Origin of the sequence: uncultured Helicobacter sp., from assembly GCF_937893305.1 — a bacterium.
Taxonomy (GTDB): domain Bacteria; phylum Campylobacterota; class Campylobacteria; order Campylobacterales; family Helicobacteraceae; genus Helicobacter_D.
On the sequence record NZ_CALBGN010000017.1, the window covers coordinates 1 to 57671 of the forward strand.

A 57671-nucleotide genomic window follows, 5' to 3' on the forward strand; every position below is an offset into this window, starting at 1 on the left:
AAGAAGAGAATTACAAATTAAACAATGAGATTGACAAATTAAACAAGGAGATTGACAAATTAAACAAGGAGATTGAGAAGCTTGAAAAATTTGATTTTAATAATGAAATGGAAGAGATTGGGAACTTGTTGGATAATAGTAAAGAAGGCATAAGATACACTGCTTTTGGAGACGAGGATTTTCCTGAATGTCGTTTTGAGAGAATTGAAAATAAGAACGATTTACCTGTATTTTTTGCTTATGAAGGGGATTTAAAATTATTATCAAAAAACAATTTTAATATCGCCGTTATAGGCATTTTGGAACCAACTGAAGAAATTAAGCAACTAGAAAAAGAGATTCTTGGGGAAATTTTAAAGTATGATGCTACTATCATAAGTGGTCTTGCGCTTGGTTGTGATACTATAGCGCATAAGAGTGTTTCTGATCAAAATTGCACAATTGCTATATTGCCTAGCACGCTAGATAATATATTGCCAAAAGAAAATAGAGAGTTAGCAAGTGAGATAGTAAGGAATAAAAATGGGCTTTTAATCAGTGAATATTATAAGGAAGCAGAAAATAAGTTTGAGTATATCAATAGATATATAAAAAGGGATAGGCTGCAGGCACTCTTTAGTGATATGGTGATTTTGACGGCAAGTTATAGTGAAAAGGATTCTAAGAAGGACAAGAAAAAAGATAGTGGCTCAAGACATGCAATGGGTAAAGCCAAAGATTATGGGATTAAAAGAGCGGTAATGTATGATGAAGCAATTTTTGATGATGAGAAGTTTAATTTGAATAGAGAATTGATTGCTATGAAAATGTCAATTGCAAAGTTAGATGAACAAGCCATTATGGAATTTAACAAAAGCGATAAGAGTAAAGATTTTAAGATTATCACTAAAAGAAATGTAAAGTTTATTATTGGATCTTTAAAAAAGTGGAAAGAGAAAATTTCCACTGAAAAGCCAAAAATAAAAGGAGAGCAACCTTCACTTCCTAATCTTGAAAATTTATAGAAAATAGTTTTAATCCACGCAGGCTTTAAAAGCATAGAATATTATTTAAAGTAAAGAAAGGGATAAGGAATCTTAAAATCTTTAAGAGAAGTTTTAATTTTTACTTCTAAATAAGCACTTTTTGGCTAGAATCGCGGTAAATTTTGCATTAAAGGGAAGTAATGCGCAATCCAAAAATGAAAAGTGGTTTTGTGAAGATTTTAGGTTTGATTGTTGTTTTAGTTTTAATTGGTGGGGGAATTTTTGCTCTAACTTCTGATTCTTTTGAGAAAGAAGCACCAAAGATTGTAATTAAAGACAAGGCAGTGTGGAATCTTAAGGATTCTTTTCCTATTGAAATTAGCGATAATCTAGGCATTAAAAGTTATAGTGTCGCATTGATTGAAAATGGTAATAGAATTCCACTTGATGCGCAACAAATCAATGCACAAGATGCAATGTGTGTAGCAAAAAATGCAAATATCTCTCCGCTAACGCAAAATCTCATTACAAATACTCCGATAAAAAGCTTTTGTATTGGAATCCAAAAGCCAGCAGGAATTAAAAATAACACAAAGTTTATTACTCTTGAAGTAAGCGTTACAGATACAAGCAAATGGAATCTTTTTAAAGGCAATACAACAACACAGCAATTTAACATTGCCATTGATACAAAAAAGCCACAATTAGCAGTGGTAGCAAATTCTTATAAAATCACGCAAGGTGGGAGCGCACTTGTGATTTTTCGCGCAAGTGATGAAAATTTAGAAAACCTTGTAATTACTAATGGAAACTTGGAATTTAAAGCACAGCCTTTTTATAGGGAGGGCTTTTATATCGCGTTAATTGCTTGGTCAAAGTTACACGAGAATTTTACGCCAAAAATCATCGCACAAGATAGCGCGGGCAATGTTAGTATTGTGCCTATTGGCTATTTTCAGCAAAAGAAACAATACAAAGATTCCACGATTCCACTTACTGATTCCTTTGTGGATGGCAAAATCTCAACGCTTGTGGAGGAGATTGGCGAGAAAAGCTTAGGGGAATTTGAAAATAAAGTGGATATTTTTCGCTATATTAATGAAGGCGTGAGAGAACAGAGTTTTGATAGGATATTTAAAGTGGCTTCTAGTTTTGATATAGAATCTGTTGTGGAGAACTTTGCTATTAAACCCTTTACACCTTTAAGAAATGGTGCTGTAATGGCAAGTTTTGGGGATCATCGTCGCTTTACTTATCAAGGAGAGATTGTTAGTGAGTCTAACCATATGGGATTGGATTTAGCGAGCATTAAGCAAGCCCCTGTTATTTTAAGTAATCCGGGTATTGTAACGCTAAATGAGTTTGTAGGTATTGATGGGAATAGTGTTGTGGTGTATCACGGACTTGGACTATCTACTCTATATGCGCATTTAACAGCTTCTGATGTGAGCGTGGGAGATGTGTTAGAATCTAATGTAAAAATTGCAAACACTGGTAACACAGGACTAGCACTTGGCGATCATTTGCATTTTAGTGTGCTTGTGCAAGGCTATGAAGTGTGGAATGCGGAGTGGATGGATTCAAATTGGATTAAACTTAATATTACTGATGTAATTAATGAAGCAAAGACAATTATCAACCAAATTCAAGGTTCTTAAATGGTAAAAACAAGGCAGAAAAATTTTCGTGCGTTTATTTTTGTAGAAGGAGAAGCGCAAGAAATAATTGCTTATATTGATAAAAATTTAGGGCTTTTACAAAGTCTTTTGCTGGTTTTTACTTTTGATTTAAATCATAATTATGCTGAACTTTTGGAGTATTTAAAACAGAAGCAATTAAGGTTTGTTTTAGCAAATAGCATAGAGAATTTAGGGCTTGATACAAAGGCTCAAGATATAGGGAAGTTGGAATCTAAAAATGTGGAATCTAAAGCAGAATCTAAAAAAATAGAATCCAAAACGCAAGCAAACACTCTTGTGCTAAATCGCACAATTAGGAGTGGAGAAGAGATTATTGCAAAGGGGGATTTAACAATTTTTGGGAGAATTAATAGTGGCGCGCATATCCAAAGTGGCGGAAATCTACAAATTTTTGGCACAATTAGTGGTAATGTGTTTTGCGATGGAGAATATATGATTTTAGGTGAAGTGAGTGAGGGTAATGTGCTTTTTGGTGGAGAGATTGTAGATAAAGAGTTGTTAAAATATCCTCGCAATAAAGTATATAGAAAAAATGATTCCATTGTTGTAGAAGGCTTATAATGAGACAACAAACTATAGCAAAAAAAGTCGAGTTAGTAGGGATTGGCTTACACAAAGGTGTTCCTGTGAGAATGATATTAGAGCCTTTGGAGGAAAATTGTGGAATCCATTTTTATCGGAGTGATGTGGGCATTAGCATACCGCTAAAGCCTGAAAGTGTGGTAGATACAACAATGGCAACAGTGATTGCAAAAGACGGACATAAGGTTTCTACCATAGAACATTTGCTTTCTGCAATCCACGCTTATGGGATTGATAATCTTAAAATCACGCTTGATAATGAAGAAGTGCCAATAATGGATGGGAGCAGTATTGGGTATTGTATGCTTTTAGAAGAAGCTGGAATTGTTAAACAAGAAGCCACAAAAAAGATTTTAAAAATCAAAGCCCCTATTGAAGTTAAAGATGGAGATAAGTTTGTGCGTTTTGAGCCAAATGATGCCTGTGTTTTTGATTTTTCTATTCATTTTCCACATCCTGCTATTGGCACACAAAGTTATAAATTTAATTTTTCAACAAAAAATTACAAAGAAGAAATTGCGCGAGCTAGGACTTTTGGATTTTTAAATGAAGTGCAATATTTGCGCTCTATAGGATTAGCACTTGGTGGTTCTCTAGAAAATGCAATTGTTCTTGATGAGTCAAACATTTTAAACAAAGAAGGTTTGCGCTATAAAGAAGAGTTTGTTCGTCATAAGATTTTAGATGCAATTGGTGATATGGCATTGCTTGGGATTCCTCTTCTTGGGGCGTATGTGTCTTATGCTGGGAGTCATAAGCTTAACCATTTGCTAACTAAGAAGCTTTTTGAGAATTGTAATGCGTATGAGATTTTAGAAAGTGAAGAAGCGCAACAAGTCTATGAGTATGCCTTGCAAAATGCATAAAGTTTTAATCTTGCCAAATGTTGCTAGAGAACCTGTCTTAATAGGTGTGTATGATGAGAATTTTGTGCTGTGTAGAGATTTTGCTATTGTTGAGCCATTAAGTGATGCTTTAGTGCCTAAATTTATGGAGTTAGAAAAATGGGGTGTAGAGTTTGATGCGCTGTATTTTGCAAGGGGTCCTGGGAGTTTTATGGCATTAAAATTGCTCTATCTTTTTGCAAAAACATTAGAGATTGCAAAAGAAGTGAAGCTTTTTGCTACGCACGCGTTTTATTTTAATGGTAATTCTCCTATTAGAGCTTATGGAGATTGCTATTTTGTATGTGAAGATTTAACAAATGCAGCAATTTGCGTGAAAAAGTTTGCTAGGATTCCGCATATTTTGCCTTTTGCTTTGCCTAGTGTTCTTGATGAGAGCATTTTTGATACGGATTTAAAGCCGCTTTATTTGCTCCCTCCGGTTTAAAGGTGTAAAATGTGTGAGAATTTATCAAAGAATTGCTTAGATTTAGGGACAGAAAAGCCAAAAATAAGTATCCAGCGCAAGGCTACGATTGTATCAAGTTGTGTGGCATGTGTGCTGATTGTGGTGAAGTTTGTTGCTGGGATTATTAGTGGATCTGTGGCGATTCTTGCAAGTGCGATTGATTCTTTACTTGATTTATCGGCTTCACTCTTTAATCTCTATGCTATTACCAAAGCAGAGCAACCTGCTGATGTGAAGTTTAACTATGGACGAGGCAAGATAGAATCGTTAGCGGCTGTGATTGAAGGGAGTGTGATTTTAGTTTCTGGGATTTTTATCCTTTATCAATCGCTAAAAAAAATCGCGTTAGGAAGTGAGCTAGCAAGGCTTGATTTGTCCTTGTTTGTAATGGTGTTTTCGCTGATTTTAACAACTTGTCTTGTGCTGTATCTAAACTATGTTGCAAAAGTGAGCAATAATCTTGTGATAAAAGCCGATGCCTTGCATTATAAGACAGATATTTTAAGTAATGGCGCGGTGCTTGTGGCATTGGTGCTTATTAAGCTTACAGGCTTTGAGATTATTGACGCGCTTTTTGGGATTGCTATTGGGCTGTATGTGGGGTATTCTGCTTTTGGGCTATTAAAAGAAGGTGTGCTAGTCTTGCTAGATCGTGCGTTAGATGATGAGAAAATCACAGCGATTAAGGAAATTTTAAATTCTGCAAAAGAGGTCAAAAGCTACCACGATCTAAAAACTAGGCAAAGTGGGGATACGCATTTTGTAGAGGTGCATTTGGTGTTTAGTTCGGATATTTTGCTAAAGGACGCGCACGCAGTGGCGGATATGTTAGAGTGTAAAATCCAAAATCTACAAGGACATTGGGTGGTGATTACACATCTTGATCCTTATGATGACAAAGGGGTTGATGCGTGCAGTATTTGATTGATTTTTTACAAGTAAGCAATATTAATAAAGCAAAAATTTATCCTTTTTTAAAGTGCAGCAAAGAAGAAGCGTTGATTTTGCGCTATTTATGCACAGAGTTTTTAAAAGGAGATCACGAAGTTGTTTGCTTGGATGTCATTAATGCGCTTTTTGCTCCAAAAGATGAAATAGAAGTTTTGCAATATCTGCCTTTTTTTAAGAATCTTTTAGATACAGGTTGGATTGCGCAACATATTTTTCTGAAACATTTAAATCAAGAAGAATTGCTTTTAGAATTATTAAATATGACAATTTCTTTAAGCACAAGTTTTTTAAAGCTACTTGAAGAAGGAGGAATTAATCCTAAGCTCCCTAAGATTGCTCCTTATAATGATCATTTAGAATATTTAAAAGATCAATTTGCTTGTATTGAGCTTCTTCATAGTTTAAGTCCGCATAAAAAAGACAATCACGCTTCACCACTTCTTAAAAAAGGAATGCAAAAATACAAACTCTTACAAGATCGCATTAAAGGGCGTTTGGAGCTAACAAAAGAGAAATTAGGCTTAGAGAGTTTATGTAAAGAGTATGGCTTAAATCCGCAGGAAAAAATTATTTTTTTGGCTTTGATTAGAGAAGAGTATTTAGGCAAGGAGAGTGAGGGTAGAGAGCTTGGAGTGCTGATTAATTTAGTGAGTATGAATGATTATGAAAAAATGAAAAATCGCGCTCTTTTAGATGATAGAAGTCGTTTGGTGGAAAAAGGACTTGTAGATTATGATGAGATTTTAAACCCATTTGGTGGCGTAAGTCGGACATTTTTTATCCCAGATGGTGTATTAAAAAAAATCACACATCCCCAAACACAGAACACAAAAGAGCGCATAAATTTAGAATCTCTTGTGGAGGAGCAAGATATTTTTGAGTTTTTGCGTCCAAAAGCAACTTTAAATGATGTTGTGTTAAACGCTAACACAAAAGAAACTCTAGAAGTGCTACTTAAACAAATGGATTCCAAAGTTTTGCAACGCTTAAAAGATTGGGGGATTAAGGATAAAAAGCGTGGGATTGATGCAAAGATTATTTTTTATGGTGCAGCAGGAACAGGCAAAACAATGACAGCACTAGCTCTTGCAAAATCCCTTAAAAAACCTGTGCTAAGTTTTGATTGTTCTAAAATTTTGTCAATGTATGTAGGAGAGAGTGAAAAAAATGTGCGCAAGATCTTTGAATCTTATAAAGAGTTATGTGAAAGTTCTAAACAAAATCCGATTCTGCTTTTAGATGAGGCAGATCAGTTTTTAAGCGCACGCACAACAAGTGGAAGCGGAGCAGATAAAATGCACAATCAAATGCAAAATATTTTTTTAGAACAGATTGAAAAATTTGATGGAATCTTAATTGCTACGACAAATTTGCTTGAAACGCTTGATACAGCTTTTTCTAGGCGTTTTAATTATAAGATTGAATTTAAGCGACCGAATTTTGAAGAAAGGGTGCGTTTGTGGGAGAAATTATTGCCTAAAAATGCCCCTTTTTCTAAAGACTTTGATCTTAAAAAACTTGCAGAGTTTAATCTAAGTGGCGGACAAATCGCACTTGTTGTAAAAAATACTGCTTATAAGATTGCAAGCTCTAAAAAGCCGGAGTTTAGTACGCAGAGCTTTTTAAATGAAATCAAACGTGAGTTGAAATCCAACTTTGATAGCACACGTGAAGTGGGGTTTCATACATAAAAAGAGAAAAACTAAATTTATTTGTTGTGAGTGTATAGTAGGAATTATTCTGAAAATTTAATAGTTTTGATATTAGGATTTAAATTTTTGATTTTTGTTATGAATAAATAATTTAAAATAGGAATTTCTTTTTAAATTTTGTATAATCTCAGATTTACTTCGAAAATAGGCGGTATTATGACGAGATTTTCTAAAGCAGGATTTGTTTTATCCACTGCTGGAAGTGCGATTGGACTTGGCGGGATTTGGGGCTTTCCTTATTTGGTTGGGCAAAATGGTGGTTTTGCTTTTGTTTTGATTTTTGTGTTGGCGTTTTTAGTTGTTGGTTTGAGTGTGTTTATTGTAGAAATGCTTTTTGGCAGGGCAAGTGGGCAAAATGCAGTAAGCACTTTTGAAACATTTGCCCCAAAACGCTTAAATTTTTTAAAATACGGCGGATTTATGATGATTTCTGGCGTGTTGATTTTCTCTTTTTATGCGGTGGTTTTAGGTTGGCTTGTGCATTATATGTTTTTAAGCATTATTGGGATGCCAACAACGCTAGAGGGAACCAAAAATTTATGGGGAGATTTTGCATCTAGTCAGATTCTTTGGCAGATGTTATGGCATTTTTTAGTAGTAGCACTTTGTGCATATATTTTAAATCGCGGTGTGAAAGCTGGGATTGAGAAGTTAAACTTGATTTTGATGCCGATGTTGTTGTTTATTTTTTTAGGATTACTTGTATATTCAATGCTTCAAGACGCGTTTTTGGATTCCTTTAAATTTCTCTTTTTGCCCGATTTTAGTAAGATTACTCCAGAAGTTATAGTAAAGGCGATTGGGCAAGCATTTTTTGCACTATCTTTAGGGGTTGGAGTGATTTTGACCTATTCAAATTCTATGCCAAAACACGGAAATTTTGTGCGTTTTGCAGTGATTGTTGCACTGCTTAATTTCTTGTTTTGTTTAGTTGCTGGACTTGTGATTTTTACTTTTATTTTTGGTTATGGTGCAGAACCAACAGAGGGACCAGGACTTGTGTTTGTGTCCTTGCCACTAATTTTTGCAAATATGGGTGTTAGTGGGCAAGTGATTGCGTTTTTGTTTTTTGTGGCATTGATTTTTGCTGGGATTACTTCAGCAGTTTCTATGTTAGAACCATTAAATAGTTATTTCATTGAGCGATATTCTATGAAGCGTAAAAACGCAAATCTTATTAGTGTCTTATGTGCTTATTTATTAGGCGTGATTGTGTTGCTTAGTAATACAGCGGCATTTTCTGCAGATTTAACATTTTTTGGTAAGAATCTTTTTGATTGGTTTGTTTATATTACAAGTTCGTTTATGCTTCCGCTTGCAGGCGTGTTTATGTGTATTTATATGGGGTGGATTTTACCAAAAGATCGTGTGTATGCAATGAGTGAAGGGTATTTAAAAGGAATCTTTTTTGAGGGTTGGTATGTGGTGATTCGCTATATTGCACCACTTGGGATTTTGCTTGCAATGGCAAGTTTAGTTTAGTGGCAAATTTTATAATGTGGAATCTCTTTTTGGGTTATTTTTAATTTGTTTTCTTGCAAGCAGTCTTTATCCACTAGGTTCTGAAGCCTTTGTGGTGGGCTTTTTAGCGCTTGATTATGCGTGGGTTTTGGTGTGGATTGTAGCAACACTTGGCAATACGCTAGGATCACTAACTACTTATGGTATAGGATATTTGGGAGATTCTTTTTGTTTTAAACGCTTTAGGAAGATGCACACAAAGATTTATCGTTATAAAGATGGAATCCAAAAACAAGGATTCCTTTATGCGTTTTTTACTTTTTTGCCGTTTTTGGGAGATTTGTTTGCCCTAGCTTTAGGGGTGTATCGTTATTCTTTTTTGAAAGCTTGTGTATTTATAGCACTAGGCAAGGGCGTGCGGTATTTGGTGCTAATTTTAGCATACAACAAATACCAACAAGTTTTTTAACTGCCGATTATCCCACCATCTTTTTTAGTGATTTGCACAATTGTGCTTCTAGGCGTGGAGTTTCCACTATTTGGATAATGGCTTGGCGCGAGCTTTTCGCCTGGGTGTTGGATTCCTACAAACATTGTTTTGTAGTCTTGTGAAAAGGCAATTCCTGTAACTTCTGAAGCAATTGGAGCAGTTAAGAAGCGTTTAACTTCTCCTGTAATAGGATTTGCGCAAAGCATTTGATTATTACCCATTCCTGCATAATCTCCTTTGTTAAAGTAATTGCCATCTGTTTGAATCCAAAGGCGTCCAAATTGATCAAACTTCAAGCCATCAGAAGAGTTAAACATATTGTCTTTTGTGATGTTTTTAGTTCCCTTACGTAAGTCGTTTGGATAGAGTGAAGGGTTTCCAGCAAGCAAGAAAATATCCCATTAAACTGCACATTTAGGTGATTATTACTACTAGGATTCCAACGGATAATTTGTCCATAAATATTTTTAGCTCTTGGGTTTGCACCATCTGTGACTTCGCGTTTTTTATTTTTTTGTAAGTGTTGCATAAACAAACTCGCCTTTAGGATCAACGGCAATCCATTCTGGGCGATCCATTGGAGTTGCACCAACAATTGTTCCTGCAAGGCGCGCATTGATTAAAACATCTGCTTGGGAGTGAAATCCGTTTTTAGCGTCTAATCCATTTTTGCCATAACTTAATTCAATCCATTCTCCATTACCGCTAAGATTTTCCCCTTGAAGTTTAGCAACATAAAGCGTTCCTTCCTCTAAGAGATTTTTATTATTTTTTGGATTGTTTTTATCAAATTTACCTTTTGAGATAAATTTATATAAAAACTCATCAGCTTCATCATCTCTCATATAGGCTACTACATTACCTTCTTTGCAAATAACAATCTCAACATTTTCGTGTTTAAAGCGTCCAAGTGCTGTGCGTTTAATAGGAGTGGAGTTTGCATCATAAGGATCAATTTCAACAACCTAACCAAAGCGGTTTGGCTCATTAGGATTTTTAGCAACATCGAATCTAGGATCTATCTCCCAACCATAAGTGCTTTTTGCACCAATCCCATAGCGTTTTTCTTGTGCTGAAAACTTATAATTAGCATCGCTACTTCCAAAAAAGTCATTAATATTTGTAAAGTTTAAAAATGAGAATACAAGACACGCACCGCAAAGGGTGCATAAATTACGCTTCTAGGGTTGCTTTGATAGCGTTTTCAATGAGGGGTTTAGAGTTTGGCTCAACTAAGCGTTCGCCAACTTCTGCGCCATTTTTGTAAAAAATTAGCGTCGGGATTCTACGCACGCCTAGCTCTTCTTTCAAGGCTTCTTCTTCATCAGCCATTACAGCATAAAATTTAACCTTTTCTCCATATTCTTGCATAAGCATTCCAATAATAGGTTCAATTTTGCGGCAATCAGGACACCAAGGCGCACCTACTGCTACCATACATATGCCATTATTGACTGCATTTTGATAAGAATCTTTTGTTAATTTTTCTAACATCATTATTCCTTTATTTGAATTTTAAGCTTACATTGTGTGATAAGTTTGCTTAAAATGTGGCAAAACCCTTAAAATTTCGTGATAATGTTACGCAATGTTAGTAAAAACTGCTTGCACATCATCATCATCTTCAATTTTATCTAACAATTTTTCAATATCCACAAGTTGCTCTTCGCTAAACTCCACAGGATTTGTAGCGATTCTCTCTAGTGCTGCTTTTTTGACATTAGCCTGCATTTCTTCTAGTGCATTTGCTAAAGTCCCAAAGCTTGTGTAATCCCCATAAATATGGATAATATCTTCTTCAACTTCCATAGAATCCAACCCAGAATCAATGAGGTTTAACTCTAGCTCTTCTAAATCCGTGATACCCTCTTTGCTAATTTCAAAATGTGCTTTGCGTGAAAACATAAACTCTAAGGAGTTGTTTGTTAGCATTTGTCCGCCAAGTTTGTTTGCATAACTCTTTAGGTTTGCAACTGTTCTTGTGGTATTATCTGTAGCGCATTCTACAAAAAACAGCGCGCCGTGTGGAGCTTTGATTTCATAATTTACTTCTGTAATTTGGATTCCATCTTTGCCTAATGCGCGTTTAATCGCTGCTTCAATATTGTCTTTTGGCATATTTTGTGCCTTTGCAGCAAGGATTGCACTTCTTAGCTTAGAATTCATATCTGGATCTCCACTCCCTCCTTCTTTAACGGCAATGCTAATTGCTTTACCTAGTTTTGGAAAAAGTTTCGACATCTTATCCCATCGCTTTTCCTTGCTTGCTCTGCGGTATTCAAATGCTCGTCCCATACATAACCTTCAATGTGGATTAAAAGAAAAATTGTAGTATTTTAAAGTTTAAAAATCCCAAAATAGTGCAAAAATTTTAAAAATATCTTGACATAGGAGTTTGGTTGTTATATAATCACACTTCATTTTTTAAATGAGCTTTCTTGTTCCGGATTAGCTCAGCGGTAGAGTAGGCGGCTGTTAACCGCTTGGTCGTAGGTTCGAATCCTACATCCGGAGCCACTTTTTCTGATTCTTTTTAAACTATCTCTCAAACTCTTTTTCGTTTTGTTTTTGTAGATTAATCAACCGGTAGCGAAATTGATAGTCTAAATATTGTTCATAAAGTTTAATAAAATCATTATTTTGAGATTTAAATGCAGTGTGATGATCTAATAAATTATGTGTATTTGCAAAGCTATAGCCCTCATTTGCGCCTTTAGGATAGATTCCATTATGATCAATGGATACGGACACATTGTAGCCAAAGTTTTCTTCGCTTTCTTTGCTTAACATATTCTTTCCGCCTAAATTTAAGTATTCTACAGAATCTAAAGAAAGCGCAAAAAGTGTGGCAAAAATATCTTTGTGTGAGCCAACGCGCTTAGGATTGTAGCTGATGTTGTGCTGATAATTTTTAGGGACATAAAGATAAAATGGCACGCCAAAACTTAGAGCTTTTTCTTTGCTTGCATCGCTTATTACATCGCGCACTCTGTGATCTCCTGTGGCGGCAATTATCACTTTATTTTTAAAAGAACTTTGTTTAATGGATTCTAAAAATTCTCCAAAGGCATTATTTGCATAAGCGTAGGTGTTAAGCAGGGCAATTTTGTCTTTGTTTAAACGCGCATTGAGTTCTTTTGGGATTGCGTTTTCGCTAATGGTTTTTTCTACATTAGGATAAGGCGGGTGATTACTTGTTGTTAGTGCTAAAATTAAAAGAGGTTGCGTGGAGTCTTGTAGAATTTCAAATGCCGCACGATACATATATTCATCTAATATCCCATAAGAATTGCTAGTTTTTATGGACTCTGGATAGTGTTTTTGTAAAACAATTTCGTCAAGAATTAAATCCACTCTTTGTGTGAGCATAAAATCCCCCATTGCATACCAAGAGCGATTACCGGAGGTTAGAAAAACAACTTTGTAACCTTGCTTCTTGTAAGTTTCAATAGGAGAGTATGAGAGATAGTGTCTGCTGTAATTAGATTTTGAAAGTGTAGTGGGAGAGCCAAAAAATAAAAATGAAAGGCTTGGCGCAGTTCCATTTTCATAAGGCAAAAATCTCTCCCAAAAAAAGTCTTCTTGGATATGGGGCTTTAGACTGCCTAATAAATCTAAGTCTTTGCTGTGAAAAAAGAGTAAGTTACTACCAAAAGATTCCATAAGATTAACCATAATATGCGGTTTTTGCTCTCTTACAAGTGGACTTTGTGGAGTTTTTGTGAAGAGAGGGAAATGCGGCAAAAAAGATTCCATAAGGCGTTCATCAACAGGAGCTATGATTCCAAGCGATTCTTTTTTGTAATTTTTATGTGCCCAAGCAAATGCCATTATGGGATTTAGTGCAATAGCATTTAAGGATTCCACACTAGAGAAGCGATAGTTTTCAACATTCATTGTAATATGTCTAAAAGGTCCCCTTAGCGCAAGCGTATAAAGAAGTGCAAAGGCTAAAAAGAATGCTAGAAGTTTAGGAGTGCTTAAGGATTTTATCTGTCTGGGTGGGGGGGGGGGGTAATTGCTAAGATTTTTGTGTTTAAAAACACACAAAATCCACTAAAAATTATCGCAAGAATACAAAGAGAAAAAACAGGATAATCCTTTAAAATAATGCTAATAATTGCGCTTGTTTCATCATCTTTTAGTCCAAAAATAAAACTTGTAATATTGCTTTGATACATTTGATAATAATAGAAATTTATAAAACAAAATATAATACAAATAAATGAAAATAATCCTATATAAATATTAGAAAAAATATTATAAGCTTTATTTAATTTTTCTAAAATTCTATAATAAGTCTTTAAAGCAGGAGCAAAACTTGCAAGCAAAGCGCAAAGCAAAAGGGGCAAAAATGCTGTGGCAATAAGTCTTAAATCAGTAACCGCACCTAAAGCAAACATTTGATAAAAATCACCACGATTAGATTCTATAATTGCACTAGGGACAAAGACAATCCCCATAATCACTCTAGCAATGCTAAAGAGTGTTAAAAAAAGTAGCGCAAAACCTATGATTTGAAAAAAGATTCTAAGCATAATCCCTCCTAATTATTTATATCAAAAAGGTTTGGATTGTATCATTTTTTTACAATTTCATATTCTATCTTTGCAAAATCCAAAGCATTTTTGATACTGTCTATATTTTCGCACATGAACCAAACAGCAATGCCACAATCGCTTGAAAATTCTCTAGGTGTTGGCACAAGTTTAATAGAAATCCCTAGATTTTGTAAGATATTTTCGCTTTCAAACGCGCTTGAAGTAGTATAGACTAAGACATAACCTTCAATAAGTTGTTTTTGCATTTTATCCCTTTTAGCCTTTTGCGATCGTGCATAGGGCTTTAATTGTTGTTTCAATCTCTTCTTCTGTGGTAAAAATCCCGGGGCTTAGGCGAATTGTGCCACCGCTTGTAAAGCTGCCAAGTGTTTTGTGGCTTGAAGGAGAGCAGTGTAGTCCTACGCGCACACAGATTCCATATTCATTATTTAAACGCATTGCAACTTCTGAGGGCAGGTGATTTGTGAGATTAATGGATAAAATACCGCTACTGTTACCTTGTGTGTGATAGATTTTAAGATTTTTTACACCATTTAAGCCTGTAATTAAAGCATTTCTTAAATGCAGTTCATACGCGTGAATTTTATCCACACCCATTTGCGCTATCCATTCTAAACCTGCTTTTAATCCAGCAATTCCGTGCATATTATGCGTGCCACTTTCAAATTTATCTGGTAAGAAACTTGGCTGGATTTCTTCTTCGCTAGCACTCCCTGTTCCGCCAAAAACAAGCGGAGAAAGCTCTCTAAAATCAAAACAATCATTAACTAAAAGCGCACCAACTCCCATAGGGGATAAAAGACCTTTATGCGCGCTAAGAGCTAAGAAATCCACTTGTTGCATTATCTCTTGCATTGGCACACAACCAACACTTTGTGCGCTGTCAAGTAAGACTTTCGCGCCATTTGTGTGGGCGATTTTTGCAAGATCTTCAATAGGCGTCATTGCGCCACTAACATTATTAATGTGTGTGCAAGCAAGAAGTTTTGCTTCCTTTAGAAGTTCTTTTGCGCTTTGTAAATCTAGCGTATGTGTGCTATCACAATGGATCTCGCGTACTTTAATGCCAAGTGTTTCTTTAAGCGCATTTAAAGGGCGTTTAATGGCGTTGTGTTCCATTTGAGTGGTAACAACAATATCATTAGGCTTTAAAAACCCTTGCAAAAGAGTGTTAATTGCCATTGTAGCGTTGAGTGTAAAAATGACGCGTTTGCAGTCTTTTAAACCAAGCAAATCTGCTAAAGACTTGCGTGTTTGAAAAAGGATTCTGCCTGATTGAATAGATAATGCGTGTCCGCTTCTCCCCGGACTTGCGCCTAAGGTTTCTAAAAATACATTGACTGCTTCTTTTACTCCGGGTGCTTTTGGAAAAGTTGTTGCAGCATTATCTAAATAAATGTATTTTTGGAAATCTTGCATTTTTGCTCCTAAAACTAGGATTCCAAAAATGGAATCCTAAAATGATTTTTTTAAAATCAATTCTAAATCTTCACCATTTTCGGTTTCGGATTCCACATTGTAGCCGTGTTGTGTTGCTAGGCGACGAATATTATCGCTGCTTGCTCCACAACTGCAAAGCACCTTAATTGAGCTTTCACCCTTTTCTAATAAGGGTTTTAAGTTTAACACAGGTTCTGGGCAACTAAGCCCGCGCACATCAAGTTCCACCATTATTTCTCCTTAGCGTTTTTCTCTAGCAAATGCAGCAACAAGCAAACAAAAAATAAATCCAGCAATCACTGCAATAGGTGCATTTGCACCAATCCCTGCTGGAGAGCTTGCAAGAGCAAAGTTATGCGCAAAAGCAGCCCCAACGAGTAATCCCATAACAAACACACCTGCATCGCCATCGCCTTCACCACTTAAAATCAGCTGTCTTCCCGGACAACCCCCAGCAAGCGTAAAGGCGATCCCTGCAAGCGCCATTCCTAAGAAATTCCAAAGCGTATCATTATGTGCAATAGGCTGTCCTGTAAAGCCCGGATTGAATAATCCTAATGCAAGGTTTGTAAAAAATGCAGCAATAACAAGCGCAATGACGCCTTGTAAAATATGGGTATCACGCATTAACACAGTATCACGCACTGCTGCAATCATACAAAAACGGCTTTTTTGAAAGATTACACCTAAGAGCAATCCTGCAATGAGTGAAACAATAAGCGGTGCGTGCATAGATCCCGGTCCTTTTTGCGAGAATTTAATTGGAGCGTTTGGATCAAGTAATCCCCAAGCTAAAAATCCTAAAAGCCCTAGCGTGAAGATAGGAAATGCAAGTCCTACGATTTTGCTTGCAGGTCGATTGCGTCCAAGAGAGAATCCGCGTTTTAGAAAAAACACTCCAATTAAGATTCCAAACACGAGTCCAAATACGCCTGCAATAGCACTAAAATCCCCTGCGCTTAAGCGTAACCACATTCTCCAAGGGCAACCTAAAAATACAAGTGCGCCAATCATCGCAAAGATTCCAAGCATAAAACGAACAATCGGTGCTGAACCTGCGCGTGGGCGAAATTCTCTAAAAAGCAATGCTCCAAGTAATGCGCCAAAAACTAGTCCAATGACTTCAGGGCGAATGTATTGCACAATACCTGCTTGATGAAGATTTAAAGCCCCTGCAATATCGCGTGTAAAGCACGCTGCACACATACCCATATTACCCGGATTTCCAAAATACACCAAAACAGGTGCTAAGATCCCTAGGGCAATTCCTGCAAAAATAGGCAAAATTGCCAATTTCATTATAAACTCCTAACGATAAATTTAAGACAGCTAGTATGAGAAAGATTTAAATGAAGTAGCTGTTTGCTTGAAACTCAAGCCAAATAAAGACGCGTATTGTAGCGAAGTGTTTCTTAAAATTACCGCAATCCTTTAGGATTTAATTTTACCTTCCACTATTTTTTGTTAGAATATCGCCTTGTTTTGTAAAAATTTTAGGAGTTTTAAAGATGAGAAGCCATTATTGCGCAGATTTAGGCGAGCAAAATATTGGAGAAGTGGTAAGTTTATGCGGTTGGTGTAATACTTATCGTGATCACGGCGGAGTTGTATTTATTGATTTGCGTGATAGAAGCGGTTTGATTCAACTTGTTTTTGATCCAAGAGATTGCAAAGAAGCGCATAAAATTGCAAGCGAAGTGCGTGATGAATATGTTTTAATTGCAAAAGGAAAAGTGCGCAAAAGGGGAGAAGGGCTGGAAAATCCAAAGCTTAAAACAGGCAAGATTGAAGTGCTTGTGGAATCTTTGGTTGTTGAAAACAAAAGCTTAACGCCACCTATTGCTGTGGGCGATGAGAGTGTGGGTGAAGATGTGCGTTTGAAATACCGCTATTTAGATTTAAGAAATCCTAGGTTGCAAGAGATTTTTATTACACGCTCTAAAGTTGCTCAAGCTACGCGCAATACGCTTAGTGATTTAGGGTTTTTAGAGGTGGAAACTCCGATTTTGACAAAAGCCACACCAGAGGGGGCAAGGGATTATTTGGTGCCTAGTCGTGTGCATCACGGAGAATTTTATGCGCTACCACAATCTCCACAACTTTTTAAACAGCTTTTAATGGTGAGTGGATTTGATAGATATTTTCAAATCGCAAAATGTTTTAGGGATGAAGATTTGCGTTTAGATAGACAACCAGAATTTACACAAATCGATTTAGAAATGAGTTTTTGTAATCAAGATGATGTAATGGGCGTAGCAGAAGCTGTTCTAAAATCTATTTTTAGCGCGTGTGGGGTCTCTATTACCACTCCATTTGAACGCTATTCTTATAAGCAGGTTATGGAATCTTATGGGAGTGATAAGCCAGATTTACGCTTTGATTTACCACTTGTTGAGGTGGGGGATTTGTTTGTGGATTCTAATAATGAGATTTTTGCTTCCATTGCAAAAGATTCTAAAAAGAATCGCTTTAAGGCTTTATGTGTTAAAAGTGGCGATACATTTTTTAGTCGCAAGACTTTAGGTGAAGCAGAAGAGTTTGTGCGAAAATTTGGCGCAAAAGGTTTAGCATATATTCAAATTAAAGATGAAGGTGTAAAAGGTCCGCTTGTAAAATTTATTAGTGAAACAAATCTAAAGTTGCTGCTTGATCGTTTGGGGGCTAGTGTCGGAGATATTATTTTCTTTGGAGCAGGAGAGAAAAAGATTGTTTGGGATTATATGGGGAGATTGCGTCAAAAAGTCGCGCAAGATATGGGACTCATTGACGAAAATGCGTATAAATTCCTGTGGGTCGTCGATTTTCCAATGTTTGAACGCAATGATGATGGGAGTATTTCAGCATTGCATCACCCTTTTACAATGCCTAGCAACATAGATGAAAAAGATTTAGAAGAGATTAATTCTGTGGCATATGATGTGGTGTTAAATGGTTTTGAAATTGGCGGGGGAAGTATTAGGATTCATAAGCAAGAGATTCAAAGTCGCGTGTTTGAGCTACTTGGAATCTCAAAAGAAGAAGCTCAAGATAAATTTAGCTTTCTTTTAGAGGCCTTGCAGTTTGGTGCGCCACCGCACGGCGGTTTAGCGTTTGGATTAGATAGAATCATAATGCTTTTATGTAAAGCGCATTCAATCCGTGATGTGATTGCATTTCCAAAAACCCAAAAAGCAACTTGTCCTTTAACAGATGCGCCAAGTGTTGCAAATGAAGAGCAGTTAAGAGAATTGCATATTAGAATTAGGGAAACCAAAAAATAAGGAGAAAAGATGAAAAAATTATTTTTAGTTATTGGCGCACCAGGAAGCGGAAAAACAACAGATGCAGAGATTATCAGCAAAAACAATAGCGATTCTATGGTGCATTATTCTACTGGAGAGCTTTTGCGTGCGGAAGTTGCAAGCGGAAGTGAGCTAGGACAACTTATTGATAGTTTTACAAGCAAGGGAAATCTGGTGCCTTTAGAAATTGTTGTTAAGACGATTATAGAAGCTATTTCAAATGCGCCAAAAAATGTGGTTTTAATTGATGGTTATCCACGCAGTGTAGAGCAAATGACGGAACTTGATAGAATTTTGCAAAACAAAAATGATATTACATTAACAAGTGTGATTGAAGTAGAAGTCAGTGAAAAAACAGCGTGCGATAGAGTGTTAGGACGCGCAAGAGGTGCAGATGATAATGTGGAAGTTTTTAACAATCGTATGCGCGTGTTTCAAGAACCGCTAAAAGATATTCAAGAGTTTTATGGCAAAAAAGGAATCTTACATAAAATTAATGGTGAGCGCACGATTGAAGAAATCACAAGCGAAATGGAAGCATTTATCAAGGGCAAAATTTAATAATACTAAGGAGTAAAAATGGATTTTGGGGAAGTTGATGGCAGTGAATTTCAATCTAAAAAATATGGAATCTCTTGGATTGCTTATGTGAAAATGTGCTTAGGGCATTTAATTTTTATTGCAATTGTTGTGTATGGAGTGAAGTATTTTTTGCCTCAGTTTTTTTGGAATGTTATTGTGATTTTTGGGATTTTGGAATTGATTAATTTTGCGCTTGCTTTTTTGTCTTTGAGGGCACAATATGTTTTTATGAATGAGCGTGGAGTTTGGTTTCATCGTGGAATATTTCCTTGGACTAAAGGCGTAAATGGTATTATTTGGAATGATTGTGGAGGTGCTTTGTTTCGACAAGGTTTTTGGGCTTATATTCTAAAAACCTATACAATATTTATTACACACAAATACACGGAATCTTCGCAAATTGCAGTATCAAATATTTATAATGGTAAGGAATTTTGCACAGAAGTAGCAAATTATATGCATAAAATGTATCAAAAATAAAGGAGTAAAAATGGATTTAAGTAAAATTGAAGTAGGAAGCAATCCGGATAAACTAAATGTTGTTATTGAGATTCCTTATGGTTCAAATATTAAATATGAAATTGATAAGGATAGTGGAGCAGTTGTGGTAGATAGAGTAATGTATAGTGCAATGTTTTATCCTGCAAATTATGGTTTTGTTCCGAATACTTTAAGCGATGATGGCGATCCTGCTGATGTGCTTGTGATTAATGAATATCCTTTGCAGGCTGGAAGTGTGATTAAAGCACGTTTGATTGGGGTTTTGATTATGGAAGATGAAAGTGGAATGGACGAAAAGCTTATTGCAGTTCCTATTTCTAAGATTGATCCAAGATATGATAGAATCAAAAACTTAGAGGATTTACCACAAATCACTTTAGATAGAATCAAAAATTTCTTTGAAACTTATAAAATGCTAGAGCCAAATAAATGGGTGAAAGTTAAGGAATATAAAGACTTAAATGCTGCAAAAGAGATTTTAGAGCAAGCGATTAAGAATTATAAATCTTTGTGATTTTTTTGTGTTACTAAAAGTAATTTTTAGTATTTAAAATAGTAGATTGTATTGAAAAATGGGAGTATTTTTGGGTTTTTATCGCAAGTTTGGAGTAAAAATCTGTAAAATACCTTGATCTTAGAGAATTTTATAAGGAGAAAGTTAATGAAAAAGATCATTTTGGCTTCAGTATTAGCAGCTTTTGCGTTTGTTGGTTGTGGTGGTGAGAATAAAGAAGCAGCAGCAAATGCAACAGGTGATAAAAAAGTCTATGAGGTGAAGTTTGCGCATGTTGTGAGTGAAAATACACCAAAAGGAAAGGCGGCAAATTTCTTTGCAAAAAGAGTAGAAGAACTAACAGATGGGCAAATTAAAGTGCATGTGTTTCCTTCTGCGCAACTTGTTGATGATGATAAAGTGTTTCAAGAATTAAAGCGTAATAATGTGCAACTTGCAGCACCTAGTTTTTCTAAATTTACACCTTTTGCAAAAGAATTTAATTTATGGGATGTCCCTTTTCTTTTCCGTGATACTGAACATTTGCATAATGTAATGGATGGAGAAGTAGGAAAAATTCTAAAAGATGTGATTAGCTCTAAAGGTTACATTGCACTTGATTATTGGGATGCAGGGTTTAAGCAGTTTAGCACAAATAAAAAGCCTATTGTTGTGCCAAGTGATGCTGAAGGGCAAAAAATGCGCATTATGAGTTCTAAAGTTTTAGAAGAACAAACAAAAGCAGTTAAAGCAATTCCGCAAGTATTGCCATTTGGTGAAGTTTATTCTGCGCTTCAAACAGGTGTTGTAGATGCTGCTGAAAATCCGCTTTCAAATCTTTATAATTCTAAGTTTTATGAGGTGCAAAGTTCTATTACGATTTCAAATCATGGATATTTGGGATATTTAGTTGTTGCAAGCGAAAAGTTTTGGAATAGCTTGCCACAAGATTTGCAGGAGAAATTTACAACTGCAATGCGTGAAGCAACAATTTATGAAAGAGAAGAAAGCGCTAAAGAAGAAAAAGTCTTGCTTGATCGTTTAAAAGCAGATGATAAGACAGGCACAAAAGTTTATGAACTAGATGCTGCACAAAAGCAACAATGGCAAGATGTAATGATTGCGATTTATCCTAAATTTTATGATTTAATTGGAAAAGAATTAATTGAAAAAACAATTAATACAAAATAATTGAAATCACAAGTAAGGGGCATTGGTGAATTTTTTTCAAGCGTTAGATAGAGTTATTGCGACAATGAATAAAAGTGTCGCTGTATTTGGGCTAGCAGTTGGAATCGTAATCACAGCAATTAATGTTTGTGTGCGTTATATTGCAGGATTTTATCCAGAAATTGGCTCCCTTACTTGGGCAGAAGAAGTGGCAAGATATTGTTTCTTGTGGTCAGCATTCTTTGGGGCAGCTTATGGCTTTAGAAAAGGAGTGCATATTGCTGTAACAATGTTAATTGAAAAATTTCCATCTTCGCTTGCAAAGAGTTGCGTGCTTTTAACACATCTTTTAAATTCTATATTTTTAGGATTTATGTTTTATGCAAGCGTGATGGTGTGCTATTTAAATTATGAGATTGGTTATATGAGTGAAGCGTTACATAGTGTTCCTTTGTGGATTTTTCTTTTATGCTTGCCTATTGCTTTTTTGGGTGCAACTTATCGTTCTTTGGAGAAAATTTATGAAGTTTCTTTACTGCCAGCAGATAAGGTAGTCAAAAGTGCAGAAGAAGAGATGATTCACGATTCCGTGATTAAAGATTAGGGAATTAGGTAGTTTTATGAGCGTTATATTTTTATTGGTTGTATTATTTGGGTTGTTGTTATTTGGTGTGCCTGTGGCGATTTGCCTAGGGGTGAGTGCAGTTTTAACGATGTTATTTTTTAGCTCCTATGATATTTTTGCGGTGCCAGAAATAATGCTTAATGGATTAAAGCCTGCATTAATGGCGATTCCAATGTTTATTTTGGCAGGTTCCTTAATGAGTAAAGGGAGTTCTGCGCAGAGAATTGTAGATTTTGCTAAAAGTATTGTTGGGCATTTGCCCGGTGGTTTGCCTATGAGTGCAATTTTAGCTTGTATCATCTTTGCTGCTGTGAGTGGAAGTTCTCCTGCTACTGTTGTTGCTATTGGTTCTGTAATGTTTGTAGCATTAAAAGAAGCAGGGTATCCCAAGAGTTATTCAGTTGGGGCAATTACATCTGCTGGGAGTCTTGGAATCTTAATTCCACCTTCTGTTGTGATGATTGTTTATGGGGTAACTGCGGAAGTTTCTATTGAGAAACTTTTTATGGCAGGCGTGGTTCCTGGACTTTTAGTTGGTGGAATGATGATGCTTTATGCTTATTTTGGAGCAATTCGTTTAGGATTTAAAGCGACGAAGCCAGCAAGCATTAGAGAACGATGGTTGAAATTTAAAGAAGCATTTTGGGCGTTGTTGATTGTTTTTGTGGTGATTGGTGGAATCTATGCGGGAATCTTTACAGCAACTGAAGCTGCTGGGATTAGTGCTGTATATGCTCTTATTGTTTCTTTGTTTGTCTATAAAGATATTAAAATTAAGGATCTTTATAGTGTGTTTTTAGATGCAGCAATTACAACAGCAATGATTTTCTTTATTATTGGTTTTGCAGTTGTATTTGCGCATTTTCTAACTGGAGAGCGTATTCCACATATGATTGCAGAATATCTTGTTAGTATGGATATGAGTTGGTGGATGTTTTTGATTTTGGTTAATGTTGCTTTGTTTGTTATGGGGCAATTTATGGAACCATCGTCAGTTGTAATGATTATGACACCTTTGCTTTTGCCTATTGCTGTGCAGCTTGGAATTGATCCTATTCATTTTGGAATTGTGATGATTGTGAATATGGAGCTTGGAATGCTAACACCTCCTGTTGGACTTAATCTCTTTGTAGCTAGCTCACTTACAGGACTTAGCTTAAAAGATGTTACACTTTCTATTGTCCCTTGGCTTTGCGTGTTGTTAGTGGGGCTTGGGCTTATTACTTATATTCCAGAAATTTCCCTTTGGCTGCCTAGTTTGCTAGGATAATAATTAATGGAAGAATCTCTGCTTGGGCTTTTTGAAAATGCTCCGCATTTCATTAGCTTACTTGCCGGGATTGTAACTTTTCTTAGTCCTTGTGTGCTTCCGCTTATTCCAATTTATCTTTCTTATATTTCTGAAATCTCCTTAGATGAACTTAAAAATACAGGTGCTTTGAATTTAAAAACGCGTTTTAAGATTTTACGAAGTGCATTATTTTTTGTGCTTGGACTTGGAGTTGTATTCATTGTTTTTGGTGCTGTGGCAGCTAGAATTTTAAATGGTGGAATCTTGCTAAGTCCAAATTTACGCTATTTTGCTGGTGGTGTGTTGATAATTTTTGGATTGCATACGCTAGGGATTTTTAAGATTCCATTTTTAAACTATCAAAAAACATTGCGGACCAACACAAACTTTGAAGTTTTAAAAGATTTTTTCACACCTTTTTTGTTGGGCGTTAGTTTTTCTTTGGGCTGGACACCTTGTGTGGGTCCTATTTTAGCAAGCATTATTGTTCTTGCAAGTGTGGATGGGCAAAGTGGCATTGTATTGCTTATCATTTACACACTTGGCTTGGCGCTTCCTTTTTTGCTTTGTGCGCTGCTTATTAGTTATGCTTTTAGTATTTTAGACGGGATTAAGCGTTATTTTAAAGTGATTGAGTGGTGTGCTGGATTGTTGCTTATAGGAGTTGGAATCCTAGTGGCAAGCGGTGGAATGAGTGTGCTTTCTGCATATTTACTAAAGGTTTTATGAGCGTGGGATTAGAACTTAAAAATTTCACACAATTAAACACAAAGGAGATTGCGCTTGTTCTAAGATGGCGCAATCACGCAAATGTTGCTAAGTTTATGAAGCAAAAAAGCATTACACAAAAGGAGCATTTGGGCTTTATAGAATCTTTAAAAAATGATGATACCAAAGAGTATTTTTTGGTTTTTGAAAATGCGATTCCACTTGGCGTGATAGATTTCATTGCAATTGTTCGCGAAGAATCCTGTGAGTTTGGAATCTATCAAAGTCCTTTTTTAAAAGGTTATGGAGAGGTATTAATGCGAGCAGTTTTAGAATATGCCTTTAATGTTTTAAAGGTGCAAGAGTTGCGTGCGTGTGCATTTTGTGAAAATATTAAAGCCATAGAATTATATTTACGCTTTGGTTTTAAAATGATTGCAAAGGATAAAGAGATGTGTTATTTTAACTGTGTGGAGGCTAAATTGTAGTTTTAAGTAATGCTAGCTTTTAAATTTTTTATAAAAATAGCAAAAAGTCCATTATAAAAATTTATGAAGAGAAATAAAATCATAAATTTTTAATATTCTAGTTAAATTTCAACTTAAAGTAAAATCAAAAATTATTCTTAAAAAATCAATAAAGCACGATAAATAAGTGCTTTTAAGTATATTTATGACAATGCGATATATATAAAAAAATATAAATAAAATATAAATTTTTTACCGACTTTTTACACAAAATGTCGTAAAATGCAATCTCGTAAAAGAAAATACAAGGAGGCAAAGTTGAGTGTCAATCGTAGAGACTTCCTAAAGGGAGTTGGTGTTGGTTCTGTTGCTTTGAGTATGCCGGGGACTTTAGGGGCGTTTCAAGGTAAGCTAAAAGGGGAGTCAAAGTTTGTGCCAAGCATTTGTGAGATGTGCAGCACACGTTGTCCTATAGAAGCTAGGGTAGATGATGGAGAGAAAGTTTTTATTCAAGGAAATCCTTATTCTATTGCAACAGGTGGTTCAGTTTGTGCAAGGGGAGGTTCAGGCGCAAATCAACTTTTTGACCCAAAGCGTCTTGTTAAGCCTATTATGCGAACAGGTGAAAGAGGTGAAGGCAAATGGAAAGAGATAAGCTGGGAAGAAGCGTATGATTATATTGCAAAAAAACTTATAGAGATTAAAGAAAAATATGGTGCACATAGTGTTGCTTTTGCTTCAAAGTCTGGTCCTGAACAAACTTTTTTAAATCAATTTGCATATGCTTATGGTAGTCCAAATACTTTTGATCACGGGAACACTTGTCCTTCAGGATATGCTGTAGCTCTTACCAGTGTATTTGGTTCAGGCTCTGTAAGTAGGGACTTTTCAAATTGTAAATATATGTTAAACTTTGGGCACAATGTATATGAAGGAATTGTAATTAGTTATGCTAGGGGAGTTACAGAAGCGTTAGAGAAAGGTTGTAAGCTTGTTTCTTTAGATCCTAGATTTTCTGTGCTTTCTTCTAAAGCTAATGAATGGATTCCTATTAGACCTGCTGGAGATACGGCATTTATGATGGCATTTGTGCATACGCTAATTTTTGAAGAACTATATGATAAAAAGTTTGTAGAAAAATATACCATAGGCTTTGAAAAGCTAAAAGAAAGTGTCAAAGATTATACGCCAGAGAAAATGGCAAAAGAGTGTGATATTCCAGCAGATAAGATTGTAGAAATTACAAGAGAATGCGCAAGTTATGCGCCACATTGTATAGTGGATTTTGGACATCGTGCAACTTTCACTCCAGAAGAAATTGAGTTTAGAAGAGCAATTGCGATTGCTAATGCCTTGCTTGGAAATGTAGAAACAAAAGGTGGAATCTATTTTCCAAAGGGTGCTGGAACTTATAATAAAGTTGCTGGAGAAAAGGTTGCTCCTGTGTTTAAGGATTCTGTTTTACCAAAGATTCCAACTCCAAAGCATTCACGCATTGATTTAATTGATATTAAGGATGGGGAGTTTAGCAAGATTTCAAAAAAGCGTGGCGTGTATTCTCAAGTCTTTAAATCAATCTTAGATGAAAAGCCTTATGCAATTCGCGGATTATGGATTACAAGATCAAATCCAGTGATGACAGTAAATAATTCTGATGAAGTTGTAGAAGCCCTTAAGAAGTTAGATTTGTTTGTGAGTGTGGATGTGTATGTTTCTGATACTTCACAATATGCAGATATCATCTTGCCAGAATCAACTTACCTTGAAAGAGATGAGCAGTTTTTAGCATCAAATGGTAAAAATCCGGGCTATCAAGTGCGCCAAAAAGTGGTAGAAACTATTGGAGATACAAAGCCTTCTTGGCAGATTTATTTAGAAATGGCTCAAAAAATGGGATATGAAGCAGCATTTCCCTATAAAGATATGAATGATTTTAGAATGCAACAAGCTTATGAATATCCAGAAGATATGTTTGAAGTCAAACATAAAGGCATCATTAAATATGGAATTCCACTTCTAGCAAGGGATCAAGCAAGTATTAAGAAGTTTGTGGAGAAATATCCTAATTCTAAGCAGAATTTAGATGCTGATGGAGAGTTTGCAGAGCTTTTAAAATGTAAAACAAAAAGTGGAAAAATAGAGCTTTTTGATGAAGTATTGGAAGCGGCTTGTGGACGCGGTGGATTAACCTATAATGATCCAAAACTTAAAGAAGATGGAGAATTTTATTTTATACAGGGTAAAGTCGCCGTGCATACAAATGGACATACGATGAATGTGCCTTGGTTGAATACTTTAATGGATGATAATGCAGTTTGGATTAATCAAGATGTTGCTAACAAATTGCGTCTTAAAAAAGGAGATAAAATCAAAATCACAAGTAAAGTTGGCTCACAAATTGCAAGTGTGTTGCCAACAATTGGAATCCGAGAAGACACTTTATTTGCATATTTTGGGTTTGGACATACAAGCAAATATCAAGAAATTGCTTATGAAAAGGGAATGAGTGCAAGTCATTTGCTAGAAAATACAATCTCGCCAGTAACAGGCAATAATGTCCATACTATTGGCGTTAAAATTGAAAAAGTATAGGGGGTTACTATGGCAAAATATGCAATGATTCACGATTCTGTGAAATGTATCGGCTGTCAAGGATGCACCATTGCTTGTAGGAGTGAAAATGCAATTCCTGATGGATTTTTTAGATTACAAGTCAAAATGGATGGACCGCACGGAGTTTTTCCAAATTTGAGCTTTAATTATGTGCGTCATTCATGTGAGATGTGCGAACATACGCCTTGTGTAACGGTCTGTCCAACACACGCTTCTTTTATGGATGAAAATGGGATTGTAGATATTGATGCAAGTCAATGTGTGGGTTGTTTGTATTGCGTGGTGGCTTGCCCCTATAATGCACGCTATGTTAATCCAGAAACTAAAGTGCCTGATAAATGCAACTTCTGCAAGCATACGCATTTAAAGCAGTATGGTGAGCCAGCTTGTGTTGCAGTGTGTCCAACAGATGCGTTAGTATTTGGGGATTTAGATGATCCAAGTAGTCCGATTTTTGATATATTAACAACAAAACCTTTTGTTGTTAATAAGCCACATTTAGGAACAAAGCCTAAGCTTTTTGTTGTTCCTAATTCTAAGGGAGGTATTACACTATGAATCCGATATGGGGACCTGATGCAGTAACGATTGTTTGGCATTGGCCAATAGCTGTTTATTTATTTTTAGCTGGGTTATCATCTGGAGCGATGATGACGGCATTGAGTGTTGAGTGGATGAATCCAGAAAAAAAAGCTCCGTGGGACGCTTTTGTAAGAGCTGGAGTTTTATTAGCACCTGTAACAATTATTGTGGGATTGTTAATTTTGGTGTTTGATTTAACAAAACCTTTGAATTTTTATAAATTGCTTTTGACTTATAATTTGCAATCTGTAATGTCGCTTGGTGTTTTGTTGCTACTTGTTTATACGCCACTTTCTATGATTTATGCAGTAATGCGATTCCGTGCGAGTTTGGAGTCTAGTTTTTTAGGCGGTTTAGTGCGTGCATTTAGCGGGATTTTAGATTTCTTAGAAAGACATTCTTTGTGGTTTGGGCGATTGATTTTTGCATTTGCTGGTGGAGTTGGAGTTTATACAGGGTTTTTACTTTCTGCAATCCAAACTTTTCCCCTTTATAATAGTCCAATTTTGCCGATTTTGTTTCTTGCAAGTGGGCTATCAAGTGGAATTGCTGCGTGCATTTGCTTTGGATTATTGTTTTTTGAAAAGGAAGTTTCAAAAAACACTACAAAATATCTTTTAACAATGGATTTAAGGGTAATTCCTATTGAATCTTTATTGCTTTTTGCGCTTTTTGTTGGACTTTATTTTCAAGGTGGAGAAAAGGCAATTGCTGCAATAACTGCGCTAAGTAGTGGTTCTTGGGCTACTATATTTTGGCTATGTGTGATAGGGTTTAGCATTGTTATCCCTAGTGTTATTGCGCTAACTGCGTTGAAAAATCACGCTTATAAAGTGAATTTTATTTTGTTAAATGCAGCTTCAATTATGCTTGGAGTTTTCGCGCTAAGAATGTATATTTTATATGCTGGACAAATTTATCTAGGCGTGTAAGATTTTGGATTCCAACTTTTAAAGTTGGAATCGTATTTTAATTTGTTCTTCAAAAACCTTTAGTATTTTTCGCATTTTTTAAACATTTCTTCAAAAGCATTATGGGATTGTTCTATAAGTTTTTTATCTTCTAAGATTAAAAGTGTTTCATAGTTTGTTTCAAAAGCACTTTTAGACCAATTTGCAGAACCTAAAATGAGATGTTTATCATCGCTAATTGCCATTTTAATGTGCATTAAGCCATTATACTTCCCATTTTTTGAGCGTTCTCCTTTTAGCAGACAAGTTTGTATGTTATTGAGTTTTGCAAGATAGCCTATTGTGGATTTATTAGGATCTTTATTGCTACTTTCATCATAAATAATACGCACTTTTACGCCCTGTTTAGCAACATCTCTAATTGCCTTACTAATTTGACGATTTGTAAAACTATAAATCGCAATATCTAGCGTATTTTGCGTGCTTTTAATAGTGTATAAAAGTGCGTTTAGTGCCCTTTTTTGATCCTTTGGCATAAAATACAAATCCTGTGCAATAAGAGAGCTTAAGCATAACGCACTAAAACAAAACAGAGTGAAAACTTTTTTAAACATTGCAATCCTTTTAGAAAATTAAGATACAAATTGTTAAAATTGTAGCAATTCTTTGATTAAACCAAGGGGCGTTTATGAAGTTATATCTTATTAGTAAAAATCCAATCATTAACAAACTTGTAGCCCTAAGTGCTTCTAAGCTTGGCGTGGAAATGGTGGAATCTCAAGAGCTAGATGCTAGCATTAGCGCAGAGATTGTATTAATGGACGATGAATGTTTTGAAGTGGAGATTTTTGAGACATACAAGGCAGATAATGCCACAGCAAAAATGATTTTATTTTATTCTAAAGCAGCAGAACGCATTGAAGGATTTGATAGTTATATCCAAAAGCCGTTTTTGCCAACAGATTTGGTAAAAACTTTGAGTGAAATTTCAGGGATTAGCATAGAAGATGCAACAAAAAAGAGTGTAGAGAGTGATATTTTAGAACTTGATAGCAATGATGATTTAGGAGAGCTTAATTTAGATGAAGAGCTTGATTTTTCTAATTTAGATGATTTAGATTTAGAAGATAATCAAGCATTGAAATTAGATGATAATGATGCGCCACTTGATTTTGGTGGAGATGATGGATTAGAATCTAAAGAGAATGCAGAAGAGCAAGATTTACAGGTGTTAGATAAAGGCGATGTGGATACAATCAAGGATTTGCTAGATGATTCTAAAGAAGCAGTTGATGATCCTTTGCTTGGATTTGATTTAGATAAAGAACTTGGTGAAATTTCAAATAATATGAAGGATATAGAACCATCTAAAGAGAAAGTCGCACAAGAGTTAGAAGTTGCGGAACAAAAAGAAGAAAATCAAGAAGTAGCCCTAGAAGCATTAGAAGAAGCGGGAAGTGATTTTGGTTTAGAAGAGATTATGGGAGAGGATTCTGAGGATATAGAAGCAGTAGAGAATGTGGAATCCAAAACAGAAAATATGGAGCTTGATTTAAGCGATTTTGATTTAGGGATTGAAGAAGATGACACAAAGCAGTCTTCAAGTGATGAAAGTGATGAGATTAAAGAGAGTGAAACATTTAATTTAGAAGATTTAGAATTGGGCAATGAAGAATCCACAACAAGCACTGAATCCTTGGATAGTTTAGAATCTAGTTTGGAGTCTAATGATGGAGAAAGTTTAGGAAGTATAGAAAACACACAAGAGCTAGAAAATGCAGATGAATTAGAAAATCTTCAGAGCTTTAATATAGAAGAAACTACTATGGAATCTAAAGATGAAGATTTAGAAAATTTAGATGCAACAATGGATTTAGAAGAGACTGCAGAATCTAAAGATGAATTAGCAAATTTAGAATCGAGTTTAGAGTCAAGTTTGAATTCAGAAGAAACTAAATCTAACAATGAAAATTTGGAGAATTTAGAATCAGATTTCACAGAAACTTCTAATGTTTCTTCAAATGATTGTGCAGAAAGTATGGCTAGTGGCGATGAGTTTTCTGCTCTTAGCCTTGAAGAAATGGGAGAAGCATTAGGTGAGCCTATCCAAAAAGAACCACTCCCTGCGCCATTTGTCGCACAAGAACCACAAAAGCAAGAAGCGCAGCTCCCAAGCAATATTCAAGCAAACTCACTAGAATCATTAATTGGTGCGCTTCAAACACTTCAAACACAATCTTTAAAAGAGCTTTTAAGTGGAGCCACTATTAACATTAGCATTCAATTTCCTAAAAAAGATGAGAATTGATGAAACTAAAAGGAGCGATTTTAATTTTATCAGGTCCTAGTGGAGCAGGAAAAAGCTCATTGTATAAAAGGTTAGCACAAGAGTTCCCAAACCATTATTTTTCTATTTCTTCTACAACACGCCAAAAGCGTGAGGGAGAAATTCACGGCGTGCATTACAACTTTATTTCTAAAGATGCTTTTGAGATAGGTATTAATCAGGGAGATTTTTTAGAATGGGCAAAGGTGCATAACCACTATTATGGCACTTCTAAAGCACAAGTTATACAAGCATTAGAACAAGATAAACTTGTGATTTTTGATATTGATGTGCAAGGGCAAGCAAATCTCAAAAAGGCTTTCCCGCGCCACACCACAAGTGTTTTTATCACTACAAAAACTAAAAGCATTTTAAAAGATCGTTTAGGTGGGCGCAGAAGTGATGAAGATAGTGTGATTCAAAAGCGTTTAGAAAATGCGCTTGATGAGGTGAAAAATCTGCCAAATTATGATTATTTAATCATTAATGAAAATTTAGAAGAAGCCACAAACAAACTGCTATGTATCGCAAGAAGTGCATTTTGCAAAGCGTCTCTTTATGAATTAGAATCCTTTTTGCAAAATTGGGAAAAATAAATTTTTTCTATAAAGATTAAGTCATAAAACGCTAGAATTACCAAAACCTAAAATTAAAGAGATTCTATGCCAAAACGAAATGATATTCACACAATTTTGCTCATCGGTTCTGGTCCTATTGTGATTGGACAAGCTTGTGAGTTTGACTATTCTGGAACACAGGCGGCAAAGACGCTAAAAGAGCTTGGCTATAAAGTTGTTTTAATCAATTCTAATCCTGCTACTATTATGACAGATCCGGAGTTTGCCGATAGGACTTATATTGAGCCTATTACTGAAGAAGTTGTTGCAGATATTATCAAAAGAGAGAAAATTGACGCGATTTTACCCACAATGGGCGGACAAACTGCACTCAATATCGCAATGAGTATGTTTGAAAAAGGAATGCTTGATGGCGTTAAATTTCTAGGCGCAAAACCAGAAGCTATTAAAAAAGGTGAAGATAGACAGGCTTTTAAAGAAGCAATGCTAAAAATCAAAATGGACTTGCCAAAATCCCGCTATGCTTACACACTTGAAGAAGCACTTGAAGCAGCAAAGGAGATTGGATTTCCATTGATTATCCGCGCAAGCTACACGCTAGCAGGCGGTGGGAGTGGCGTTGCGTATAATATTGATGAGTTTAAAACTCTAGCGCAAAATGGTTTAGAAGTTAGCCCAATTAATGAGATTTTAATTGAAGAATCTTTGCTAGGTTGGAAAGAATATGAAATGGAAGTTATCCGCGATAGAGAGGATAACTGCATTATTGTTTGCAGTATTGAAAACCTTGATCCTATGGGTGTGCATACAGGAGATTCTATCACTATTGCTCCTGCTTTAACACTCACAGATAAAGAGTATCAAAGAATGCGTGATGCCTCCTTTGCGATTTTAAGAGAAATTGGCGTGGATACAGGCGGATCTAATGTGCAGTTTGCGATAAATCCTAACACAGGGAGAATGACTGTTATTGAGATGAATCCACGTGTTTCAAGAAGCTCTGCTCTTGCTTCTAAAGCAACAGGTTATCCTATTGCAAAGGTTGCCACTCTTTTAGCAGTGGGTTATACCTTAGATGAGATTAAAAACGACATTACAGGCACTCCTGCGAGTTTTGAGCCTAGCATTGATTATATTGTTACAAAGATTCCGCGTTTTACCTTTGAGAAATTTCCGCAAGCAGATTCTACGCTTACAACTTCTATGAAATCTATTGGAGAGGTTATGGCAATAGGGACGACCTTTAAAGAATCCTTGCAAAAGGCATTAAATAGCCTTGAAACAGGAATCTTTGGTTTAAATCCTTTAAGCATAGATTTAGGCGAGATTCAGCGCGAAGTGCGTCGTCCAAATGCGCAAAGATTACTTTATATCGCTGATGCGTTGCGTTTAGGAGTAAGTGTAGAAGAAGTGCAAAAATGGTGTAAGATTGATAAATATTTTCTAGGGCAAATTGCGGAGATTATCGCCCTTGAAAAAGAAATTTCTTTTGAAAAACTAAGCAACACAGAGTTTTTAAGAAGTTTAAAAGCAAGTGGTTTTAGCGATAAAATGCTTGCGTTTTTAATCAATAAAAACGAAGCATTAGAATTGCGCGAAGAAGATATTTATGCACTTAGACAAAAAGCAGGAGTGCAACCTATCTATAATGAAGTAGATACTTGTGCAGCGGAATTTGCAACAAAAACAGCATATTTATATTCTAGTATCCCTTTTAAAAACATAGAAGCAAAAGAGCAAAACAATCTAGGCAAAAAAGTGTTGATTTTAGGCGGAGGACCAAATCGCATAGGGCAGGGCATAGAGTTTGATTATTGTTGTGTGCATTCAAGCTTTGCCTTGCGCGATATGGGATATACAAGCATTATGTATAATTGTAATCCAGAAACCGTTAGCACAGATTATGATACAAGTGATGTGCTATATTTTGAACCGATTACTTTTGAATATGTGCGTAGTGTGATTGAGAGAGAAAATCCAGATGGGATTATTGTGCATTTTGGCGGACAAACACCTCTAAAACTTGCCAAAAAACTCACAACCATTGGTGCAAAAATCATCGGCACAAGTGCGAAAACTATTGATATTGCAGAAGATAGAGAAAAATTTGCAAAATTTGTAGAAGAAAATGGACTCTTACAGCCAAAAAACGGCACTGCCTATACTAAGGAAGAAGCTATTTCTATTGCTCAAAGCATAGGATTCCCCGTGCTTGTGCGTCCAAGTTATGTGCTTGGTGGGCGTGCAATGCGGATTGTGTATAATGTCTTAGAGTTGCAAGAATATATGAGTGAGGCAGTAAGCGTTAGCGAAGATTCTCCGGTGCTAATTGATAAATTTTTAAATAATGCAATTGAACTTGATGTTGATATTATTTGTGATGGCAAAGATGTGTATATTGCAGGGATTATGCAGCATATTGAAGAAGCTGGGATTCATAGTGGCGATTCTGCTTGTTCTTTACCTACAATTAGCATTTCACAAGAGAAGCTAAAAGAGATTGAGCAAACGACTGCAAAAATTGCAAGAAATTTAGGTGTTATAGGGCTTATGAATACACAATATGCGATTTTTGAAGATACACTTTATTTAATTGAAGTTAATCCAAGAGCTAGTCGCACCGTGCCTTTTGTGAGCAAGGCAACAGGAATCTCGCTTGCAAAAGTTGCCACAAGCGTAATGGTGCATCAAAATCTAAAAGCTGCTTTGGAGCGTTATGATATCTTTAAAAAAGTAGAATTTAAAGATGGGCTTTATAAGCCAAAATCTTTAAAGCATATTGCGGTTAAAGAATCCGTATTCCCTTTTAATAAGTTAAGTGGTGCGGTGATGACTTTAGGACCTGAAATGCGATCAACAGGTGAAGTTATGGGAATTAGTAAGAGTTTTGGGTTAAGTTTTGCAAAAAGTCAAATGGCGTGTAAAAATGCTCTACCAACAAAAGGTAAGGTGTTTATCTCATTGCGCGCACTTGATAAGTCCCAAGCCTTGCCTTTGGCAAGAGATTTGCAAGGCTTAGGTTTTAGTCTTTGCGCGACAAAAGGCACAGCTGAAATCTTAAATCAAAACGGGATCACTTGTGAAGAAGAGCTAAAAATTAGTGAAGGGCGTCCAAATATCGGTGATAGGCTAGCAAATGGAGAAATTGCTTTAGCAATCAATACAAGCGATGAAGCGTCAAGTAAAGATGACACGGATAAAATCCGCACGCAAGTTTTGCGCAACAATGTGCCATATTTTACAACCATAGAAGCAGCACGCGTAGCAGTTAGTGCAATTTGCGAGATTAAAAGTCAAAATCCAAATCTTGCACAAGCAATCCAAGATTATCTTGCATAATGGAATCTATTTTTCTAGCGCAAAGTGATACAACTGCTGGATTTTTGTGTGAAAGCTTTGAAGTTTTAAACCGCGCAAAAGGACGCGATACAAAACAAAATGCACTTTTAACACTAGATTCTTTAAGTAAGCTAAAACAGCTTGTTAGAATCCCATCCCTACATAAAAATAGGGTGCGAAAAAGCACAAAAAGCACCTTTATCTATCGAGGCAAAAATGCACTTAATAAGCATTCTTTGGCAGTCCGTCTTGTGCCAAAAGAATCGTGTGCGCATAGTGCGTTTTTGGAGTTTTTTTTATTTTTATATTCAAGTTCTGCAAATGCGCATAAAGCGGAGTTTGATTTAAACTTTGCCTTACAAAAAGCGGATATTGTTGTGTTAGATGAGCGGTTTTTAAGCGCACAAAAGCCATCAAAAATGTATAAAATCTCAAATTCACAGATAAAAAAAATAAGGTAGAAAATGAAATTTACAGATATTTTGCAGTCTTTCTTGTTAGGTTTGGTATTGGTTTTTCTGCTGTTTTGTATTTTTTGGGCGGCAGTTTATGTAAGTTATATTCAGTATTATGGGATTGGAGAATTTTTTAATCCTTTCTTTAATAATGTTTTTAATTCTTTAGCATTTTTTATTTGTGTTGGAATCTTTGGTGTAGGATTAGCAATCCCATTTTTAGATCGGATTTTTAAGGTTTTGTTTTTTCTCTGTTTAGCTTGTGTTTTATCGCTTTTTATCCCATCTTTTGGTAGGGCTATGGGAGAGATTTTTCTCTCAAAAGAACAGATTATTACAACACAAGGGGAGCAAAAAAACGTCAAAAGTCTTTATGAAAATCACCGCTATATTGTGTATTTAAGCGCAGATTCTGACGATTTTGAAACACGCAAGCGGAATCTTATTTATTATGAAAAGCCTATTGCAAAATAAAAGGCGTGTCTTGATATACGGAGAAATTTAACCAGTTAGAAAACAGCACACTAGCACTTGAACGCCAAGAAAAAACAGGTTTGGATTCTGCATTATAATAGTTTTTTGGTTTAGCAATGCCCTTGTCTAAATCGCGCTTATATTCTAAATCTAGCGTATCTTTAGAATACTCTGGATGCCCTAGGATAAAAAAGTCTTTTTCATCTTTTAGTGCGGTAATCCCGCTTTCTTTACCTTCTAACAAGATTTTTAAGTGTTGATTTTCTCTAGCTTGCTTTTCATTAACCCCAGAATGCCTAGAATGTGGAATCCTAACAAGTTCGTCAAGTCCATTTAAGATTAAATCTTGTTCAACACAAAAATGTTCAAACACACCAAAAAGTTTGGAATCTAAAGCGATTTTTTGAATATTATGAAAGTGATATAATCCCGCCATTGCTCCCCAGCAGAGATATAGAGTGCTTGTGCAATGCGTTTTTAAAAACTCCATAATCTTAGTAAATTCTCCCCAATATTTCACACTTTCAAACTCTAAATGCTCAATAGGTGCGCCTGTAACAATCGCCCCATCAAACTTTTTATTTTTAATCGCATCAAAACTCACATAAAACTTGTCCAAATGTGATTTTGGCGTGTTTTTACCAATATAGCTAGAAGTGGAAAGCAAAGTAATATTAACTTGCAAAGGGGAGTTTGCAAGCAGAGATAAAATCTGATTTTCTGTTTGAATCTTTGTTGGCATTAGATTAAAAATCAGCACTTCTAAGGGGCGAATATCTTGCGTTTTAGCGCGATTGCACCCCATAATAAAGGCGTGATCTTTAAGCAGTTTAAAGGCTGGAATCTCTTCTGGAATAACAAGTGGCATTTTAAATCCTTATTGTTCTAATGCTTGCTTTAAATCCGCAATTAAATCTTGTGGAGATTCTAATCCAATACTTAAGCGAATCGTGCAAGGCGTAATCCCTGCAGATTTTAGCTCTTTTTCGTTTAATTGTGAATGTGTAGTAGAAGCTGGGTGAATCACAAGAGATTTAGAATCACCAATATTTGCGACAATCTCAAAAATTTCTAGCGCGTTGCAAACTTTTTTTGCAGCTTCAAAACTCTCCACTTCAAAACTCAAAAGCCCACTAGAATTAGAATCGTAAAAATATTTTTGTAGCAATGTATGATAAGGATTTTCTTTTAGCCCGGGATAAAAGACTTCTTTAACCTTTGGATGAGATTGTAAAAACTTCGCAACTTCTAGCGCATTTTGACTATGTTTTTTAATGCGTAATTCTAATGTTTCTAAGCCTTGTAAAATAATCCAAGCATTTTGTGGGGAGAGTGTTGCGCCAATATTTCTTAGCCACTCTGTAATTAAACGGATACTAAAAATCGGTAAAGATTCCGCCAAAGACGCATACACCAAACCGTGGTAACTCTCATCAGGTGTGTTAAAAGCACCATAACGCGGATTATTAACAAGCACTTCATTAAAGCCCTTGCGTTCAATTACGACTCCACCAAGCGCACTGCCTTGCCCATTGATGTATTTGCTAAGGCTATACACCACAAGATCCACACCATAATCAAAAGGTTTATGCAAAAACGCCGTTGCCACCGTGTTATCACAAAGCGTTGCAACGCCGTGCTTTTTAGCAATATTTGTGATTTTCTCCACATCAGCAATAGCAATTTGTGGATTTGATAAACTCTCAAAGAAAATCACCTTTGTATTGCTATCAATCACATTTTCTAAACTCTCTTCTATATGATCTATATCAAACACCCTAGCTTCTATGCCAAAGCGTTTTAGCGTATGCACAATAAGTGTTTGTGAGCCACCATAGATTTTATTAGAATACACAATATTATCACCATTTTGTGCTAAATTCACAAGTGCGTAAAAAATCGCTGCTGTCCCACTAGCAGTTGGAATCCCAAATGCTCCACCCTCAACTGCTGCAAGCCTATCCCCTAAAACATTAAGTGTAGGATTTGTTAATCTAGAGTAGATATTGCCAAGTTCTTGTAAGGCAAATCTAGCAGCTGCTTGTTCTAAATTCTCAAAGCTATATGCAGTGTTTTGATAAATCGGCACGCTTAAAGTGCGTTGTGTATCAAAAGTATATCCAGCGTGCAGTGCTAAAGTCTCTTGTTTATGATTTGTTGCCATTTTTTGTCCTTTTCAATGAAATTTTCAGCATTGTAACACAAAATTTTAAAAATACAATATGTATTTATAAAATTTATAAAAATTTTTCAAAACTTTGTAAATTTTTCACAATTTTTTAGAATTGACTCTAATCTTTTTTATTTTTTATCCGATATAATTGCATAGCTAAACTTTACAAGGCGGTTTAAGTCTTTGGCTTAGCTTACTAAAGATAAATTTACGCTAGTCTTTAGTAAAACCAATGCATACCCAAGGACGGGTTAGCACAATTAAAAGGAGTTAAAAATGGCATTTCAAGTCAATACCAATGTTAATGCGTTAAACGCACACGCTCAAAGCACTTTTACACAAACTAGTCTTTCTAGTTCATTGCAAAAGTTAAGTTCAGGTTTGAGAATCAACTCTGCAAAAGACGATGCTTCAGGTATGGCAATCGCTGATAGCTTGCGTTCTCAAGCAAACGCACTAGGACAAGCGATTAGAAATACAAACGATGGTATGGGGATTATCCAAATTGCAGATAAAGCAATGGATGAGCAGGTTAAAATCCTAGACACAATTAAGACAAAAGCAACTCAAGCTGCTCAAGATGGTCAAACAACACAAACAAGAACAGCAATCCAAGCTGACATTAACCGCTTGATTGAATCTTTGGATAACATCGCTGCAACTACAAGTTACAATGGTTTAAGCTTGCTTGCTGGTGGATTTACAAACAAAGAATTCCAAGTAGGTGCTTATTCTAACCAAACAATTAGAACAAGTATTGGCGCAACAAGCTCTGATAAAATTGGGCATGTGAGAAGTGAGACTTTAAAATTCTCTGCGTTAGGGACTGAACAAATGAATTTCTTGCAAGCCAAGGGCGGAAGAGATGTTAGTTTAGAAAGCGTTATTATCTCTACTTCAGCAGGAACAGGACTTGGAGCATTAGCAGAAGTGATTAACAAAAACTCTGATAATTTAGGCGGAATCCGCGCAGAAGCAAAAGTGCAAGTGCAAGGTAATGTAATACAAGGTGGAAGTATCACAAGTTTAAGTATTAATGGTGTAAAAATTGGTGATATTAAGGATATTAGCGGCGCAGATAGAGATGGTAGATTGATGCAAGCTATTAATTCTAGAAAAGAAGAGACAGGTGTTGAAGCTTCTATTGCAGAAGATGGTTCTTTGGTGCTAACTTCAACAGATGGTAGAGCAATTCAAGTTGCAGGAGGGAATGTTTCTGCTGCTGGTATTCAAGCTGGAACAACAGTTGGTTCTATTACATTGACAAGACTTGGCGCAAATGATATTAACTATACAGCCACAAATGCAACAGTGAGTGGTGCAGCAGAGGCTACATCAACTTTAAGGGATACAAAAGGCGTTTTTGGTGCAGATGTCAAATCGGCTGTTGGTGCAAATGTTGGTGTGAATTCTAATGCAGCAGGATATGGCGGTGATCTTGGCGGTGGTGTAACAACACTTAAAGGCGCAATGCTGGTAATGGACATAGCAGAATCAGCAATTAAACAACTAGATCAAATTCGTTCAGACTTAGGTTCTGTGCAACAACAAATGCAATCAACTATTAATAACATCACAATCACTCAAGTGAATGTGAAGTCAGCGGAATCTGGTATTAGAGAAGTGGATTTTGCAAGTGAGTCTGCAAACTACTCTAACCTAAATATTCTAGCTCAAGCTGGTAGTTATGCGTTAAGTCAATCAAACGCTGCACAACAAAACATCTTAAGACTACTTCAGTAGTTACTCTTCTTATGGAATCCCTTTTGGGATTCTATACTCTTATTTCTTTTTTTCTTAAACTCTTTTTATAATTTGTCTATAACTCAAAATATAGTATAGAAGAAGACATTGATTTTTAAAATTTTAAATTTTCATTGTGGAATACCTTTTGCTTTAAGTCTTTTGATTTTGTAAAAAAAGGCTTAAAATGCAAGGTGGATATTATAATTCTGTGGGCGGTATGGTTACACAAATCAATCGCCTAGATGTGATAGCAAACAATATTGCAAACGCAAACACAACGGGTTTTAAACGCGATGATGTTGTGATTGGTGATTTTTTGCGCTTGTATGAACAGCACAAAGAGTTTTTGCCTATTGATGAGCAGACAAAAGACGCAGCAAAGTTCTATAACCGCTCTTTAAATCGTGTGCCACAAATTGTAGAAGAATACACAGATAATAAAGTGGGCGGAATGATGGTTACAGATAATACATTTGATTTTGCTTTGAGTAAAGAAAATATGTATTTTATGGTAGAAACTCCAGATGGAATCCGCTATACGCGTGATGGCTCTTTTGTGCTAAATGAACAGGGAAGACTCGTAACAAAAGAAGGCTATCCCGTGCTACCACGCGAATACCTAGACGCTCCACAATACATTGAATTTATTGATGGATTCCAAGTAGAAGTTGATAGCAATGGTAATATTTACACAAGGGATTTAAATAACGAGGGTATTGGCGAAATGGCGTTAATGGCAAATATTGGCGTAGTATCTTTTGAAAATCCAAAATATCTTAAAAAAATCGGCGACAATCTCTATTCTTATCCACAAGAACGCACCGATGAGCGCGAAGCCCTAGAGCAAAGTGGAGCCGTTAGGCAAGGGTTTTTAGAAAAAAGTAATATTAATGTTGTTCAAGAAATGACAGGATTAATTGAAACAAATCGTTTAGTGGAAGCTTATTCTAAAGTGTTAAAAACACATATGGACGAGCTAAATACAGAAGCAATCACAAAACTAGCAGCAAAAGCATAAAAAGGATTTAAAATGATGCGCGCACTTTATACAGCAACAACAGGAATGTTAGGACAGCAATTACAAATTGATGTAACTTCAAATAATATTTCAAATGTAAATACTTTTGGCTATAGAAAAGAAAGAGCGGAGTTTGCGGACTTGTTTCATCAAGTGTTGCAATATGCAGGTTCTAGCACAAGTGAGACAACGCTAAGTCCAACAGGGATTGAAGTAGGGCTTGGTGTGCGACCAACAGCGGTGCAAAAGATTTTTTCTCAAGGAAATTTTAAAGAAACAGAACAAAATCTTGATGTGGCAATTACAGGTAATGGGTTTTTTCAAATTGAATTGCCAGATGGCACGATTGCTTATACGCGCGATGGTTCTTTTAAGCGCGATGATGAAGGAAATGTTGTTAATGCACAGGGTTATTTGCTTGTGCCAAATATCACAATCCCAGATGATGCTACACAAATTAACATTGGAAAAGATGGCACAGTAACTGTTGTGCAAGGTAATGCAACAGAAGTGAATCAGCTTGGACAAATTGAAACGGTAAATTTTATTAACCCAGCAGGTTTGCACGCATTAGGGGATAATCTTTATCTTAATACAAATGCTTCAGGTGATCCAATCGTAGGCACTCCGGGATTAAATGGCTTTGGACAATTAGCGCAAGGTTTCGTGGAAACAAGTAATGTGAAGCTTGTTGAAGAAATGACGGATTTAATTGTAGGACAAAGAGCGTATGAAGCAAACTCTAAATCTATCCAAACAGCAGATTCTATGCTACAAACTGTTAATCAACTAAAGCGTAACTAAAATATTTTTAAACAGCTAGGCATATTGTTGTGCTTAGTTGTTTTAATGATTTTTACATTCTTTTGAGATAGTTTTTCAATCTTAATTTTTTTATTTGTGTAAATGAGTAGATAGATACTTAATTCAAGTTAGGTAAGAACCTAACCTGAATCAGTGGAGATTAAAATTGAAGTTTTGATTTTGTATTGTTGCTTAGAATTTATATTTCAAACCAACATTTCCGCTAAGATAAGTTTCATTTTTGTTATCAACTTCACCAGCTAAAATTTGTTTTACTCCGACACCTGCGTTGAAGCTCCAAGAATCACTAAGTTCTACATTTCCTCCAATTGTTAATTGACCATAAGTTTTTTCTTTGTCAGTTCCTGCAATGCTAAATACTGAGTTAGAACCAGCAAATCTTGCAACATAATCGTCTCCATTGTTTAAAACATATTGTTCAATTTTTGGTGTTACGAAAAGATAAGAACTTGCATTGAAGTATTTTCTAAATTCCGCACCTACTTCAAGACTTAAAGAATTGTTTGTAGATGCTCTTACATGTTGCGCTAAAACACCTGATTCTGTATAGTCTGGTGTGTAACTAAAGTAATAGTTTGCACCGATAAATGGTTTTAAGAAAATGCTATTACCAAAATCCAATACCTTTCCAACATTTGCACTAAGCCCAAAGAATCTTTTTGTGAAATCTGAAGTATTCATTCCAGCAATCGTAGAAATTTCTTGATCTGTTTTGCCGAATTGTCCATATGCTCTTAGATTAAGTTCCCATGTTGGATTGAGTTTAATGAGAGAATATGCACCAAATTGGAAATTATCGGATTCTTGATTAACAAGATTGTCTTTTAGTGTTGCATTAGCATAAGTTACATATCCACCCAATAAAATATTGTCTGTGAGATTTCCATCAACACCAACGCTGATTCCATATAAGCCACCAGATTCTCCATCAATGATATTCGCGCCACCAAACACATTTGTCCATACGCTAGCTGTATATGTGTCATAATATTTGTATGATCCTGCATCAGAAGCTACACTTGCAAATTTATCGCCATAAGGATTATTAAATCTTGCAATACGACTTCCAATTGCCATATCATTTGACACATTGATTGCATTTGTCGCAGAAGATGAAGAATCAGAAAGGTTTGCGATAGCTTTTGCATTGTCTCTTGTAGTTTTGAAGAAGTTTGTGTTTGTGATTGCTCCTAGAATTTTACTATTATCTATGCCTTTAGCAGTTACGATACCATTTAAGATTCCAATTGCTTCTGCATTATTTCCTGCGCGAGAAAGTGAAGTTGTCATAGAAGCGAGATTTCCACTATCAAGCATAACTCCAGCCAAAACGGTGTTATTTTTATCTTTGATATTAGTTAGCGCACTATTTGCAAGATTTGCATTGATACTTGGTGCGATTACTTTAATGATATCAATTGCTTCTGTTTTTCCTGTGGCTGCATTTAAGCCATCAAGTTTGCCGGCAAGATCTTTTAATGCTGCTTTAATAGATTGAATCTCATTGGTTAATTTATTGATTTGCGTAGTTGCATCTGCGATAATTTTATCTTGCGCATCAATTTGTTGTTGGATTTTATCTTTTTTTGCTTGATCTTTTTCAGCTTCTAATTGTTTTTGTAAATCTTTCTTTTTCGTTTCGGCTGCTGTTTTGTTTGCTTCAGAAGTCTTTTTGTTGTTTTCTTTAACTGTCTTTGAGCCATTTAATTGTGTTGTTGCGGTATTAACTAAGGTTGTTTCTTGGTTAATGAAGCCAGCAAGAAGTGCTTTAACATCTGTTTTGCTTAAATCTGCTGTTGATTCTCCATTGATATAGAGTGTTTTTCCATCTTTTGAAAGCTCTAGTTTATAATCTAATCCAAACTGACCTAGTAGAGTGCTTGTGCTATTGCCGCCTGCTTGATTAATATTCATTTCAATTTCATATTCACCATTTTCACCTTGTCCTAGTGTGTTTGGATTGCTAAGCAAGCTATTAATATGTCTATCATATGAAATTGTTCCTAGCTTATTTGTTGCTGCATCTGCATTTAATTTTTTATCTGCTTGCACAAGAGCGTATTTTCCTAAGAAGAAATTATTGCCTGAATCTAGGTTAAAAGTCGACCCTGTGATATTTCCTTTTCCAGTGGTGTGAATTAGGCTGTTACCTGCAAAATTAAATGTTCCATTAGTAGCCGTTAAATCTCCATTAATATTGATACGACCATTATCTAAATCAGTAAGAGTGCCTAAAGTTGTATTTCCTTTAATGCCTAAAATACTATCTGCAACACTTAAACTTTGATTGAAAGTTACTGTATCTCCTGTAATGTTAGAATTTTTAAAGACATTTGCAGTGTCAATACTGATTGTTTTAGCTTTGATATTGAAAGCATAATTGTCTTGTGCATTTCCTCCAAGATTTGCTGCAGCATTAATAGTTAGATCTTTTCCATCTGCATTAATATCTAAATTTTTAACATCTAAAGGCTTTCCGTCTTTGTCTACATAAGTATTAACATCATAACCGAAAGTTGATTTTGCATCAGTTGTAATTGCTGATTTATCACCTGTTGTTATAGAGCCATTAGAATACTCGAAATTTGTATCAAAGCTCGGTTTGTCTGAAATATTAGCTGCGTTTGCTACAACAGCACCTGTAATTCCTACTCCTAGAAGGATCCTACTCGTTACGAGTGATAATCTGGACATCTTAATCTCCTTGAACTAAATAAAATAATTTAACAACTTATTATTACAAGTTGTTAAGTAATTTTATAAGAAATATAATTAAAAATAACTTACTATAATAAGGTAAAATTTGTTAGAACAGAAAGATGTTTTGTATGCTTATAAAATTATTGGCTCAAATGTTGCAAAAATTAGAAAACAAAAGAAATATTCACAATTAAAATTATCTCTTGCAATGGGGCATAATTCTGTAAGTCTGGTCTCTTTTTCAGAGATTTGCTTAAAAGGCGCACATTTTAATATTGAACATCTTTTGCAAATATCTATGATTTTAGAAGTAAATATAATGGATTTTTTTGTAGGTGTTGATGAATTTCTTTTGAATTTGAAAGAAAAGAATGAAAATTATGATAACTAGAATCCTTAAGAGATTCTAGTTTGTATGCTATCGTTTTGCGCATAGAAGCTAACCTTGCTTCCTTCTTTGATTTTATCTTGTAAAATTAAATCTGCTAGGCGGTCTTCAATTTCTTCATAAAGTGCGCGTTTAAGGGGTCTAGCTCCATAAATAGGATCAAATCCGACTTTTGCAATAAATTCTTTTGCGCTTTGTTCTAGTGTAATGTTAATATCTCTTTCTTGCACTTTCTTTTGGATTGTTTTAAAGAGAATTTCTACAATGCTTGTGATTTGCTCTAATCCTAAAGGATTAAAGATAATAATATCATCTAAGCGGTTTAAAAATTCTGGTTTAAAATAGCCTTTTAAAGCTTCTTTTACTGCTTTTTCACGCTCTGTTAAATCACTAATTTCCATAATTGCATTGCTTGCAATATTGCTTGTTAAAATAATAATGGTGTTTCTAAAGTCAATGGTTACGCCTTTGTTGTCAGTTAATCGTCCATCATCAAGCACTTGCAAAAGCATATTAAACACATCTGGGTGTGCCTTTTCAATTTCATCAAATAGAACGACGCTATAAGGTTTCCTACGCACTGCTTCTGTGAGTTGCCCACCTTCTTCATAGCCTACATATCCCGGAGGTGCGCCAACAAGTCTGCTTGCAGCGTGTTTTTCCATATATTCGCTCATATCAATGCGGATAAGATTTTTCTCACTATCAAATAAGAATCTAGCTAGCGTTTTAGCAGATTCCGTTTTTCCCACACCTGTTGGTCCTAGAAATAAAAAACTCCCAATAGGGCGATTTAGTTCGCTTAAGCCTGCTTTGTTGCGTTTGATTGCTCTTGCAATGGCGTGTAGGGCGTTATCTTGTCCAATAACTTCCTTTTTAAGCTCATCTTCAATACCTAAAATCTTATCCTTTTCATCTTGAAGCATTTTTTTAATAGGGATTTGCGTCCAACGGCTAATCACTGCTGCAATGGATTCTGGTAGCACTGCATTTCTTAAAAGCGTGCCATTTTCTTGCATATTCTCCCATTTTTGATTTTGAGATTGTAGTTCTGCTTCTAGTTGCGGGATTTTCCCATAATCAATTTCTGCTGCTTTGTTATATTCTCCATTGCGTTTAGCTAGTGTGCTTTGTGTGCGTAAAGAATCAATCTCTATTTTAATGCTAGCGATTTGATTAAACACTTGCTTTTCTGTTTCAAACTGCGCTTCTAGGGATTTTTTAATTTCTTCTTTATTGCTAAGTTCTTTTTGGATTTCTGCAATGCGTGCTTGGTTTTTTTCACTTTTTTCCATTAAAAGTGCTTCTTTTTCAACTTGCAAGGATTCCATTTCTCTTTTGATTTTAGCAAGTTCGCTAGGTTCAGATTCTATTTGCATTTTAAGTTCAGCGGCTGCTTCATCAATTAAATCAATGGCTTTATCAGGCAAGAATCTATCTGTAATATAGCGACTTGAGAGTTTTGCAGCGGCGACTAATGCGCTATCTGTTATTGTTACATTATGATGAGCTTCTAATCTTTCTTTAATCCCGCGTAAAATTTGCAAGGCTTCATTAACATTAGGTTCATTGAGCATTACGGGTTGGAATCTCCTTTGTAAAGCAGCGTCTTTTTCAAAATATTTACGATATTCTTTGAGTGTTGTTGCACCTATTGTGTGGAGTTCTCCACGCGCAAGAGCAGGTTTTAGGATATTTGCAGCGTCCATTCCGCCTTCACTTGCGCCTGCACCTACAATTGTATGGATTTCATCAATAAACAAAATAATATTTCCGCTTTTTTTCACTTCATCAATTACTTTTTTCAAGCGGTCTTCAAACTCTCCACGATATTTTGCCCCTGCAACTAACGCACTCATATCAAGAGCAATTACGCGTTTATTTTGTAAAGAAAGTGGCACTTCTTTTTTGATAATCCTTTGTGCTAGCCCTTCTACAACAGCAGTTTTACCAACGCCGGGTTCGCCCAAGAGAATAGGATTGTTTTTTGTTTTTCTAATTAAAATTTGCATCATATGTGTGATTTCTTCATCTCTGCCAATCACAGGATCAAGCTTGCCTTCAATAGCTTTTTTGGTTAAATCAATACCAAATTTTTCTAGGGATTCTAAGTTTTCATCAGCACTTTGTGAGTCAATTTTTGCCCCTGCGCGCATTGTTTCAAAAGTTTTTTTAAGCGCATTAATATCTAAAAATTTAGAAAAAAGATTCTTAATTGTTGGTTCTTGTAAATTTGCTAGGATAAAGGTATCAAGGGCGATATAAGAATCGCCATTTTTTGTTGCTAGTCCATCAGCTTGATTGAAAGCATCGTTTAGATTGCGTGAAATTTTAAGATTCTCTTTAGTTACACTACTGCTTTGTGGGAGTGTGCCAGCAATACTTCTTGCTTCGAGCTCAATAGCTGTTTTATCGAGATTTAAGCGATTTAGGGCTTGGTTTAAAAGTGAGTTAGTGTTTGTTAGCATAGCCCAAAAGAGATGGATGGGTTCAATTTCTTGGTTTTTATTATGCAAAGCAAGTGATGCACCTTGCTCTAAGGTTTCTTGTAATGTATTGGTGAGTTTTTCTAAAAGATTCATAAATTCTCCTTGATTAAAATTGCACGCATTATATAACTTTAGTCTAGTATTGTCAAGTTTTATAATGATTAAATACTAAGATTTTCTAAATCTTTCAAACTAAGATATTTAATGAGTAGTTTTGGAAACATTATAGAAAATTTAAGAAATTTTATAGAATCTTTAGTTTTATTTAGTCTTTATATTTGATATAATGTAAGCTATTTATCTCAATTTATAAGGGGTGGTATATGAAAGATAGAATCGTTGTTGCAACAGATTTTTCAAAAGGTAGTTTAACAAGCTTGACAAAGGCAATGTATTTGGCAAAAAAAACAAAATGTTCGCTTGATGTTGTGCATATTGTGGAGTATTCCATTTTTCACGATCCAAAAAAAGATAAAAAAGCTGGAAGACAAGCATTAGCAAAGTTTATTGCGGATCATTTTCCAAAATTAGAAGTGGAAGTTTCACAATTTTGCTATGTGGGCACAATCCACAAAGAAATCCATAAGCACGCAAAATCAAGAGGTTGTCGCTTGCTTATTATTGGTTCTACTGGAGAAACACAGCATTTAACAGAAGTATTGTTGGGTTCTGTGGCAAAGCGCATTATAAAAAAAGCTGAAATCCCTGTGCTTATCACTAAAGATGAATCTTTGCCAGATTATGCAAACATTTTTTCGCCAACAGATTTTTCAGAAGATTCCTTAAAAACTGCAAAGGCAACACGCAAATTTTTCCCAGATGCAAATTTAATTTTTTATCATATGATAGCACGCCCTTTTGAATTGCGTTTAGGACACTATGGTGCTGATGATGAGCAAATCTCAAGTTTTAACAAAGAATCTGAAGATAATGCAAAAGAAGTGTCAAGAAAGTTTCTAAAAAACTTTGATTCTAAAAGTGAAGTGGTGTTAGATAGTGGCATCTTATCTTACACAAGATTATTAAGTGTAGCAGAGAGCAAGAATGCTTCTTTAATCGCGCTACCAACAAGCGGAAAAATCAGCTTTTTTGCCTTAGATGTCTTACAAAACTCTCATATAGATGTTTTTATCTGCAAATTTTAAGACAAATTGGAATCGCAAAAAGCGATTCCATAATTTCTTGCTGTGTTATTAACAGTTCCTTTATTTTCTACCCTTAAAGAACGCCTTGTTTTATTTGTGTTTTTAGTTGCTGTGTGTTGTGTCGCGCTTGGAGTTAAATTTTATCAATTTCATATCTTAAAATCCCAGCAAACACCACAAGTTAAAGCAGAAGTTTTATTGCAATACACAAAAACAAAAAACAATAAAACCTATTTTGTCTTAAAGCTTAAAAGTGATTTTGGAATCTTTTATACTACAACTTATGAAGATTTGCGCGATATTAGATACAAGCAAGTCTCTTTGCGTGTTGTGTTTAAAAATGTAGGATTTTTAGAGTTTTTAAAAGGCTTTTATGCGCCAAGTTTTAGCATAATTTTATTGAGAGATTCTAGCTTAGAGCTAAAAGAGAGTTTGCGTCAAAATGTTTTATCCCAACACAATACGCAAATTATGGGGGAGTATTATTTAGCACTTTTTCTAGCAGATAGTTTGCCAAAACAATGGAGAGATTTAGCGCAAAGCTACGGGATTGCGCATATTTTTGCAATTTCTGGGTTTCATAGTGGGATTTTAAGCGCAGTTGGATTTTTTCTTTTAGGATTTTTATATAAGCCTTTGCACGAAAGATTTTTTCCTTTTAGAAATTTCTTTTTTGATGTGGGTTTTCTTGTGGTGATCTTGCTTTTAATGTATTATTTAATCCTTACACAATCGCCATCATATTTGCGTGCTATTACAATGAGTGTTGTGGCGTTTTTTATGCTGTGGAAAGGGATTGATATTTGGCGGATTGAGATGTTGTTTTGGTGTGTTTTGGGGCTACTTGCGTTTTTCCCGCAATTATTATTTTCTGTGGGGTTTTATTTCTCTTCTCTTGGAGTGTTGTATATTTTTTTGTTTTTTAAGTATTTTAAGATTCCAAAAGGTGTGTTAAATAGGTTGTTTTATGGAATCCTTTTAAACGCTTCTACCTTTTTTCAGATGGGGATTATTGTGTATTATTTCTTTCCGCCTTTTTCTCCTATTTCACTGCTTTCTCTTGTGATAACACCGCTATTTAGCCTGTATTATCCCTTGATTTTGTTTGCGCATTTTTTGGGTTTTGGTGGAATCTTAGATTTTCTTTTGTTAAAATGGCTAGAGATTCCAACGCACACAATTTCTCTAAATCCGGGATTTTATGCGTTTTTAATCTGCAATGTTTTAAGTCTTTTAGCAGTGAAATACAAAGGAGCATTTTTGGCACTTCTAGCATTAAATCTTGTGTATTTTTGCTATGGAGTGTATTTGTATTTTTATGCGTTTTAGGCTAGAATTTGCCATTTTAAGTTTAAGGATTTTTGCGTGGATACCATAATTTCTAAAGTCAGCAAAGGGCTTTTTGCGATTCTGCCTTTTTTGTTATTGTTTTGGATTTTTTCTTTTGTTTATGATTTTTGTGCAAAAATCTTTTATTCTGTGTTTGGAATCACAAATGCAAATTTATTCATCACGCTGTTGATTTTTGTTTTAAGTGTTGTTTTGCTGTATTATATTGGGCATTTGGTGGATAAAAACAAAGAAGTTTTACTCATTAAGGTTACAGAAGTTATTATCGGTAGGATTCCGCTAGTTAAGAGCATTTATTCTGGGATTAAAGAAGTGCTAAATATCTTTTCTGGCAAAAACAAAGATGGCTATTTAGGGGTTGCGTATGTAGATGTTGGAAATATGGAATTGCTTGGCTTTATCACAAAAGAAGAAGATGAGGCGTTTTGGGTGTTTGTGCCAACAACTCCAAATCCTACTTCAGGTTTTGTGCTAAGAATCCCAAAAGATAAGGTTAGAATATCGGATTTATCCGTGAGTGAAGGCTTTAAAAAAATCATTTCTTTAGGTGTAAAATAAGGAAGTTTATGCAGGTTTTGCAAAAGATTAAGGATTTTAGAGAGCTTGTAATGTTTGAGCATAGTATTTTTTCTATGCCCTTTATTTTTATTGCAATGGTTACAGCAGCACAAGGCTGGTTTGGCGTTAAACTGCTTGTGTTTGGAGTGATTGCAAGCGTGAGTGCTAGAAATTTTGCAATGGCGTTTAATCGCTTGGTAGATGTAAGATTTGATGCCACAAATCCACGCACAAAAAATCGCCCAAGTGTAGATGGTAGAATCTCTAAAAAGGCAATGTTAGTTTTTATTCTTGCTAATGCGTTAGTTTTTATAGCAATGGGATATGTGATTAATCCTTTGTGTTTTTATCTCTCTTTTCCAATTTTGATGATTTTAGCAAGTTATTCTTTAATGAAGAGATTTTCTAGTGCAGCACATTTGGTGCTTGGACTCTCTTTAGGGCTTGCACCTATTGCTGGAGTTGCAGCAGTTAGCGGAGAGATTCCATTGTGGAGTGTGTATTTATGCTCTGGTGTGCTTTTTTGGGTAGCTGGGTTTGATTTGCTCTATGCTTTGCAAGATATAAATCACGATAAAAGAGAAGGATTATATTCTGTGCCAAGTGTGTTTGGCGTGCAAAAAACTCTTTGGATTTCACGAATTTTTCACGCATTAACGCTTGTTTTTTGGGCGTTGTTTATTAAAGAAGCTAATCTTGGGTTTTGGATGTGGATAGGGCTTTTAGTGGCTTTTGTTGCATTGTGTTTTGAGCAGTATTTAGTGTCTAAAAATTTTGAGCATATCCCGCGTGCGTTCTTCACGGTTAATGGTTATTTGGGGATTGCATTTTTGGGATTTTGTATTATGGATTTTATTGCTAAATAAATGGAGAATTTATGGAAAATTTTGCAAAAAGTCGATTGATTCAAACATCGTTAAATATAGAATATGAGGCGGTGCATAATAATGCAGAAGCTTTTGTGGAAGAATTTAATAAACTCACTCAAAGTGATGAAGACCCTATTGGAGAATGGTTGCGTTTAACGCGCGCTAAAAAGGGAAATTTGGAATCGGATAATGTAGTAATTTTAGAATTACTTGTAGAAATTTATAGAAAAATAGAATCCCTTGAAGCGCGTATTAGTGGAGATAAAAAGAACTATGTAGCTCTAAAAAACAAAGGGAGTATTAATACAATTGGACATAGTTGCTTTGCGCTTAAAGATTCCAACCTTTTAGAAAATACGCTTTATTATGGTAGAATAGAGCTTCCAACTTTTCCTACGCGCATTGTCCCAGTGTATTTTGTGTATCATTCTTCGCTTGCGTGGATTGAGCAGATTCATGGGCGTGATGAAGTAGAATGGGATAGCTATGTTGCAAGTAAAGAGCGCGCATTGATTCGCTCAATTAAGAATAGCAAAAAGGCAGAGAATGGATAGTGAGATAAATATTATGCTTTGGGGTGGGATTGGGATTGGCATTGCTTTTATCCTGTTAGTTGTATATTTGTATCTAAAAGAGAGTGAAAGCACTAGGCGTGCTAGGCGTTATGAAAAATCTATTGAAGAGTTAAATAAAGAAATCTATCGTTTAACAAAGCGCATCAAAGAACAAGAAGGGGAGCTTGAACGCTTTAAGATTAGCATTAAAGCACAGATTTATCAAGATACGCGCTTGGAGATGAAAAATTTGTTAGATACAAATTTAAGTGCGCAAGTCGCTCCGTTGCGTAATGATATGGAATCTATAAAAGCACAATGGCAAGGAACAAAAGGTGTTTTAGAGAATTTAGAGCATTTAGAAAACAAAGTATTTTCGCTTGAGGATAGAATTAAAGAGTTTGCTTATACGCCTACAAGCTCTACAAATATTGATGAAGGGCGGATTATTGCGATGTTTAAAGATGGTTGGAGTGTGGATTCTATCGCAAAGGAATTGCGTATTGGCAAGGGTGAAGTAGAATTTACTCTAAAATTTGCTAATCTAAGCTAAGGGGTAGAAATGGAGTTTCGTGTCCCTGCAACAAGTGCGAATTTGGGTCCGGGCTTTGATAGTTTGGGATTGGCACTTAAGCTGTATAATCGTTTTAGTATAAAGCCTGCTAAAATCACTTCTATCCAAATTCATGGCGAAGGCTCTAAAAATCCAAAATTGCGCGTGGATAATGTGTTTGTTAGAATTTTTAATGAGCAGCTTAAAAAACTTACAGGTTCTACATCGCCTTTTAAATTTGTTTTTGATAATGCAATCCCTATTTCTAGGGGTCTTGGTAGCAGTTCAGCAGTTATTATTGGTGCGATTTCAGCAGCATTTAAAGTCGCACAAGTGCCTTTTGATAAACAAAAAATTATCAATCTTGCCTTGCGTTATGAATCCCACCCAGATAATATTACGCCTGCTTGTATGGGAGGTTTTAATGTCTGTATGTTGGCAAATCGTGATAAAGAAGTGCGTTTTATCAATCAATCTTTGCCCAATAGTATTGCTGCTGTTGTTGTGATTCCAAATCAATCTACTTCTACACATCTTTCACGCCAAAGCCTACCTAAACGCTATTTTCAAAAAGATGCTGTGTTTAATCTCTCGCACGCAAGCTTGCTATCAAGTGCGTTTATAACAGGGCGTTTTGATCTGTTGCGTGAGGCAAGCCAAGATAGATTCCATCAATTTTATAGAATGAAGCAAATTCCGCTTCTTTTTGAAGTGCAACGCACTGCTTTGCAAAATGGTGCGTTAATGAGCACGCTTTCAGGTAGTGGCTCAAGCTTTTTTAATTTGTGCTACGAAGAAGATAGAAAGCATCTTTTTGATGTGTTATCTAAGAAATTTTTTAAACTGAAAGTTTTAAGCTTGGAGTTTGATAATGATGGTGTGTTCTTTGAGAGTTTAGAGCATCTTGATGATGAATTTAAGTTCTAGTTTGCTATAATGAGAGTTTATGTCTAGTCCGGTTAGAATGTGTGTTGTGTGTAGGGGGAGATTTCCACAAGATTCCTTATTTCGCTTGCAATATCAAAATTCTAAATTGCAAGTGTTTGAAGGTGTTGGCAGGAGTTTTTATGTTTGCCAAAGCTGCCAAAATGCTCCAAAATTGAACGATCACATTATAAGAGTTTGTAGATTGGATAAAAAACACAAAGAGATCATTAAATCCGCATTAAAGGAGATTTTTTTATATGGATAAAATCCGTATTAGTCAAATTGCTAAAGAGTTAAGTAAGACAAGCAAAGAAGTCTTACAAAAAGCTGAAGAGCTAGGTTTTGAGGTGAAAACTGCTTCAAGTGCTGTTACAGCCACTGAAGCAGATGTTCTTTATAACTACATTTTATCAGGTGTTCTTCCAGATACAGGCAAAGAAAGTTCTAAAAAAGTTGCAACTAAGGAATCCAAAAATGATTCCAAAAAAAATGTAAAAGAGAGTGCAAAAAAAGCTAGTATAGAAAAGGATTCTAAAAAGCCAAAACCTTCTACACCAAAGGCTACTAAACCCACAAAGGATTCTCCAAACAAAGCATCACTTAAAGAAAATGTGTTAGACAAACAAGAATCAAAAGAAACATCACAATCTAAAGCAAGCGATACACAAAAAGAACCTAAAGAAGAGGTCTTAATGGATGCTCCAAAAAAGGAATCTAAAGAAGAATCTAAAGAAGAATCTAAAGAAAATTCAGCAATCAAACGCACAGGATTAAGAATTGTCAAAAAGCGCGATTTTAAGACGGAATCTAAAGAGATAAAAGAACCCCAAAAGCAAGAGCGCAAGGAATCTCCACGCACTTTGCAAGATTTGTTAGGGAATTTAGAGGATAACCCAACACAGCAAAAGAAAAAGAAAAAAGAAAAATCAAGCCTGCAAGCTAGCAAGAATCTTGGACAGCAAAAAATGGACTTGCTAGACAATAGAGAGTTTCAAAGTATGCACGATGATGATGAAGAAGATGGAATCATTTTGTTTGATTTAAGCGTGCAAGATGAACGCGATATGGACGAAGAAGAAAACGAACGCAAGACAACAACGGAGCGCATTAAAGTGCAACGCCACAATCCTTTTATGGAGCAAGGAAGCACAAGACGTTCTAGTCGCAAAAAAGCTCCAAAAGTTCAAAAAACCCAAGAAACAATAAGTGGTATTGTGAAAATACCAGAAGAAATTCGTGCTTATGAGTTTGCAGAGAAAATTGGCAGAACCACAGGAGAAGTGATTAAAGTGCTATTTAGCCTTGGAATGATGATTACTAAAAATGACTTCTTAGAAAAAGATGCTATTGAGATTTTAGCAGAAGAATTTGGTGTGCAAGTGGAGCTTTTAAACACTGCTGATGAGCTAGATTATACACAGCTGCACGCAAATGAAGATGAAGTGGAGCATTTAATCACGCGCGCTCCTGTTGTTACAATTATGGGGCATGTAGATCACGGAAAAACCTCTTTGCTAGATTATATTAGAAATACTAAAATTGCTTCAGGTGAAGCAGGAGGCATCACGCAACACATCGGTGCTTACACGATTAGCAAGGGTGATAGAGAGATTACTTTTATTGATACGCCCGGACACGAAGCATTTAGCGAAATGCGTGCTAGAGGAGCTTCTGTTACAGATGTGGCAATTATTGTTATTGCAGCAGATGATGGGGTAAAACCACAAACCATTGAAGCGTTAAACCATGCAAAAGCTGCAAATGCTCCTATTATTATTGCGGTTAATAAAATTGACAAGCCTGATGCAAACCCAGATAAACTCAAAGCAGAGGCTGCTGAATTAGGCTTCACGCCACTTGAGTGGGGTGGAGAATATGAGTTTGTGCATATTTCTGCAAAAACAGGAGAAGGGATTGATGATTTATTAGAAACAATTTTACTTCAAGCAGAAATTTTGGACTTAAAGGCAAACCCAAATCGTCCTGCGCGTGCTATTGTGATTGAAAGTAGCTTAGAGAAAGGCAAAGGTCCTGTTGCAACACTTATTGTTCAAAATGGAACACTAAAGGTTGGAGATAGCATTATTGCGGATACAGCCTTTGGTCGCGTAAGAGCAATTAGTGATGATTTAGGGCGTTCTATCTCTCGCATTACACCTTCTGGTGTTGGTGTGATTACGGGTTTAAGCGAAGTGCCGCCAGCAGGTTCTGTGCTTCTAGCAGTAGAAAATGACACGATTGCTAGAGATTACGCACAAAAGCGTGCCGCGTACTTGCGTCAAAAAGAGCTTTCACATTCCACAAAGGTTTCTTTTGATGAGTTAAGCTCGATGGTTGCACTAGGACAACTAAAAAGCCTACCAGTGATTATTAAAGCAGATACGCAAGGGAGTTTAGAAGCAATCCGTGGAAGTTTAGAAAAACTTCAAAATCAAGAAGTTAAAGTTAATATTATCCATAAAGGCGTAGGTGGTATTACAGAGAGTGATGTAACGCTTGCTGGGGCTAGCACAAATTGCGTGATTTTGGGTTTTAATGTCCGTCCAACAGGAAGCGTTAAAAACAAAGCAAAAGAACTTGGAATAGAGATTAAAACCTATTCTATTATTTATGCTTTATTAGATGATATTAAAGCCTTGCTTGGCGGACTTCTCTCGCCTGTTATGGAAGAAGAAAATACAGGGCAAGCAGAGGTTAGAGAAACATTTACTTTAGCAAAGGTTGGTACAATTGCAGGCTGTTTTGTTACAGAAGGCACAATTCAGCGTGGAATCAAAGTGCGCTTAATCCGCAATGGCGTGGTGATTCATACAGGAAATATTGCTTCTTTAAAACGCTTTAAAGATGACGCAAGAGAAGTTGCTAAGGGCTTTGAATGCGGAATTATGCTAGAAGATTATAATGATATTCAAATTGGCGATGTGTTTGAAACCTATAAAGAAGTAGAAAAACAAAGGACGCTTTAATGCTAAAACTTGCACGCACACAATCTCTTTTAAAAGAGATTTTGCCTAGTGCTTTAGCAAATCTAAGTGATACGCGCATTAATGCTTTAAATATTGTTGATGTTCGCTGTTCGCGCGGAAAATATTCTGCTGAAGTATTTTTAAGTGCGCCTTTTGCCACAGAAAAAGAAAAAGCAGAGATTTTAAAACAGCTAAAAAAGGCGCATAATTTAATTAAAGAATTTTGTTTGGAAGAAACAGGTTGGTTTCGCTGTCCTAACTTTAAATTTATTTTTGATGGGAGCTTGGAGAGAGAAACTCACTTAGAAAAAATCTTTGAAACCTTACAAAAAGAGCGTGAAAAAAAGGAATCTAAATGACAATCTCTCTAAATTTAGAAGAAAAAATCAAAGCCTTAGTGGAAAGCTTGGGCTTTGGATTGTATGATGTTTTAACCTTAAAAGAAAATGAAAACCAAATTTTACGCATTTGCATTACAAAAAATATGGAATCTAAAAGCGTAAGCCTTGATGATTGCCAAGAAGTGAGCCTTGCGCTCTCTCCCTTGCTTGATGTAGAAATGCCAGATTTTGAGAAGTATTACTTAGAAGTTAGCTCTCCTGGGATTGAGCGTGTTTTAAAAACCTTAGCGCATTATCAAGGCGCAATTAATGAACTTATAAAAATCAAAACATTTGAAGAAATTGCAGGTAAAAAAGAGTTTAAAGGCAGACTAGTAAGTGTTAGCGAAACTGCACTTGTGTTAGAAAACCACATAGAGATTCCACTAAAACTCATTAAAAAGGCGCAAACTTATTTTGAGTGGTAAGCAATGCTAACACACGCCTTTTATTTAGATCTATGCTTACAATGTGCGTGGAGTGAGCAGCTAAAAACACTTCCAAATCCTGCTGTTGCAGCCTTAGTGTTGGATAAAAATGGAAAAATTTTAAGCCTAGAATCCCACAAAGAGTGTGGCAAGCCGCACGCTGAAGTTCTAGCTTTGCAAAAAGCTTATGCGATTTTAAGTGGCGATTATACAATTCTCTCTTTAACAGACTCTAAAGCAATCCATAACTATCTTTTAAAAAATGCGATTCTAACTTTTAAGGACACAACACTTTATGTAACCCTAGAACCTTGCAGCAGTAATAAAAAAGGGCAAACTCCATCTTGCGCCTCTTTACTAAAAGCCCTAAAGCCAAAATGCGTTATCATTGCCACTAAAGATTGTAACAAAGACGCAAAAGATGGAGCGCAAGAGCTTTTAGAAGATGGGATTTGCGTGGTTAAAGCGTGGGAAGAGAAAGACTTACAAGAATGTTACAAAAGAGCAAATGCGCTTTTACTCCCATTTAACGCTCTGCAAACTCAAGGTAAGTTTATGTTTTTTAAATACGCAAGTAGGCTTGATGGCAGCATTGATGGTGGGCAAATCAGCACACGCCAAGCACAAAGTCTAATGCATAATTACCGAACCAAAGCAGATGTGCTGTTGATTTCTGGGGAGAGTGTGCGCGTGGATAATCCACGTCTTGATACACGCTTTGCAACTTTAGAGCAGAGAAATCCAAATGTAGCAATTCTAACACGCCAAAAAGATTTTCCAAAAACCGCGCCTTTATTTAAAGTTCCAAGTCGAAAAGTAGAGATTTTACACTCCTTAGAAGAGGTAAAATCCTTGCGCGGGTTTATCTTTTGTGAGGGTGGTGTTAGGCTTTTTAATGCGCTAAAAGATGAGATAGATTTAATGCTTGTGATTTTAAGTCCAAGCTTCAAAAAGGATTCCAATCTTACAATGTCGTTAGATGCGGATTTT

General features: G+C 35.7%; 55 protein-coding genes, 1 tRNA gene and 1 pseudogene (1 of these 57 running past the window's edge). 43 read left to right on the plus strand and 14 right to left on the minus strand.

Going from position 1 to position 57671, the window contains the following annotated elements:
- From Q0358_RS06210 to Q0358_RS06250, 9 genes are all read left to right on the plus strand, one after another.
- The coding region (locus Q0358_RS06210; RefSeq protein ID WP_299548914.1) for a DNA-processing protein DprA at positions 1-1004 on the plus strand (1004 nt) is incomplete at its 5' end.
- A gap of 161 nt (positions 1005-1165) precedes the next feature.
- Positions 1166-2623: a M23 family metallopeptidase gene (locus Q0358_RS06215; protein ID WP_299548919.1), complete on the plus strand. Its 1458-nt coding sequence runs from the start codon at positions 1166-1168 to the stop codon at positions 2621-2623.
- Entirely contained in the window at positions 2624-3226 is a 603-nt protein-coding gene (locus Q0358_RS06220) for a septum site-determining protein MinC (RefSeq protein WP_006802914.1), read from the plus strand.
- A complete protein-coding gene (gene lpxC, locus Q0358_RS06225; RefSeq protein ID WP_299548930.1) occupies positions 3226-4113 on the plus strand; it encodes a UDP-3-O-acyl-N-acetylglucosamine deacetylase in 888 nt (295 codons plus the stop codon). The genes Q0358_RS06220 and lpxC overlap by 1 nt, the downstream gene beginning before the upstream one ends.
- Entirely contained in the window at positions 4106-4579 is a 474-nt protein-coding gene (locus Q0358_RS06230) for a hypothetical protein (RefSeq protein ID WP_299548933.1), read from the plus strand. The genes lpxC and Q0358_RS06230 overlap by 8 nt, the downstream gene beginning before the upstream one ends.
- A gap of 9 nt (positions 4580-4588) precedes the next feature.
- Positions 4589-5524 carry a cation diffusion facilitator family transporter gene (locus tag Q0358_RS06235; RefSeq protein WP_299548936.1) on the plus strand — a complete coding sequence of 312 codons (936 nt, stop codon included), beginning with the start codon at positions 4589-4591 and terminating at the stop codon, positions 5522-5524.
- Positions 5512-7242 (plus strand): ATP-binding protein, encoded by a 1731-nt coding sequence (locus Q0358_RS06240; protein ID WP_299548939.1) that lies wholly within the window; start codon positions 5512-5514, stop codon positions 7240-7242. The genes Q0358_RS06235 and Q0358_RS06240 overlap by 13 nt, the downstream gene beginning before the upstream one ends.
- Before the next feature lie 177 nt (positions 7243-7419).
- Positions 7420-8745, plus strand: a complete 1326-nt coding sequence (locus Q0358_RS06245) for a sodium-dependent transporter (protein WP_299548943.1) — start codon at positions 7420-7422, stop codon at positions 8743-8745.
- Positions 8746-8761: 16 nt separating this feature from the next.
- Positions 8762-9193 carry a YqaA family protein gene (locus Q0358_RS06250; protein WP_299548946.1) on the plus strand — a complete coding sequence of 144 codons (432 nt, stop codon included), beginning with the start codon at positions 8762-8764 and terminating at the stop codon, positions 9191-9193.
- On the opposite strand, the pseudogene Q0358_RS06255 reads toward Q0358_RS06250, so the two are convergent.
- The 3 genes and pseudogenes from Q0358_RS06255 to Q0358_RS06265 all read right to left on the minus strand — a co-directional run bounded on the left by Q0358_RS06255 (position 9190) and on the right by Q0358_RS06265 (position 11509).
- A pseudogene (locus tag Q0358_RS06255) lies at positions 9190-10170 on the minus strand (alkaline phosphatase PhoX). The gene Q0358_RS06250 and the pseudogene Q0358_RS06255 overlap by 4 nt on opposite strands.
- A gap of 217 nt (positions 10171-10387) precedes the next feature.
- The gene (locus Q0358_RS06260) at positions 10388-10711 is read right to left on the minus strand and encodes a thioredoxin family protein (protein ID WP_299548949.1); all 324 of its coding nucleotides are present in this window, start codon (positions 10709-10711) and stop codon (positions 10388-10390) included.
- Between the two features lie 84 nt (positions 10712-10795).
- Positions 10796-11509: a YebC/PmpR family DNA-binding transcriptional regulator gene (locus tag Q0358_RS06265; RefSeq protein ID WP_299548952.1), complete on the minus strand. Its 714-nt coding sequence runs from the start codon at positions 11507-11509 to the stop codon at positions 10796-10798.
- A 147-nt stretch (positions 11510-11656) separates the two neighbouring features.
- On the opposite strand from Q0358_RS06265, the gene Q0358_RS06270 reads away from it, so the two are divergent.
- A tRNA-Asn gene (locus Q0358_RS06270) sits at positions 11657-11731 on the plus strand.
- Between the two features lie 21 nt (positions 11732-11752).
- Here Q0358_RS06270 and Q0358_RS06275 read toward each other — a convergent pair.
- The 6 genes from Q0358_RS06275 to yedE all read right to left on the minus strand — a co-directional run bounded on the left by Q0358_RS06275 (position 11753) and on the right by yedE (position 16515).
- Positions 11753-13111, minus strand: a complete 1359-nt coding sequence (locus Q0358_RS06275) for an LTA synthase family protein (protein WP_299548955.1) — start codon at positions 13109-13111, stop codon at positions 11753-11755.
- A gap of 92 nt (positions 13112-13203) precedes the next feature.
- On the minus strand, positions 13204-13752 hold the full coding sequence (locus Q0358_RS06280; protein ID WP_299548958.1) for a hypothetical protein: 549 nt from the start codon (positions 13750-13752) through the stop codon (positions 13204-13206).
- A gap of 41 nt (positions 13753-13793) precedes the next feature.
- Entirely contained in the window at positions 13794-14021 is a 228-nt protein-coding gene (locus Q0358_RS06285) for a DUF3343 domain-containing protein (RefSeq protein ID WP_299548961.1), read from the minus strand.
- A gap of 10 nt (positions 14022-14031) precedes the next feature.
- Positions 14032-15195: an aminotransferase class V-fold PLP-dependent enzyme gene (locus Q0358_RS06290; RefSeq protein ID WP_299548964.1), complete on the minus strand. Its 1164-nt coding sequence runs from the start codon at positions 15193-15195 to the stop codon at positions 14032-14034.
- A 36-nt stretch (positions 15196-15231) separates the two neighbouring features.
- The gene (locus Q0358_RS06295) at positions 15232-15447 is read right to left on the minus strand and encodes a sulfurtransferase TusA family protein (protein WP_299548967.1); all 216 of its coding nucleotides are present in this window, start codon (positions 15445-15447) and stop codon (positions 15232-15234) included.
- A 9-nt stretch (positions 15448-15456) separates the two neighbouring features.
- Positions 15457-16515, minus strand: a complete 1059-nt coding sequence (yedE, locus tag Q0358_RS06300; protein ID WP_299548970.1) for a YedE family putative selenium transporter — start codon at positions 16513-16515, stop codon at positions 15457-15459.
- Between the two features lie 209 nt (positions 16516-16724).
- On the opposite strand from yedE, the gene aspS reads away from it, so the two are divergent.
- The 12 genes from aspS (at position 16725) to nrfD (ending at position 28461) form a co-directional block, all read left to right on the plus strand.
- Positions 16725-18476, plus strand: coding sequence for an aspartate--tRNA ligase (aspS, locus tag Q0358_RS06305; RefSeq protein WP_299548973.1), 1752 nt, complete (start codon positions 16725-16727; stop codon positions 18474-18476).
- Between the two features lie 9 nt (positions 18477-18485).
- Complete coding sequence (locus Q0358_RS06310) at positions 18486-19058, plus strand: adenylate kinase (RefSeq protein WP_299548976.1); 573 nt, start codon at positions 18486-18488, stop codon at positions 19056-19058.
- Between the two features lie 18 nt (positions 19059-19076).
- On the plus strand, positions 19077-19559 hold the full coding sequence (locus tag Q0358_RS06315; protein WP_299548979.1) for a hypothetical protein: 483 nt from the start codon (positions 19077-19079) through the stop codon (positions 19557-19559).
- Between the two features lie 10 nt (positions 19560-19569).
- Positions 19570-20094 (plus strand): inorganic diphosphatase, encoded by a 525-nt coding sequence (ppa, locus tag Q0358_RS06320; RefSeq protein ID WP_299548982.1) that lies wholly within the window; start codon positions 19570-19572, stop codon positions 20092-20094.
- A gap of 147 nt (positions 20095-20241) precedes the next feature.
- Positions 20242-21264, plus strand: a complete 1023-nt coding sequence (locus Q0358_RS06325; protein WP_299548985.1) for a DctP family TRAP transporter solute-binding subunit — start codon at positions 20242-20244, stop codon at positions 21262-21264.
- Between the two features lie 64 nt (positions 21265-21328).
- Entirely contained in the window at positions 21329-21847 is a 519-nt protein-coding gene (locus tag Q0358_RS06330; protein ID WP_299549094.1) for a TRAP transporter small permease, read from the plus strand.
- A gap of 16 nt (positions 21848-21863) precedes the next feature.
- Positions 21864-23138 carry a TRAP transporter large permease subunit gene (locus Q0358_RS06335; RefSeq protein WP_299548988.1) on the plus strand — a complete coding sequence of 425 codons (1275 nt, stop codon included), beginning with the start codon at positions 21864-21866 and terminating at the stop codon, positions 23136-23138.
- A gap of 6 nt (positions 23139-23144) precedes the next feature.
- The gene (locus Q0358_RS06340) at positions 23145-23888 is read left to right on the plus strand and encodes a cytochrome c biogenesis protein CcdA (RefSeq protein ID WP_299548991.1); all 744 of its coding nucleotides are present in this window, start codon (positions 23145-23147) and stop codon (positions 23886-23888) included.
- A complete protein-coding gene (pseH, locus tag Q0358_RS06345) occupies positions 23885-24355 on the plus strand; it encodes a UDP-4-amino-4,6-dideoxy-N-acetyl-beta-L-altrosamine N-acetyltransferase (protein ID WP_299548994.1) in 471 nt (156 codons plus the stop codon). Before Q0358_RS06340 ends, pseH begins: the two co-directional genes overlap by 4 nt.
- A gap of 261 nt (positions 24356-24616) precedes the next feature.
- Positions 24617-26926, plus strand: coding sequence for a thiosulfate reductase PhsA (gene phsA / locus Q0358_RS06350; protein ID WP_299548997.1), 2310 nt, complete (start codon positions 24617-24619; stop codon positions 26924-26926).
- Positions 26927-26935: 9 nt separating this feature from the next.
- Positions 26936-27505 (plus strand): 4Fe-4S dicluster domain-containing protein, encoded by a 570-nt coding sequence (locus Q0358_RS06355; RefSeq protein WP_299549000.1) that lies wholly within the window; start codon positions 26936-26938, stop codon positions 27503-27505.
- The gene (nrfD, locus tag Q0358_RS06360; protein WP_299549003.1) at positions 27502-28461 is read left to right on the plus strand and encodes an NrfD/PsrC family molybdoenzyme membrane anchor subunit; all 960 of its coding nucleotides are present in this window, start codon (positions 27502-27504) and stop codon (positions 28459-28461) included. The genes Q0358_RS06355 and nrfD overlap by 4 nt, the downstream gene beginning before the upstream one ends.
- Positions 28462-28520: 59 nt before the next feature.
- Here the strand turns inward: nrfD and Q0358_RS06365 are convergent, their stop codons facing one another.
- Positions 28521-29054, minus strand: coding sequence for a phospholipase D-like domain-containing protein (locus tag Q0358_RS06365; RefSeq protein WP_299549006.1), 534 nt, complete (start codon positions 29052-29054; stop codon positions 28521-28523).
- Positions 29055-29128: 74 nt separating this feature from the next.
- On the opposite strand from Q0358_RS06365, the gene Q0358_RS06370 reads away from it, so the two are divergent.
- From Q0358_RS06370 to Q0358_RS06390, 5 genes are all read left to right on the plus strand, one after another.
- Positions 29129-30748: a hypothetical protein gene (locus Q0358_RS06370; protein ID WP_299549009.1), complete on the plus strand. Its 1620-nt coding sequence runs from the start codon at positions 29129-29131 to the stop codon at positions 30746-30748.
- Positions 30748-31362, plus strand: coding sequence for a guanylate kinase (gene gmk, locus Q0358_RS06375; RefSeq protein WP_299549097.1), 615 nt, complete (start codon positions 30748-30750; stop codon positions 31360-31362). Before Q0358_RS06370 ends, gmk begins: the two co-directional genes overlap by 1 nt.
- A gap of 66 nt (positions 31363-31428) precedes the next feature.
- On the plus strand, positions 31429-34683 hold the full coding sequence (gene carB / locus Q0358_RS06380) for a carbamoyl-phosphate synthase large subunit (RefSeq protein WP_299549013.1): 3255 nt from the start codon (positions 31429-31431) through the stop codon (positions 34681-34683).
- The gene (locus Q0358_RS06385) at positions 34683-35144 is read left to right on the plus strand and encodes a hypothetical protein (protein ID WP_299549016.1); all 462 of its coding nucleotides are present in this window, start codon (positions 34683-34685) and stop codon (positions 35142-35144) included. Before carB ends, Q0358_RS06385 begins: the two co-directional genes overlap by 1 nt.
- 3 nt (positions 35145-35147) lie before the next feature.
- Positions 35148-35612 (plus strand): hypothetical protein, encoded by a 465-nt coding sequence (locus Q0358_RS06390; RefSeq protein ID WP_299549019.1) that lies wholly within the window; start codon positions 35148-35150, stop codon positions 35610-35612.
- Here Q0358_RS06390 and metA read toward each other — a convergent pair.
- Both metA and Q0358_RS06400 read right to left on the minus strand, forming a co-directional pair.
- Positions 35599-36480 carry a homoserine O-succinyltransferase gene (gene metA, locus Q0358_RS06395; protein ID WP_299549022.1) on the minus strand — a complete coding sequence of 294 codons (882 nt, stop codon included), beginning with the start codon at positions 36478-36480 and terminating at the stop codon, positions 35599-35601. The genes Q0358_RS06390 and metA overlap by 14 nt on opposite strands.
- A gap of 9 nt (positions 36481-36489) precedes the next feature.
- The gene (locus Q0358_RS06400; RefSeq protein ID WP_299549025.1) at positions 36490-37776 is read right to left on the minus strand and encodes an aminotransferase class V-fold PLP-dependent enzyme; all 1287 of its coding nucleotides are present in this window, start codon (positions 37774-37776) and stop codon (positions 36490-36492) included.
- 285 nt (positions 37777-38061) lie between these two features.
- On the opposite strand from Q0358_RS06400, the gene Q0358_RS06405 reads away from it, so the two are divergent.
- From Q0358_RS06405 to flgG, 3 genes are all read left to right on the plus strand, one after another.
- Entirely contained in the window at positions 38062-39528 is a 1467-nt protein-coding gene (locus tag Q0358_RS06405) for a flagellin B (protein ID WP_299549028.1), read from the plus strand.
- 187 nt (positions 39529-39715) lie between these two features.
- A complete protein-coding gene (locus tag Q0358_RS06410; protein WP_101312866.1) occupies positions 39716-40549 on the plus strand; it encodes a flagellar hook-basal body protein in 834 nt (277 codons plus the stop codon).
- 12 nt (positions 40550-40561) lie between these two features.
- Complete coding sequence (gene flgG / locus Q0358_RS06415) at positions 40562-41353, plus strand: flagellar basal-body rod protein FlgG (protein WP_101312867.1); 792 nt, start codon at positions 40562-40564, stop codon at positions 41351-41353.
- Positions 41354-41545: 192 nt separating this feature from the next.
- On the opposite strand, the gene Q0358_RS06420 is transcribed toward flgG, so the two are convergent.
- Positions 41546-44068, minus strand: a complete 2523-nt coding sequence (locus tag Q0358_RS06420) for an autotransporter domain-containing protein (protein WP_299549041.1) — start codon at positions 44066-44068, stop codon at positions 41546-41548.
- 109 nt (positions 44069-44177) lie between these two features.
- On the opposite strand from Q0358_RS06420, the gene Q0358_RS06425 reads away from it, so the two are divergent.
- Positions 44178-44465: a hypothetical protein gene (locus tag Q0358_RS06425; protein WP_299549044.1), complete on the plus strand. Its 288-nt coding sequence runs from the start codon at positions 44178-44180 to the stop codon at positions 44463-44465.
- A 5-nt stretch (positions 44466-44470) separates the two neighbouring features.
- On the opposite strand, the gene Q0358_RS06430 is transcribed toward Q0358_RS06425, so the two are convergent.
- On the minus strand, positions 44471-47044 hold the full coding sequence (locus tag Q0358_RS06430) for an AAA family ATPase (RefSeq protein ID WP_299549046.1): 2574 nt from the start codon (positions 47042-47044) through the stop codon (positions 44471-44473).
- 230 nt (positions 47045-47274) lie between these two features.
- Here Q0358_RS06430 and Q0358_RS06435 point away from each other — a divergent pair, with 230 nt between their 5' ends.
- The 12 genes in view from Q0358_RS06435 to Q0358_RS06490 are tightly spaced (at most 42 nt apart) and all read left to right on the plus strand, a layout consistent with a single transcriptional unit that may run on beyond the window.
- The gene (locus Q0358_RS06435) at positions 47275-48096 is read left to right on the plus strand and encodes a universal stress protein (protein ID WP_299549049.1); all 822 of its coding nucleotides are present in this window, start codon (positions 47275-47277) and stop codon (positions 48094-48096) included.
- A 42-nt stretch (positions 48097-48138) separates the two neighbouring features.
- Positions 48139-49425: a ComEC/Rec2 family competence protein gene (locus Q0358_RS06440; RefSeq protein ID WP_299549052.1), complete on the plus strand. Its 1287-nt coding sequence runs from the start codon at positions 48139-48141 to the stop codon at positions 49423-49425.
- Between the two features lie 36 nt (positions 49426-49461).
- The gene (locus tag Q0358_RS06445) at positions 49462-50004 is read left to right on the plus strand and encodes a DUF502 domain-containing protein (RefSeq protein WP_299549055.1); all 543 of its coding nucleotides are present in this window, start codon (positions 49462-49464) and stop codon (positions 50002-50004) included.
- Positions 50005-50012: 8 nt separating this feature from the next.
- On the plus strand, positions 50013-50870 hold the full coding sequence (gene mqnP / locus Q0358_RS06450) for a menaquinone biosynthesis prenyltransferase MqnP (RefSeq protein ID WP_299549058.1): 858 nt from the start codon (positions 50013-50015) through the stop codon (positions 50868-50870).
- 11 nt (positions 50871-50881) lie between these two features.
- Entirely contained in the window at positions 50882-51427 is a 546-nt protein-coding gene (locus Q0358_RS06455) for a hypothetical protein (RefSeq protein WP_299549061.1), read from the plus strand.
- Complete coding sequence (locus Q0358_RS06460) at positions 51420-51980, plus strand: hypothetical protein (RefSeq protein ID WP_299549064.1); 561 nt, start codon at positions 51420-51422, stop codon at positions 51978-51980. Before Q0358_RS06455 ends, Q0358_RS06460 begins: the two co-directional genes overlap by 8 nt.
- 9 nt (positions 51981-51989) lie before the next feature.
- The gene (gene thrB, locus Q0358_RS06465) at positions 51990-52907 is read left to right on the plus strand and encodes a homoserine kinase (RefSeq protein ID WP_299549067.1); all 918 of its coding nucleotides are present in this window, start codon (positions 51990-51992) and stop codon (positions 52905-52907) included.
- A 19-nt stretch (positions 52908-52926) separates the two neighbouring features.
- The gene (locus Q0358_RS06470; protein ID WP_299549070.1) at positions 52927-53172 is read left to right on the plus strand and encodes a DUF448 domain-containing protein; all 246 of its coding nucleotides are present in this window, start codon (positions 52927-52929) and stop codon (positions 53170-53172) included.
- Entirely contained in the window at positions 53165-55873 is a 2709-nt protein-coding gene (gene infB, locus Q0358_RS06475; RefSeq protein WP_299549073.1) for a translation initiation factor IF-2, read from the plus strand. Before Q0358_RS06470 ends, infB begins: the two co-directional genes overlap by 8 nt.
- Positions 55873-56232: a 30S ribosome-binding factor RbfA gene (gene rbfA, locus Q0358_RS06480; RefSeq protein WP_299549077.1), complete on the plus strand. Its 360-nt coding sequence runs from the start codon at positions 55873-55875 to the stop codon at positions 56230-56232. Before infB ends, rbfA begins: the two co-directional genes overlap by 1 nt.
- Positions 56229-56681 (plus strand): ribosome maturation factor RimP, encoded by a 453-nt coding sequence (gene rimP / locus Q0358_RS06485; RefSeq protein ID WP_299549080.1) that lies wholly within the window; start codon positions 56229-56231, stop codon positions 56679-56681. Before rbfA ends, rimP begins: the two co-directional genes overlap by 4 nt.
- Positions 56682-56684: 3 nt before the next feature.
- Positions 56685-57671 carry the 5' portion of a dihydrofolate reductase family protein gene (locus Q0358_RS06490; protein ID WP_299549083.1) on the plus strand. 60 nt of this gene lie beyond the right edge of the window, so the window shows 987 of its 1047 coding nt (coding positions 1-987); it begins with the start codon at positions 56685-56687; the stop codon falls past the right edge of the window.

Excerpts from the sequence above, each read along its gene's own strand:
- infB (WP_299549073.1), top strand. The coding sequence starts at position 53,165 with ATGGATAAAATCCGTATTAGTCAAATTGCTAAAGAGTTAAGTAAGACA.
- pseH (WP_299548994.1), top strand. The coding sequence starts at position 23,885 with ATGAGCGTGGGATTAGAACTTAAAAATTTCACACAATTAAACACAAAG.
- mqnP (WP_299549058.1), top strand. The coding sequence starts at position 50,013 with ATGCAGGTTTTGCAAAAGATTAAGGATTTTAGAGAGCTTGTAATGTTT.
- Q0358_RS06420 (WP_299549041.1), bottom strand. The coding sequence starts at position 44,068 with ATGTCCAGATTATCACTCGTAACGAGTAGGATCCTTCTAGGAGTAGGA.
- Q0358_RS06260 (WP_299548949.1), bottom strand. The coding sequence starts at position 10,711 with ATGATGTTAGAAAAATTAACAAAAGATTCTTATCAAAATGCAGTCAAT.
- Q0358_RS06330 (WP_299549094.1), top strand. The coding sequence starts at position 21,329 with ATGAATAAAAGTGTCGCTGTATTTGGGCTAGCAGTTGGAATCGTAATC.
- Q0358_RS06310 (WP_299548976.1), top strand. The coding sequence starts at position 18,486 with ATGAAAAAATTATTTTTAGTTATTGGCGCACCAGGAAGCGGAAAAACA.
- Q0358_RS06245 (WP_299548943.1), top strand. The coding sequence starts at position 7,420 with ATGACGAGATTTTCTAAAGCAGGATTTGTTTTATCCACTGCTGGAAGT.
- Q0358_RS06315 (WP_299548979.1), top strand. The coding sequence starts at position 19,077 with ATGGATTTTGGGGAAGTTGATGGCAGTGAATTTCAATCTAAAAAATAT.
- Q0358_RS06390 (WP_299549019.1), top strand. The coding sequence starts at position 35,148 with ATGAAATTTACAGATATTTTGCAGTCTTTCTTGTTAGGTTTGGTATTG.
- rbfA (WP_299549077.1), top strand. The coding sequence starts at position 55,873 with ATGCTAAAACTTGCACGCACACAATCTCTTTTAAAAGAGATTTTGCCT.
- thrB (WP_299549067.1), top strand. The coding sequence starts at position 51,990 with ATGGAGTTTCGTGTCCCTGCAACAAGTGCGAATTTGGGTCCGGGCTTT.
- Q0358_RS06235 (WP_299548936.1), top strand. The coding sequence starts at position 4,589 with ATGTGTGAGAATTTATCAAAGAATTGCTTAGATTTAGGGACAGAAAAG.
- Q0358_RS06340 (WP_299548991.1), top strand. The coding sequence starts at position 23,145 with ATGGAAGAATCTCTGCTTGGGCTTTTTGAAAATGCTCCGCATTTCATT.
- Q0358_RS06355 (WP_299549000.1), top strand. The coding sequence starts at position 26,936 with ATGGCAAAATATGCAATGATTCACGATTCTGTGAAATGTATCGGCTGT.
- Q0358_RS06335 (WP_299548988.1), top strand. The coding sequence starts at position 21,864 with ATGAGCGTTATATTTTTATTGGTTGTATTATTTGGGTTGTTGTTATTT.
- Q0358_RS06280 (WP_299548958.1), bottom strand. The coding sequence starts at position 13,752 with ATGCTTAGAATCTTTTTTCAAATCATAGGTTTTGCGCTACTTTTTTTA.
- Q0358_RS06220 (WP_006802914.1), top strand. The coding sequence starts at position 2,624 with ATGGTAAAAACAAGGCAGAAAAATTTTCGTGCGTTTATTTTTGTAGAA.
- yedE (WP_299548970.1), bottom strand. The coding sequence starts at position 16,515 with ATGAAATTGGCAATTTTGCCTATTTTTGCAGGAATTGCCCTAGGGATC.
- Q0358_RS06325 (WP_299548985.1), top strand. The coding sequence starts at position 20,242 with ATGAAAAAGATCATTTTGGCTTCAGTATTAGCAGCTTTTGCGTTTGTT.
- Q0358_RS06405 (WP_299549028.1), top strand. The coding sequence starts at position 38,062 with ATGGCATTTCAAGTCAATACCAATGTTAATGCGTTAAACGCACACGCT.
- flgG (WP_101312867.1), top strand. The coding sequence starts at position 40,562 with ATGATGCGCGCACTTTATACAGCAACAACAGGAATGTTAGGACAGCAA.
- gmk (WP_299549097.1), top strand. The coding sequence starts at position 30,748 with ATGAAACTAAAAGGAGCGATTTTAATTTTATCAGGTCCTAGTGGAGCA.
- Q0358_RS06365 (WP_299549006.1), bottom strand. The coding sequence starts at position 29,054 with ATGTTTAAAAAAGTTTTCACTCTGTTTTGTTTTAGTGCGTTATGCTTA.
- Q0358_RS06400 (WP_299549025.1), bottom strand. The coding sequence starts at position 37,776 with ATGGCAACAAATCATAAACAAGAGACTTTAGCACTGCACGCTGGATAT.
- Q0358_RS06385 (WP_299549016.1), top strand. The coding sequence starts at position 34,683 with ATGGAATCTATTTTTCTAGCGCAAAGTGATACAACTGCTGGATTTTTG.
- Q0358_RS06290 (WP_299548964.1), bottom strand. The coding sequence starts at position 15,195 with ATGCAAGATTTCCAAAAATACATTTATTTAGATAATGCTGCAACAACT.
- Q0358_RS06455 (WP_299549061.1), top strand. The coding sequence starts at position 50,882 with ATGGAAAATTTTGCAAAAAGTCGATTGATTCAAACATCGTTAAATATA.
- aspS (WP_299548973.1), top strand. The coding sequence starts at position 16,725 with ATGAGAAGCCATTATTGCGCAGATTTAGGCGAGCAAAATATTGGAGAA.
- Q0358_RS06430 (WP_299549046.1), bottom strand. The coding sequence starts at position 47,044 with ATGAATCTTTTAGAAAAACTCACCAATACATTACAAGAAACCTTAGAG.
- phsA (WP_299548997.1), top strand. The coding sequence starts at position 24,617 with ATGCAATCTCGTAAAAGAAAATACAAGGAGGCAAAGTTGAGTGTCAAT.
- lpxC (WP_299548930.1), top strand. The coding sequence starts at position 3,226 with ATGAGACAACAAACTATAGCAAAAAAAGTCGAGTTAGTAGGGATTGGC.
- Q0358_RS06295 (WP_299548967.1), bottom strand. The coding sequence starts at position 15,447 with ATGGTGGAACTTGATGTGCGCGGGCTTAGTTGCCCAGAACCTGTGTTA.
- Q0358_RS06285 (WP_299548961.1), bottom strand. The coding sequence starts at position 14,021 with ATGCAAAAACAACTTATTGAAGGTTATGTCTTAGTCTATACTACTTCA.
- Q0358_RS06265 (WP_299548952.1), bottom strand. The coding sequence starts at position 11,509 with ATGGGACGAGCATTTGAATACCGCAGAGCAAGCAAGGAAAAGCGATGG.
- Q0358_RS06215 (WP_299548919.1), top strand. The coding sequence starts at position 1,166 with ATGCGCAATCCAAAAATGAAAAGTGGTTTTGTGAAGATTTTAGGTTTG.
- Q0358_RS06410 (WP_101312866.1), top strand. The coding sequence starts at position 39,716 with ATGCAAGGTGGATATTATAATTCTGTGGGCGGTATGGTTACACAAATC.
- nrfD (WP_299549003.1), top strand. The coding sequence starts at position 27,502 with ATGAATCCGATATGGGGACCTGATGCAGTAACGATTGTTTGGCATTGG.
- rimP (WP_299549080.1), top strand. The coding sequence starts at position 56,229 with ATGACAATCTCTCTAAATTTAGAAGAAAAAATCAAAGCCTTAGTGGAA.
- Q0358_RS06275 (WP_299548955.1), bottom strand. The coding sequence starts at position 13,111 with ATGAATGTTGAAAACTATCGCTTCTCTAGTGTGGAATCCTTAAATGCT.
- Q0358_RS06435 (WP_299549049.1), top strand. The coding sequence starts at position 47,275 with ATGAAAGATAGAATCGTTGTTGCAACAGATTTTTCAAAAGGTAGTTTA.
- ppa (WP_299548982.1), top strand. The coding sequence starts at position 19,570 with ATGGATTTAAGTAAAATTGAAGTAGGAAGCAATCCGGATAAACTAAAT.
- Q0358_RS06460 (WP_299549064.1), top strand. The coding sequence starts at position 51,420 with ATGGATAGTGAGATAAATATTATGCTTTGGGGTGGGATTGGGATTGGC.
- Q0358_RS06370 (WP_299549009.1), top strand. The coding sequence starts at position 29,129 with ATGAAGTTATATCTTATTAGTAAAAATCCAATCATTAACAAACTTGTA.
- carB (WP_299549013.1), top strand. The coding sequence starts at position 31,429 with ATGCCAAAACGAAATGATATTCACACAATTTTGCTCATCGGTTCTGGT.
- metA (WP_299549022.1), bottom strand. The coding sequence starts at position 36,480 with ATGCCACTTGTTATTCCAGAAGAGATTCCAGCCTTTAAACTGCTTAAA.
- Q0358_RS06470 (WP_299549070.1), top strand. The coding sequence starts at position 52,927 with ATGTCTAGTCCGGTTAGAATGTGTGTTGTGTGTAGGGGGAGATTTCCA.
- Q0358_RS06230 (WP_299548933.1), top strand. The coding sequence starts at position 4,106 with ATGCATAAAGTTTTAATCTTGCCAAATGTTGCTAGAGAACCTGTCTTA.